This window comes from Candidatus Berkiella aquae (genome assembly GCF_001431295.2).
GTDB lineage: Bacteria > Pseudomonadota > Gammaproteobacteria > Berkiellales > Berkiellaceae > Berkiella > Berkiella aquae.
In genome coordinates this window covers 807402-865072 of record NZ_LKAJ02000001.1, presented here as the reverse complement: position 1 = coordinate 865072, position 57671 = coordinate 807402, and the positions used below count along the sequence as shown (strand labels likewise).

The 57671-nt window shown below is 41.3% G+C and carries 57 protein-coding genes and 1 tRNA gene (2 of these 58 cut by a window edge); 32 read left to right on the top strand and 26 right to left on the bottom strand.

All coding sequences use genetic code 11. From position 1 onward, the window contains the following. The 4 genes in view from HT99x_RS04085 to lnt are tightly spaced (at most 4 nt apart) and all read left to right on the top strand, a layout consistent with a single transcriptional unit that may run on beyond the window. On the top strand, window positions 1-294 hold the 3' end of the coding sequence (locus HT99x_RS04085) for a PhoH family protein (RefSeq protein WP_235528416.1). Its footprint begins 756 nt before the window's first position; 294 of the gene's 1050 nt are visible here — the last part of the coding sequence; its start codon lies beyond the left edge, outside the window; the stop codon is at window positions 292-294. Further along, window positions 291-758: an rRNA maturation RNase YbeY gene (gene ybeY, locus HT99x_RS04080; protein ID WP_075065545.1), complete on the top strand. Its 468-nt coding sequence runs from the start codon at window positions 291-293 to the stop codon at window positions 756-758. The genes HT99x_RS04085 and ybeY overlap by 4 nt, the downstream gene beginning before the upstream one ends. Further along, entirely contained in the window at window positions 751-1596 is an 846-nt protein-coding gene (locus HT99x_RS04075; protein WP_075065546.1) for a transporter associated domain-containing protein, read from the top strand. Before ybeY ends, HT99x_RS04075 begins: the two co-directional genes overlap by 8 nt. 4 nt (window positions 1597-1600) lie before the next feature. Beyond that, window positions 1601-3130, top strand: coding sequence for an apolipoprotein N-acyltransferase (lnt, locus tag HT99x_RS04070; protein WP_075065547.1), 1530 nt, complete (start codon window positions 1601-1603; stop codon window positions 3128-3130). 41 nt (window positions 3131-3171) lie between these two features. Here lnt and HT99x_RS04065 read toward each other — a convergent pair whose 3' ends face one another. Beyond that, window positions 3172-3354, bottom strand: coding sequence for a hypothetical protein (locus HT99x_RS04065; protein ID WP_075065548.1), 183 nt, complete (start codon window positions 3352-3354; stop codon window positions 3172-3174). A 118-nt stretch (window positions 3355-3472) separates the two neighbouring features. Here HT99x_RS04065 and leuS point away from each other — a divergent pair, with 118 nt between their 5' ends. The 7 genes from leuS (at window position 3473) to HT99x_RS04025 (ending at window position 9991) form a co-directional block, all read left to right on the top strand. Further along, window positions 3473-5935, top strand: a complete 2463-nt coding sequence (gene leuS / locus HT99x_RS04060; protein WP_075065821.1) for a leucine--tRNA ligase — start codon at window positions 3473-3475, stop codon at window positions 5933-5935. A gap of 2 nt (window positions 5936-5937) precedes the next feature. Then, a complete protein-coding gene (locus HT99x_RS04055) occupies window positions 5938-6435 on the top strand; it encodes an LPS assembly lipoprotein LptE (protein ID WP_075065549.1) in 498 nt (165 codons plus the stop codon). A 328-nt stretch (window positions 6436-6763) separates the two neighbouring features. Then, the gene (gene holA / locus HT99x_RS04050; RefSeq protein ID WP_259565440.1) at window positions 6764-7783 is read left to right on the top strand and encodes a DNA polymerase III subunit delta; all 1020 of its coding nucleotides are present in this window, start codon (window positions 6764-6766) and stop codon (window positions 7781-7783) included. Between the two features lie 96 nt (window positions 7784-7879). Further along, complete coding sequence (rsfS, locus tag HT99x_RS04045) at window positions 7880-8224, top strand: ribosome silencing factor (protein WP_075065551.1); 345 nt, start codon at window positions 7880-7882, stop codon at window positions 8222-8224. A 23-nt stretch (window positions 8225-8247) separates the two neighbouring features. Further along, window positions 8248-8718 carry a 23S rRNA (pseudouridine(1915)-N(3))-methyltransferase RlmH gene (gene rlmH, locus HT99x_RS04040; RefSeq protein ID WP_075065552.1) on the top strand — a complete coding sequence of 157 codons (471 nt, stop codon included), beginning with the start codon at window positions 8248-8250 and terminating at the stop codon, window positions 8716-8718. 2 nt (window positions 8719-8720) lie between these two features. Next, window positions 8721-9542, top strand: coding sequence for a DNA-3-methyladenine glycosylase I (locus tag HT99x_RS04035; RefSeq protein WP_083482815.1), 822 nt, complete (start codon window positions 8721-8723; stop codon window positions 9540-9542). Beyond that, complete coding sequence (locus HT99x_RS04025; RefSeq protein WP_075065553.1) at window positions 9539-9991, top strand: YaiI/YqxD family protein; 453 nt, start codon at window positions 9539-9541, stop codon at window positions 9989-9991. The genes HT99x_RS04035 and HT99x_RS04025 overlap by 4 nt, the downstream gene beginning before the upstream one ends. Before the next feature lie 9 nt (window positions 9992-10000). On the opposite strand, the gene HT99x_RS04020 is transcribed toward HT99x_RS04025, so the two are convergent. The 5 genes from HT99x_RS04020 to HT99x_RS04000 form a co-directional block, all read right to left on the bottom strand. Continuing rightward, window positions 10001-10228 carry a hypothetical protein gene (locus HT99x_RS04020; protein WP_075065554.1) on the bottom strand — a complete coding sequence of 76 codons (228 nt, stop codon included), beginning with the start codon at window positions 10226-10228 and terminating at the stop codon, window positions 10001-10003. Window positions 10229-10410: 182 nt separating this feature from the next. Then, a complete protein-coding gene (locus tag HT99x_RS04015) occupies window positions 10411-11334 on the bottom strand; it encodes an F-box protein (protein WP_075065555.1) in 924 nt (307 codons plus the stop codon). A 176-nt stretch (window positions 11335-11510) separates the two neighbouring features. Beyond that, complete coding sequence (locus HT99x_RS04010) at window positions 11511-12377, bottom strand: hypothetical protein (protein ID WP_075065556.1); 867 nt, start codon at window positions 12375-12377, stop codon at window positions 11511-11513. A 396-nt stretch (window positions 12378-12773) separates the two neighbouring features. Continuing rightward, window positions 12774-13226, bottom strand: a complete 453-nt coding sequence (locus HT99x_RS04005; RefSeq protein ID WP_075065557.1) for a helicase-related protein — start codon at window positions 13224-13226, stop codon at window positions 12774-12776. Window positions 13227-13538: 312 nt separating this feature from the next. Beyond that, window positions 13539-14138 (bottom strand): DUF2059 domain-containing protein, encoded by a 600-nt coding sequence (locus HT99x_RS04000; protein ID WP_075065558.1) that lies wholly within the window; start codon window positions 14136-14138, stop codon window positions 13539-13541. A gap of 318 nt (window positions 14139-14456) precedes the next feature. Here HT99x_RS04000 and mrdA point away from each other — a divergent pair, with 318 nt between their 5' ends. The 10 genes from mrdA to HT99x_RS03945 all read left to right on the top strand — a co-directional run bounded on the left by mrdA (window position 14457) and on the right by HT99x_RS03945 (window position 25696). After that, window positions 14457-16295, top strand: coding sequence for a penicillin-binding protein 2 (gene mrdA / locus HT99x_RS03995; RefSeq protein ID WP_075065559.1), 1839 nt, complete (start codon window positions 14457-14459; stop codon window positions 16293-16295). Then, the gene (rodA, locus tag HT99x_RS03990; protein ID WP_075065560.1) at window positions 16261-17406 is read left to right on the top strand and encodes a rod shape-determining protein RodA; all 1146 of its coding nucleotides are present in this window, start codon (window positions 16261-16263) and stop codon (window positions 17404-17406) included. The genes mrdA and rodA overlap by 35 nt, the downstream gene beginning before the upstream one ends. A 6-nt stretch (window positions 17407-17412) precedes the next feature. Beyond that, window positions 17413-18426, top strand: a complete 1014-nt coding sequence (gene mltB, locus HT99x_RS03985) for a lytic murein transglycosylase B (RefSeq protein WP_075065561.1) — start codon at window positions 17413-17415, stop codon at window positions 18424-18426. 142 nt (window positions 18427-18568) lie between these two features. After that, window positions 18569-19774, top strand: coding sequence for a septal ring lytic transglycosylase RlpA family protein (locus HT99x_RS15950; RefSeq protein WP_139016566.1), 1206 nt, complete (start codon window positions 18569-18571; stop codon window positions 19772-19774). A gap of 57 nt (window positions 19775-19831) precedes the next feature. Continuing rightward, window positions 19832-21031 carry a serine hydrolase gene (locus HT99x_RS03970; RefSeq protein WP_075065563.1) on the top strand — a complete coding sequence of 400 codons (1200 nt, stop codon included), beginning with the start codon at window positions 19832-19834 and terminating at the stop codon, window positions 21029-21031. Beyond that, window positions 21028-21294 carry an HP0495 family protein gene (locus tag HT99x_RS03965; protein WP_075065564.1) on the top strand — a complete coding sequence of 89 codons (267 nt, stop codon included), beginning with the start codon at window positions 21028-21030 and terminating at the stop codon, window positions 21292-21294. Before HT99x_RS03970 ends, HT99x_RS03965 begins: the two co-directional genes overlap by 4 nt. Continuing rightward, window positions 21294-21923 (top strand): lipoyl(octanoyl) transferase LipB, encoded by a 630-nt coding sequence (gene lipB, locus HT99x_RS03960; protein ID WP_235528418.1) that lies wholly within the window; start codon window positions 21294-21296, stop codon window positions 21921-21923. Before HT99x_RS03965 ends, lipB begins: the two co-directional genes overlap by 1 nt. Further along, entirely contained in the window at window positions 21913-22872 is a 960-nt protein-coding gene (gene lipA / locus HT99x_RS03955; protein ID WP_075065565.1) for a lipoyl synthase, read from the top strand. Before lipB ends, lipA begins: the two co-directional genes overlap by 11 nt. Next, a complete protein-coding gene (locus HT99x_RS03950; RefSeq protein WP_075065566.1) occupies window positions 22873-23904 on the top strand; it encodes a prolyl oligopeptidase family serine peptidase in 1032 nt (343 codons plus the stop codon). A gap of 148 nt (window positions 23905-24052) precedes the next feature. Beyond that, entirely contained in the window at window positions 24053-25696 is a 1644-nt protein-coding gene (locus HT99x_RS03945; protein ID WP_075065567.1) for a hypothetical protein, read from the top strand. Between the two features lie 214 nt (window positions 25697-25910). Here HT99x_RS03945 and HT99x_RS03940 read toward each other — a convergent pair whose 3' ends face one another. Next, window positions 25911-26528, bottom strand: a complete 618-nt coding sequence (locus HT99x_RS03940) for a hypothetical protein (RefSeq protein WP_139016567.1) — start codon at window positions 26526-26528, stop codon at window positions 25911-25913. Between the two features lie 194 nt (window positions 26529-26722). Between HT99x_RS03940 and HT99x_RS03935 the strand changes: the two genes are divergently transcribed. Together HT99x_RS03935 and HT99x_RS03930 are read left to right on the top strand one after the other, a co-directional pair. Next, entirely contained in the window at window positions 26723-27325 is a 603-nt protein-coding gene (locus HT99x_RS03935) for a hypothetical protein (protein WP_075065569.1), read from the top strand. Window positions 27326-27444: 119 nt separating this feature from the next. Further along, window positions 27445-27741, top strand: coding sequence for a hypothetical protein (locus tag HT99x_RS03930; protein WP_075065570.1), 297 nt, complete (start codon window positions 27445-27447; stop codon window positions 27739-27741). A 33-nt stretch (window positions 27742-27774) separates the two neighbouring features. Here HT99x_RS03930 and HT99x_RS03925 read toward each other — a convergent pair whose 3' ends face one another. Then, window positions 27775-28221, bottom strand: coding sequence for an Hsp20 family protein (locus HT99x_RS03925; RefSeq protein WP_075065571.1), 447 nt, complete (start codon window positions 28219-28221; stop codon window positions 27775-27777). 263 nt (window positions 28222-28484) lie between these two features. Here HT99x_RS03925 and HT99x_RS03920 point away from each other — a divergent pair, with 263 nt between their 5' ends. Continuing rightward, window positions 28485-28934 carry an HU family DNA-binding protein gene (locus HT99x_RS03920; protein WP_075065572.1) on the top strand — a complete coding sequence of 150 codons (450 nt, stop codon included), beginning with the start codon at window positions 28485-28487 and terminating at the stop codon, window positions 28932-28934. A 334-nt stretch (window positions 28935-29268) separates the two neighbouring features. Here the strand turns inward: HT99x_RS03920 and HT99x_RS03915 are convergent, their stop codons facing one another. The 3 genes from HT99x_RS03915 to HT99x_RS03905 are packed head-to-tail and all read right to left on the bottom strand — an operon-like array spanning window position 29269 to window position 31802. Beyond that, entirely contained in the window at window positions 29269-29880 is a 612-nt protein-coding gene (locus HT99x_RS03915) for a UbiX family flavin prenyltransferase (RefSeq protein ID WP_075065573.1), read from the bottom strand. Continuing rightward, entirely contained in the window at window positions 29877-31244 is a 1368-nt protein-coding gene (gene mpl, locus HT99x_RS03910) for a UDP-N-acetylmuramate:L-alanyl-gamma-D-glutamyl-meso-diaminopimelate ligase (RefSeq protein WP_075065574.1), read from the bottom strand. Before mpl ends, HT99x_RS03915 begins: the two co-directional genes overlap by 4 nt. Window positions 31245-31259: 15 nt before the next feature. Next, window positions 31260-31802, bottom strand: coding sequence for a hypothetical protein (locus tag HT99x_RS03905; protein WP_075065575.1), 543 nt, complete (start codon window positions 31800-31802; stop codon window positions 31260-31262). A 214-nt stretch (window positions 31803-32016) separates the two neighbouring features. On the opposite strand from HT99x_RS03905, the gene HT99x_RS03900 reads away from it, so the two are divergent. Next, window positions 32017-33279: a diphosphate--fructose-6-phosphate 1-phosphotransferase gene (locus HT99x_RS03900; protein WP_075065576.1), complete on the top strand. Its 1263-nt coding sequence runs from the start codon at window positions 32017-32019 to the stop codon at window positions 33277-33279. On the opposite strand, the gene HT99x_RS03895 is transcribed toward HT99x_RS03900, so the two are convergent. Both HT99x_RS03895 and HT99x_RS03890 read right to left on the bottom strand, forming a co-directional pair. Further along, entirely contained in the window at window positions 33260-33664 is a 405-nt protein-coding gene (locus HT99x_RS03895) for an MAPEG family protein (RefSeq protein WP_075065577.1), read from the bottom strand. The genes HT99x_RS03900 and HT99x_RS03895 overlap by 20 nt on opposite strands. Window positions 33665-33674: 10 nt before the next feature. After that, window positions 33675-34523, bottom strand: a complete 849-nt coding sequence (locus HT99x_RS03890) for a hypothetical protein (protein WP_075065578.1) — start codon at window positions 34521-34523, stop codon at window positions 33675-33677. 140 nt (window positions 34524-34663) lie between these two features. Between HT99x_RS03890 and HT99x_RS03885 the strand changes: the two genes are divergently transcribed. The 3 genes from HT99x_RS03885 (at window position 34664) to HT99x_RS03875 (ending at window position 39016) form a co-directional block, all read left to right on the top strand. Beyond that, window positions 34664-37465 (top strand): hypothetical protein, encoded by a 2802-nt coding sequence (locus HT99x_RS03885; protein ID WP_075065579.1) that lies wholly within the window; start codon window positions 34664-34666, stop codon window positions 37463-37465. An 88-nt stretch (window positions 37466-37553) separates the two neighbouring features. Beyond that, on the top strand, window positions 37554-38321 hold the full coding sequence (locus HT99x_RS03880) for a hypothetical protein (RefSeq protein WP_075065580.1): 768 nt from the start codon (window positions 37554-37556) through the stop codon (window positions 38319-38321). Window positions 38322-38488: 167 nt separating this feature from the next. After that, the gene (locus HT99x_RS03875) at window positions 38489-39016 is read left to right on the top strand and encodes a hypothetical protein (RefSeq protein WP_075065581.1); all 528 of its coding nucleotides are present in this window, start codon (window positions 38489-38491) and stop codon (window positions 39014-39016) included. A gap of 751 nt (window positions 39017-39767) precedes the next feature. On the opposite strand, the gene pnp is transcribed toward HT99x_RS03875, so the two are convergent. From pnp to HT99x_RS03835, 8 genes are all read right to left on the bottom strand, one after another. Next, on the bottom strand, window positions 39768-41885 hold the full coding sequence (pnp, locus tag HT99x_RS03870; protein ID WP_075065583.1) for a polyribonucleotide nucleotidyltransferase: 2118 nt from the start codon (window positions 41883-41885) through the stop codon (window positions 39768-39770). Window positions 41886-41916: 31 nt separating this feature from the next. Further along, on the bottom strand, window positions 41917-42186 hold the full coding sequence (rpsO, locus tag HT99x_RS03865; protein ID WP_075065584.1) for a 30S ribosomal protein S15: 270 nt from the start codon (window positions 42184-42186) through the stop codon (window positions 41917-41919). Window positions 42187-42277: 91 nt separating this feature from the next. Then, window positions 42278-43186, bottom strand: a complete 909-nt coding sequence (gene truB / locus HT99x_RS03860) for a tRNA pseudouridine(55) synthase TruB (RefSeq protein ID WP_235528419.1) — start codon at window positions 43184-43186, stop codon at window positions 42278-42280. Then, window positions 43176-43544, bottom strand: a complete 369-nt coding sequence (rbfA, locus tag HT99x_RS03855) for a 30S ribosome-binding factor RbfA (RefSeq protein WP_075065586.1) — start codon at window positions 43542-43544, stop codon at window positions 43176-43178. The genes truB and rbfA overlap by 11 nt, the downstream gene beginning before the upstream one ends. Window positions 43545-43645: 101 nt before the next feature. Further along, entirely contained in the window at window positions 43646-46249 is a 2604-nt protein-coding gene (infB, locus tag HT99x_RS03850; protein ID WP_075065823.1) for a translation initiation factor IF-2, read from the bottom strand. A 22-nt stretch (window positions 46250-46271) separates the two neighbouring features. Beyond that, entirely contained in the window at window positions 46272-47786 is a 1515-nt protein-coding gene (gene nusA, locus HT99x_RS03845; protein ID WP_075065587.1) for a transcription termination factor NusA, read from the bottom strand. Further along, on the bottom strand, window positions 47783-48271 hold the full coding sequence (locus HT99x_RS03840) for a ribosome maturation factor RimP (RefSeq protein ID WP_075065588.1): 489 nt from the start codon (window positions 48269-48271) through the stop codon (window positions 47783-47785). Before HT99x_RS03840 ends, nusA begins: the two co-directional genes overlap by 4 nt. A gap of 133 nt (window positions 48272-48404) precedes the next feature. Next, a tRNA-Met gene (locus HT99x_RS03835) sits at window positions 48405-48481 on the bottom strand. Window positions 48482-48710: 229 nt separating this feature from the next. Between HT99x_RS03835 and HT99x_RS03830 the strand changes: the two genes are divergently transcribed. Next, a complete protein-coding gene (locus tag HT99x_RS03830) occupies window positions 48711-48941 on the top strand; it encodes a hypothetical protein (protein ID WP_075065589.1) in 231 nt (76 codons plus the stop codon). A gap of 49 nt (window positions 48942-48990) precedes the next feature. Here the strand turns inward: HT99x_RS03830 and HT99x_RS03825 are convergent, their stop codons facing one another. From HT99x_RS03825 to HT99x_RS03815, 3 genes are all read right to left on the bottom strand, one after another. Continuing rightward, window positions 48991-49320, bottom strand: a complete 330-nt coding sequence (locus tag HT99x_RS03825; protein ID WP_075065590.1) for a hypothetical protein — start codon at window positions 49318-49320, stop codon at window positions 48991-48993. A gap of 113 nt (window positions 49321-49433) precedes the next feature. Continuing rightward, a complete protein-coding gene (locus HT99x_RS03820) occupies window positions 49434-49877 on the bottom strand; it encodes a hypothetical protein (protein ID WP_075065591.1) in 444 nt (147 codons plus the stop codon). A 125-nt stretch (window positions 49878-50002) separates the two neighbouring features. Further along, window positions 50003-51091 carry a hypothetical protein gene (locus HT99x_RS03815; RefSeq protein ID WP_139016568.1) on the bottom strand — a complete coding sequence of 363 codons (1089 nt, stop codon included), beginning with the start codon at window positions 51089-51091 and terminating at the stop codon, window positions 50003-50005. 705 nt (window positions 51092-51796) lie between these two features. Here HT99x_RS03815 and HT99x_RS03810 point away from each other — a divergent pair. From HT99x_RS03810 to HT99x_RS03800, 3 genes are all read left to right on the top strand, one after another. Continuing rightward, entirely contained in the window at window positions 51797-52972 is a 1176-nt protein-coding gene (locus HT99x_RS03810) for a metallophosphoesterase (protein ID WP_075065593.1), read from the top strand. Window positions 52973-53069: 97 nt separating this feature from the next. Beyond that, the gene (locus HT99x_RS03805; RefSeq protein WP_075065594.1) at window positions 53070-53354 is read left to right on the top strand and encodes a hypothetical protein; all 285 of its coding nucleotides are present in this window, start codon (window positions 53070-53072) and stop codon (window positions 53352-53354) included. A 64-nt stretch (window positions 53355-53418) separates the two neighbouring features. Continuing rightward, window positions 53419-53694: a hypothetical protein gene (locus HT99x_RS03800; protein WP_075065595.1), complete on the top strand. Its 276-nt coding sequence runs from the start codon at window positions 53419-53421 to the stop codon at window positions 53692-53694. Between the two features lie 1657 nt (window positions 53695-55351). Here HT99x_RS03800 and HT99x_RS03795 read toward each other — a convergent pair. Together HT99x_RS03795 and HT99x_RS03790 are read right to left on the bottom strand one after the other, a co-directional pair. Continuing rightward, entirely contained in the window at window positions 55352-55816 is a 465-nt protein-coding gene (locus HT99x_RS03795) for a hypothetical protein (protein WP_075065597.1), read from the bottom strand. Window positions 55817-55824: 8 nt separating this feature from the next. Beyond that, on the bottom strand, window positions 55825-57671 hold the final stretch of the coding sequence (locus HT99x_RS03790; RefSeq protein ID WP_139016569.1) for an ankyrin repeat domain-containing protein. It continues 6514 nt past the right edge of the window; the window shows 1847 of its 8361 coding nt (coding positions 6515-8361); its start codon lies beyond the right edge, outside the window; the stop codon is at window positions 55825-55827.

Below are 57671 nucleotides of genomic sequence, written 5' to 3'. Positions count from 1 at the left end.
GACGCATTTATTATTTTAGATGAAGCACAAAATACCACGACGGAACAAATGAAAATGTTTCTGACGCGTCTTGGCTTTGGTTCGACCGCAGTCATCACCGGTGATATTACTCAAATCGATTTACCCGGTGGCGTGAAATCAGGCCTCAAGCAGGCTATTGCGGTATTACCCAATATTCCTGGCATGAGTTTCACTTTCTTTGAATCGATTGATGTCGTCAGACACCCCATTGTGCAAAAAATAGTAGAAGCCTATGAAAAATTTCACAATGAACAATCCAAGGGGGAAAAATGACCATCGACGTTGATGTTCAATATGCCTCTGATTTTATGCCCTGCCCGGATGCAGCCACCATTGAACAATGGGTTAACGCAGCATTAGCAAGTCAACAACAAAAGGGTGAGCTATCAATCAAGATCGTTGATGAAGCTGAAATGACCATGTTAAATTTTGATTTTAGAAAAAAGCAAAAACCCACGAACGTGCTATCGTTCCCTTGTCAATTACCTGAACCCATGCGTGGCGATATGTTAGGCGATATCGCGATTTGCGCACCGGTTGTCAATCAGGAAGCCATCAGTCAAGGTAAACCGTTATTCGCTCATTTTGCGCATATGGTTATTCACGGTGTATTGCATTTATTAGGCTTCGATCATGAAAATGATGAAGATGCTAACGAAATGGAAGCACTTGAAGTCACCATCCTCAAAACCTTAGGTTTTGCCGATCCTTATGGAGTTCACATAGTTCATGACTGATGAAGAGAATAAAGGTGAGACACCTTCTTTACTTGAACGCGTTAGCTCAGCATTTTCTGCTAAGCCTAAAAATCGCGAGCAATTATTAGGATTACTACGACAATCCCATCAAAATGAATTGCTTGATTTAGATTCATTACGCATGATTGAAGGCGTCATGCAAGTGGCAGAAATGAATGTCAGTGAAATCATGATCCCACGAGCAGAAATGATTGTTGTGCCTAAAGACGCAACGCTGGCAGAAATTTTGCCAATTGCCATTAAATCAGGGCATTCTCGCTTCCCTGTGATTGGCGAAAACAAAGATGAGGTCGTTGGTATCTTACTCGCTAAAGATTTATTAAATTTTTATCTTGAAAGTAACACTGAACGCTTCTCCATCAAAGAAATTTTACGCCCTGTGGTTTTCATTCCTGAAAATAAACGCTTAAACATTTTGTTGAATGAATTCCGGCGTAATCGTAACCATATTGCCATTATTGTAGATGAATATGGTGGTGTCAGCGGTTTGGTTTCCATTGAAGATGTACTAGAGCAAATCGTGGGCGATATTGAAGATGAACACGATATTGAGCGTGATCTTTACATTCGCAAACATAAAGATGGCTATTACTCTATTAAAGCCATTACGCCGATAGAAGAATTCAATCAATTTTTTAACACGCAATTAAAAGATAATGAGTTTGATACTATCGGTGGTCTGGTACTGCAAGGTTTTGGTCATTTGCCTAAGCGTGGGGAATCTATCATGATTGAAAACATTCCCTTTAAGGTTTTACGCGCGAATAGCCGCCGTATACAGTTACTTCAAACCACATTAACGCCGCCAGAGAAATAATGGTATGAACGATCTTATCAAAAAATTAAAACCCTATTTTCCCTATATACTCGCCTTATTAGGCGGCATGATCATGACTTATGGCTTTGCACCCTATGGCATAGCCACCGCAAGCATCACTTCTTGCGTTGTGTTTCTCTGGTGTCTTGGTAAATCAAATAAAAAAACTGCCTTTCTTATTGGCCTGTGCTACGGGATTGGCATGTTTGGCTATGGTGTCAATTGGGTTTATGTCAGTATTCATGATTTTGGCAACGCAAGTCCCATTTTAGCAACGCTGATTACCAGTGCCTTTATTTTATTCTTAAGCCTTTATCCTGCATTTTTAGCAAGTCTATTAGTGACGCTGTTTCCGCAAAATAACAATGCGCGTAACCTGCTTGCTTTTCCTGTGCTTTGGGTTTTATTTGAAATATTACGCGGTTGGTTTCTTACCGGTTTTCCCTGGATGTACATGGGATATTCGCAAATAGAGAATCAGTTGGTCTCCTTTGCCCCCATTGGCGGTGTATGGTTAGTTTCCTGGGCGGCTGTTTTTATCGCGGCCATCCTCTATTCTTTTATCAATTATTTCTATCAACTGCGAGAAGATAAAAAATACTTGGCTATCCTTGGTGCCTTGCTATTAGCCGTGTGGGGCGCTGCATTTGGCTTACGCTCAATGGAATGGACAACCACAGGCCATAAAAAACTGAATGTGACGCTAATTCAAGGCAATATCGCGCAACTATTGCGTTGGGATCCACAATATATCAATCACATTATTGAGATCTATCAAACGTTAACGGCGACCGCGTTAAACAATGAACGAAGTGATGTCATTATCTGGCCGGAGGGAGCTATCCCCGTGCCATTACCTACCTCACAGCCCCTATTAAATGAAATGGGCAATCTGTTACAAGCCCGTGATATGGCGCTTATTACCGGCCTGCCAACCCAATTACCTAATCAACAGTATTACAATACGTTATATGTGACAGGCGTTGGCAGTGGTGTTTATTACAAAGAACATTTAGTGCCCTTTGGCGAATATGTACCCTTTGACAAACAACTTCGGGGTTTAATTAGCTTCTTTAATTTACCGATGTCTAGTTTTATTGAAGGTCCCCAAAAACAAGGGCCACTCAATACCAAAGACTTTCTGTTTGCGCCTGCAATTTGTTATGAAATTGCTTACCCGCTTTTTGTTCAAAGCATGAGCAAAGGCGCAGATGCTATTTTAACCGTCAGCAATGACACATGGTTTGGTCGTTCAATAGGTCCTTTCCAGCATTTACAAATCGCTCAGTTTCGTGCCATTGAAACCGGCAAATATGTGGTGAGAGCAACCAATACAGGTCTCACCGCCATCATTGATGATCAAGGGAAAATTGTTGAAGCGGCAGAGCAATTCGCACCCCAATCCATCACTGCAGAAGTTGTCAACAAACAAGGCCAAACACCTTGGGTACGTTATGGGATCTGGCCGCTAATTATCGCGATGACGGTGGTATTTAGTGCTGCATTGATTATGCAATCGACCAAAAAGCAATAATCACCGTTAATACCTCGTTACCTCTCCACTTGGGGAGGTAACTAACCCCCTGGCATCATCCCCATGCCAACAGCCGATCCCACCGCTGCTCCGACAATCGCTCCAACAATCCGCAAAGGCAATGTCACCAGAGCTAGCGGTGTTGCCCCACCTTCTCCTAGTGTTGCGCAGCCTTGAAGCCCTATCACTAAGAAAACAATACAGATACTTTTCAGCCGATTCATTGTATTCCTTTGATATCATTTCCCATTCAGATGGGGAATGATATCATTCTTCCAACACACATGTTTGCCTAATCCAAACTATTTCATTTAACTTAATTAGCAGCGCGAAGACATTATGATTGAAGAACAGTATCATCCCCAGCAAATTGAATCACAAACCCAAACCTATTGGGAAAAATCCCACAGCTTCGCTGTTAAAGAAGATCCTAAAAAACCTAAATTTTATTGCTTAAGCATGTTCCCTTACCCAAGCGGTTACTTGCATGTAGGCCATGTCCGCAACTATACCATTGGCGATGTGATCGCGCGTTTTCAACGGATGCAAGGCATGAATGTCCTGCATCCTATCGGTTGGGACGCTTTTGGATTACCTGCAGAAAATGCCGCACTCAAACATCAAGTGCCCCCTTCTGAATGGACCTATAGCAACATTGCGCATATGCGAAACCAATTAAAAAGTTTAGGTTTTTGCTTTGATTGGGATCGCGAAATTGCAACTTGTGATGCAAGCTACTATCGTTGGGAACAATGGCTGTTTATTAAAATGTATGAAAAAGGCTTGGTTTACAAAAAAGATTCCGTTGTAAACTGGGATCCCGTTGATCAAACCGTTCTTGCCAATGAACAAGTGATTGATGGCAAAGGCTGGCGTTCAGGCGCTAAAGTCGAACGACGTTCTATTCCACAATGGTTTTTAAAAATCACCGATTATGCGGAAGAACTATTACAATCATTAGATCATATGCCGGGTTGGCCAGAACAAGTTCGCACCATGCAACGTAACTGGATTGGTCGTTCTGAAGGTGTCTCTTTTTCTTTTAAACTCGATCATCTTAATGGCGATCCCTTAACGGTTTATACCACACGTATTGATACTTTAATGGGTGTGACTTATCTTGCCATTGCGCCACAACATCCTTTGGTCAATGTCGCCGTAGAACAAAATCCAGAATTGAAAACCTTTGTTGAAGCCTGTCGTAATATTAAAGTGGCCGAAGCTGAATTAGCGACATTAGAGAAAGAAGGCCGCGCAACCGGACTTTATGCAATCCATCCTATAACTCAGGAAAAATTACCTATCTGGGTTGCCAATTATGTATTAATGGAATATGGCAGCGGTGCTGTCATGGCAGTTCCTGCGCACGATCAACGCGATTATGAATTTGCCAAAAAGTATCAGCTCCCCAGCAAAGCGGTTATTCGTCCCGATAAAGAAACACAACCCGATCTCAGTGAAAATGCTTATCTGGGAGACGGTTATCTTTTCAATTCAGGCGAATTTGATAATCTCAGTACGCGTGACGCACTCACCAAAATTGCTGAATATTTAGAAAACAAAAGTATTGGCCAACGCCAAGTGAATTATCGCTTACGCGATTGGGGTGTCTCTCGTCAACGTTATTGGGGTGCTCCCATTCCAATGATTCAGTGTCCAAGTTGTGGCACCGTGCCTGTACCCGAAAAAGATTTGCCTGTGGTATTGCCAACCGGCGTTACCCCCAGTGGCGCAAGCTCCATCTTGATGCAAATGCCTGAGTTTTATGAAGTGAATTGCCCAAGCTGTGGTCAAAAAGCACGACGTGAAACTGATACATTTGATACCTTTATGGAATCTTCCTGGTATTACTTACGTTACGCCTGCCCCGATCAAAATCAGAAAATGTTTGATGAGCGAACGCAATACTGGGCACCCGTTGATCAATACATCGGCGGTATTGAACATGCTATTTTGCACCTACTTTATGCCAGATTCTTCCATAAAGTGATTCGTGATTTTGGTCTTGTGAAATCAGACGAACCTTTTACCAACCTTTTAACCCAAGGCATGGTTCTCAAAGACGGCAGTAAAATGTCAAAATCTAAAGGTAACACTGTTGATCCACAGACATTAATTGAGTCTTATGGTGCCGATACCGTTAGATTATTTATTATGTTTGCAGCGCCTCCTGAGCAATCTTTGGAATGGTCTGATACCGGTGTTGAAGGCGCCTTTCGTTTCTTAAAACGCTTCTGGCGCTTATGTTCTGCCCATATCAATGAAAATGGTTTACTGTCATTATCATTTGCTGATGTGACGCTCAATGAAAAGCAAAAGGATCTGCGTCGTTTAACGCATGAAACGATTAGCAAAGTAACGGACGATCTGAAAAGACGCTATACCTTTAATACCGCGATTGCTGCCATGATGGAACTCACCAATGCCGTTGCAGCTTATAACATTGAAAATGAAACTGACAAAGTTATTAAGCAAGAAGCTTTTGAAGCATTGGTATTAATGCTAGCTCCCATGGTACCCCATATCAGTCATGTTTTATGGAAAGCTTTTGGCCATGACGAAGCGGTGCTCGATGCAGTATGGCCAACCATTGATGAAAATGCTTTAAAGCGCGATCAAATTACGCTGGTGGTTCAAGTGAATGGCAAAATGCGAGCCAACCTTTCTTTGCCGATTGATGTCACCAAAGAAGCGGCAGAGCAAGCAGCCCTTAACCATGAAGCGGTTATTCGGCATGTGGAAGGTAAGACGATCCGTAAGATTATTACGGTCGGCCAGAAATTAATTAATATTGTCGTAGGTTAGTGGTGAGCATTAAAGCATTCAGTACGTTTTTGCTTGCTATTGGTCTGCTATTTGCAAGCGGCTGTGGTTTCCATTTGCGACGCAACCAAGTGGAGCTAGGTAATAAGTACCCTATTATCGTTTTACAGCGTTCGGGTTCTCATACTTTTTATCAAGCGCTGCGCCGAGCACTGCTCATGGCCTCTACCGATGTGCTCACACAATCTCCAGAGGGTGATGAGATGTTGCCACAGCTCATCATCACCTCACAGCTGCTGACGCAGCAGCCATTAGTTTATGGACCGGATAGTGAATTGCGCCGCGAACGATTAAAGATGTCGGTGACTTTTTCATTTTCGAATCCTACACCCACGCAAATTGTGTTGTATTCTGTGCGCGATAGACAGCTTAATAGCAATCAGTATTTGGGTGATAATGCTGAAAAAAGCATGATAGAACAAGAAATGCAGGCGGACATTATTGGGCAGTTGTTGCAGTATCTTGAGAGTTCGAGATTTTAATTTAGATAGAAATCCCCCGCTCGTTCCGTCTTCGTCCGTCTACGCTAATGCTTCGCCGGACTACGCCGAACAAGCACGAGCTGCCCCCTTTTAAACAAAGGGGGCAAAGCAGCGGTAGCTGCGATAGTTAATAGCCCCGGGTATAACGAACGAGCCGTTAGGCGAGTGAGTGGAACCCGGGGTAAAAGCAAACTGAGAAGAATTTACTCGAATCAGTTTGCTTTCAGGCGAGGCGCCGAGCTCTCGAACAAAAGGAGTGTATACGTAATACACGACTTTTGTGAGATGGGCGATGGCAACAAAGCATCAAAGCAAACTGAGAAGAGTAATGCGTGTAGCACCAGAACAATTGGAAGAACATCTCAAACGTCAGCAGCGCCCTATTTATCTGCTATCGGGCTCCGAATCTTTTTTACTCGAAGAAAGTGCGGATAAAATTCGTCGCACGCTATTAAAAGATCAAGATGTCGAACATAAGCGTTTTAATGACACTACCGCAGGTATTTGGGTAGAGCTGCAAAGCGAAGCGCAGCACTTTTCCCTCTTTTCTTCAAAACAACTCATTGAGCTGAAACTTTCTAAATTTGCAGCGAGTGATATGAAACAATTGGTTGCTTTATTAGAAAGTGACCGCTCGGATATCACCTTCATCCTGATTGCCGCACAGCTATCTAAACAAAATCAACAAGCAGCCTGGTTTAAGCTGGTTGAACAAAAGGGTGTTATTGTCACGCATTGGCCCTTAACCGGCTATGCTTTTACCAAGTGGGTATCTACTCGAGCAAAACAACGTGGATTAACGCTGAATGAACAAGAACTGCGGTTATTAACCTACAAAACGGAAGGGAATTGCTTGGCCGCAAGCCAAGAAATTGAACAACTTTATTGGTTTTACCAAGATGCGCCACAAAATATACCAATTGCGTCTTTGACCAATCAAAGCCAGTTTACCGTTTTTGATCTCTGTGAAGCAGCATTGCAACAGCAATCTGCTCGTATTGTCAAAATAGTAAGCTGCCTGAAAGAAAGCGAAAGTGCCGCTGAGCAGCTTATTGTTTGGTCGCTATCGCAAACCTTACATGCGTTACTGCGCGCCTGCCACGCCCAAGAAAGCAGCCAACGTCAGATCCTGACCCAAGCTGGGATCCGAAATAGCAACTCACAAGTGCTATACTTAAAGTTATTGAAGCAGCCAACCCCCACGCGCTGGGCAAAACTTCTATCGGTGTTATCAACCGCTGATAGGCAGTTTAAATCCGGTGAAAATGCCGGTTTCTGGCAAAACATTTTAAAAATTAGTTTAAATTTAACAAAATCCTATACACACAACCCCACTTTTTGTATATAGTAAAAGTAGGAGATAGGAAATAAATGGAGTATATGCAATCGATTTCAATGCTGCTAGTAGAAATGATTACTGTATTGAAATAGGTAAAGGTACGATATGCAGAAAAACGATTTATTGAATGAAGTTCTCAATGATCTCAGTGACTTAAAAGCAGCCAATGTTATCCCCCTCGATGTACATCAAACAACCCCACTGACCGATTATATGGTCATCGCAACCGGCAACTCGAGTAGGCATGTCAAAGCAATAGCCGATAATCTCGTGCGAAAAATGAAAGCGCGCCACCAAAGCCTTTTTAGCGTCGAAGGTGATCGCGAAAACGAGTGGGTGTTAGTCGATCTTGGAGATGTTGTTGTTCATATAATGCAACAGCGTACTCGCGATTTTTATCATCTTGAAAAATTGTGGGCGCCTCGTCATTCCATGACAGCACTCGCCTAAATGCAGGAACGTAAGTTGTTACTATGCAATGTCAAATATTAGCTGTAGGGCAAAAAGTACCTCGATGGGCCGCTGATGCGTGCGAAGATTACTTTGTACGCTTACAGCGCTTTATGAAATGCCATTTATTCGACATTGCCAGTAGCACACGGCAAAAAAACTATGATGCCAATGCCTACAAAGAAGAAGAAGGCGCCAAGCTATTACAAAAAATTTCACCCACCGATAAAGTCATCGCACTCGATGTGAAAGGGCAAGCTTTTTCAACACAAACTCTAGCTACCAACATTGCAAACTGGCAACAAGAAGGTAATCGATTGGTATTTTTGATCGGTGGGCCTGATGGCTTATCTGATGCATGCCTTAAACGCGCTAATGTTAAGTGGTCATTATCCATGCTCACTTTTCCTCATGTCTTAGCTCGTGTTATCTTACTCGAACAGTTATATCGAGCCACTTCCTTATTAGCGAATCATCCTTACCATCGAGAATAACAATGCCTAAAAATAAGATTATAAAACGATGCCAATGGGTTAATTTAAGTCATGATGCCTATGTCATGTATCATGATGTTGAATGGGGTGAACCCGTTCACGATGATAGACTGTTATTTGAAATGCTGATATTAGAAGGTGCCCAAGCGGGTCTTAGTTGGGAAACGGTCCTGAAAAAAAGAGCAAACTATCAACGATTATTTGCACAGTTTGATCCGGTCAAAGTGGCGCGTTTTACTCCGAAAAAAATTGAAGCGCTGATGCTAGATCCCGGGATTATTCGTAACCGCCTTAAAATTGAATCAACGGTGAGTAATGCTAAAGCCTTTCTTAAGGTGCAAAAAGAGTATGGTAGTTTTGCCCAGTATCTCTGGCAATTTGTCGATAACAAACCTGTGAACAACTGCTTTTACAATGCAAAAGATTATCCAAGCAAAACCCCTTTAAGCGATAAAATTTCTAAAGACCTTAAAAAGCGAGGCTTTCGTTTTGTTGGCAGCACCATTATTTATGCTTATATGCAAGCAGTTGGTTTGGTGAATGATCACACTGCCGATTGTTTCAAACGAACGAATAAAAAACTCTGGTCTGTTTATATGGTGAAAACAGCCAATGGTTCGCTTTATACGGGAGTCGCAACTGACGTTAAAAGACGCTTTAGCGAGCATCAAACCCAAGGGAACAAATGCGCTAAATACTTGCGTGGCAAAGGGCCACTTGAACTTGTTTATCAAGAAACTATTGGCGATAAATCGGATGCTCATAAAAGAGAACATGAAATCAAACAATTTTCGAAAGCACAAAAATTGGCGTTAATAAAATGATGATTTTAGTCGATGCAGATGCATGCCCCAAACCGATTAAAGAGATTTTATATCGAGCAAGTAAGCGACTATCAATTCCGCTCATTTTATTTGCCAATAAACCTCTTTATGTCCCCCCTTCTCCTTCCATTCAATTTGTTCTGGTAGGGGGTGGTTTTGACGTGGCTGATAATGTGATTGTTGAACGCTCTGAGCCGGGCGATTTGATTATTACTGCTGATATCCCGCTAGCTGCTGCTGTGATTGCCAAAGGGGCGTCAGCTTTAAACCCTCGCGGCGAGTTTTATACACCTGAAAATATCCAGCAGACTTTGACCATGCGTAATTTTATGGCAACGTTGAGAGAAACGGGGCAAGTGACAGGTGGCCCCGCCCCATTAAATGCTAAAGATCATCAAGCATTTGCCAATGCGTTAGATCGGTTTCTCAGTTCATCACTAAAACGATGAAACTACACCTTAAGGCAGTGCTGCAGGCCTAAAATACGTGGAGGTAACGACGGGTTGCGGTGGATAAAAGTAATCATGAACTGCATGAATAGCATTTGCAGTGCTAACAATGAGGAGTTCAAAGACGACTTGCACAAAGATTTCTGCCATTACTTCAACAAAAATCTCCGCAAGTACATCGTCAAAGTCGTCACCGCCAGCAATAAATTTCAGTTCTTCAGCTGTTAATACACGCATTTAAATCCCCATGCTCCTTAGAAATTTTCCGGCATTTTATGACAAACAGTTAGTTATATCAACTTAGATGTTATGGATTTCTTCTCACTTTTCTCGGTTATTTTGAGTCTCAGGCAGAAATGACCTTGAATCTTCATGGTTTATTTTCTGCGTTTGCTAAATGGCTCAGCATGGTCAAAAAACTAAGGTCTCATTTTCTTTGCTTTCGGCTCTTCTTCGCCATCGTCATTTTTAGCAAGAATGACAGGCGATGTCTTATCTGCTTGCGAAGGAGAAACATGGGAAAACTGCAGTAATGAATCCTCTTTTAAATCTAAAAAATTCAATTCACTGCCTTCAAAATCAAGATATTCAATTAGTTGACAGATAAGACTTAAAGAAGTTAAACGATTATTTCTGCATAAAACTCCTTTAAGCAAAGGTGATTGGCTCACATCTAAAGAAGTTAATTGATTGTCATCGCAAAAAAGATGAGCAAGGTTAGGACACTGTTTTAATGTTAACGTATGTAATTGGTTACTTGGGCAAGATAGCGTATGGAGTAGAGGTAGATGCCCAAGATCTAATGATATTATTAAATTATAACCACAAAGCAATTCAACCACTCTCTTCCAATAATTTTGCAAATCCTTATCTGCAAATAAGTGTTTAGGAAATCGTGTCAATCCCATCTTCGAAACATCTAATGAAACATGGGGTAACGGTTGAATATATAAATTATGTAATACTGTTTCAAAATATCCCGGCAAAAATATACGAGATTTAATCAATGCGATGTTAATATCGTTAAGCAGCTTTTCTCTTTTTTGGAACTCCTCTAACGATGAAGCAGCTTGTTTAATCTCGTTCAGATTTCTAATAATATGGGGGTAATGATCACGGATCTGAATTAAACCATGATGCTGAAAATGTTCTATCTCTGCATGTTGCTTGTTAGCTAATATTGGAAGGTAGCTTCTCCAAAAAGCATCGGTTATCCCTTTCTTGTTTGTTGCTGTTGATGCCAATTGAAAATGAACCATCTCTTTAGCAGAAAGCTTTGACAAAATGGCTCCCCATAATTCATCAGGTAATGACGCTATATCCCCCCAAGATCCTTCCTTCATAAATTTACCCACTACTTGCAAAAATAAGAAATATATATGATATGTAGTTACCTATCAATATCTCTTACAAGCATCTAATCTTGCTTTCAAGTGTGTTTATCTACTTTTGCAAATAGAAAGAAAATGAATATGGGTTCAAATAGAAAAATTGAATTAAGATAGTCAATGAAGGAAAATTATATACGCTTTCTCTTGCGTTTTTTGTCTTCTTTCTCTTTATCATTTTCTGAATGAAGATCTTCGGATTCTTCTGTGCCGTCAGGCTCTACAACAGTCTCATTGTTGAGTTTTTTGCTTTTTTGCTTATACCGAGTTGTTAATGTGGGAGTGATAGCAACAACAAGCTCTGTCAGCTGTGAATTATCACTCGCATCCGGTGAAGTGATTGAGTTAGAACTACACTCTAGGTGAGTTAATGTTTGCTCATGATCATCATTGACTATTAATTGATCATTCATGCCTTTTAGTATTTTTGATGCTTTAAGCATATTGACATTGAAAGGAGCATAATCACTATTACACCACTGTATCCTACGTAGCTTCTTCCAACAGTCTTGTAGTGTTTCATCTTGAAGTAATTGCAGAGGAAAACGAGTAAAATGCTTACCATACAGATTCAATACATCTGGATCGTTAATAAAACATAATTTAATCAATCCTATATTAATAGAATCAAGTAAATTTTCATTTTGTTTTAGTTCATCTAAGGATGATGCGCGATTAATATTGTCTAATTTACTTAAAAGTATCATCTTCTGTTCAAATATTTTCTTTATTGTTTCATCATGCAATAATTCTGGTATATCTCTCATTAAATTACTTAAAAATATTTTTGAATCCTTCAAATATTGAATTTCTTCATACTGTTTTACTGCAGTGCTTGGAAAATAATAGCTCCAAAACGTATCAATCATACGACTTTTATCAGCCACCTTACCTGTCATTTGAAAGTGCACCCTGTCTCGCACTGATAAAAGGGCTAAAATCATTCCCCATAATTCATCATCAATCGTAGATATATCTAATGAAGGACCTTCAAACATTTGTATTATCTCGTAAAAAACGAGGAATAATAGCTTATGACAAATGAATTCACAATCATATTAGTTAATTTTTAATCAGTTCGAATGCGAGGAAATGATAGGAAAAATATAGGAATATTTGAATGACATGCGTTGTCTCTACTCTTTTATTCACCTTACACTGCTGTTAATCAGATATTTACAGGTGCGTATCGATTTTTATGAATCCTCATATTTTTTAACAAAATTCTGATAGGCTGCACTGATATGCTTTATCGGTTGTTCAGCACAATGGTTTTATTTATTGTAGCGCGTGTTTTTTTAGTAATCTGATTCGTCATGGATTTTACCTGAATGTTATCGTTTGATACTTTCTGCTGCGGTAATTTAGACAATAATTCCGGCAAAAGATTATCGTTACAGCACATATCCTATTTTATCTAAATCAACACCAGCGACACGACCTACCATCTGTAACACAAGGCTTGGATCGGAAGGATTTTGCGCAATAATCACATAAGCAAGCTGTGGATCATCAAAACCATAGCGACACATTTGACACGCCAACAAAATTCCACAATCACTCTTTTTAAAACGAGCAATATCAGATTTATTATCTTTTTTACTATGAATGGTATAACTATTGATATTCCGCTTTCTTAAAATTTCACTCGCCCTTTCACACCACTGCACATTCGGTAAATAGATAATCCCTTTACAGCTTAATAGATTGGTTTTACCATAATATTGTGGATGTTCTCTTTGCAATAGGAAATCAGGAAGATTTTCAACAAATGCTTCAATATTTTCTGCGACATATTTTTCTCCCAATGAGTCAGTTTTGATGGGTGCTAGATAACCATCTCGCATTCCATCACACAATGAATATTCATAGATGCTTTCAAGCGGATCATTCTTTGGTGGTGTCGCAGTACATCCTAATATTAAAATATCTCTATTATTAATTTATTAATGTAGACAATTCTTCTGGCAAGGTATCTGCCATTATTGCATCACTTAACTGCTCATGCGGCAGCGCTGCAACCCCTTTTATTTGTGTCACCGCTACCGCGGTTCTTTGGGAGGAGATTTCTTGTTCCCCCCCATTGCGGCGCTTTGCGCCTTCATAGGGGGCTAGCGAATTTCCTCGCTGCCGCGAGGAGAAAACAAGGAAAAAAGAGGTTACGGCTTAGGAGCTTCTGTTTTAGCAGGAGCAGCAGGTGCAGGTTCTGATTTTGTTGGTGCTTTCTTTAATGCTTCTGGTGCTAAATATTTTGCTAACACTTTTAAATATTCATTTTCATGTCTTTTAAATAAATTGGCACCAATTTGCTGGCTTTTTGTTGTCAATTCCATATTATGTTTGACTAATTTTACACCAATGGGCGATTTATAAAATTTTACCAATTCATTCATTTCATCCAAGGTAAAATATTGTGAATATAACTTCGCTAATTCCGTTGTTGTCTCTCTAGATGCAAATAATTCATAGAAAAATTGCTCCAGATCAGCGGTAAAGGCAGGTGTCACTAATTTGCTCAATTTAGGATCTTTTTCCATATCGGCTTTGAGCTTTAACACAGCGGCATCACTGGCATTCTTGGCAAAATTCGTTGCATCCGCCCATTGTGTTACCAACTGGGTGTAAAGAGGGCCAGGATCTTCACCGATAAAATAAGGCTTAGTATCATCTGCAGGTTTGGAAGCAGCTTTCTTTTCTTCAGCCGCATTCGCAACAACTAACCACCCCAATAGGGAGACCGCGATGATTATTTTCTTCATGAGAACCCTCAATCTTAGTTAACTAAACCATAAAAATCATAGTGCACTACCACTGTTCATACCATAAATGAACCGCCCCCAACAACAAGAATAATTTGCTATGTAATTGACAAAAATTAGACTGCCTTACGATCAATTACCACATGTACCAGTTAACTAAAATAAATATTATCAAAATACTCCTAGCGAAACTTTAGCGATTCGCTGTTTGCTATCCGGATTCTGCCTTATTACCTAATGGCTTCAGCTACAAAACCACCAGCACGTGTTAAAATATAAATAATATTCTTAATATTTTTTATGTTAAAAAACTAAATAATGTACAAACATCAACGTTTGCAACCACGCTTTCAGGAAAAGCGTCTTTACACCCAGCGGGCAATCGTTGGTATCGGCATTATTGCCTTAATGATATTAGTGTTACTTTCGCGCATCGCTTACCTACAAATTACCGATCATCAAAAATATGCAATGCTCTCAGAGCGTAATCAATTACGTTTGGTCCCTATTGCTCCAACACGAGGCTTAATTTTTGATCGCAACGGTAAACTACTCGCTCGCAATGTCCCTGCATTTCATTTAGCGATTATTCCAGAACAAGTCACCGATTTAGATAAAACATTAGATGAATTAAGCAGCTTGATCCCCATTGATGCTACGCAAAAAGAAGCTTTACTTGAAAAAATTGATGAAAGCCCTTCGCATCAACGCCAATACATCAAACTTAAACTCACCGAAGAAGAAGTGAGTGCCTTCGCCGTGAATCAATATCGATTCCCAGGTGTTTCTTTACAGGTTGATCTCATTCGCGATTATCCATACGGTTCTTTATTAGCTCATGTGCTAGGTTATGTCAGCGAAGCCAACAAAGAAGAACTTAGTAAAATTGACAAGAAACGTTATAACGGCACTTACCAACTAGGCAAAATCGGCTTAGAAAAATTCTACGAAAACCAATTACAAGGCACTCCCGGTATTCAGCAAATGGAAACCGATGTGTTAGGACGAGAAGTACGCGCACTTTCCACCTTCCCTGCGATTGCTGGCACTGATTTACATTTATCTATTGATATTGATCTCCAAATTGCCATTACCCATGCATTAGCCGATAAACGTGGCGCGGTGATTGCGCTTGATCCTCGTAATGGCGAAATATTAGCGATGGTGAGCACACCGAGTTTCGATCCGAATCACTTTGTCCGCGGTATTGATCCCACCTCTTATAGTGCATTACGAGATGCACCAAGCCGCCCCTTATTTAACCGGGCGATTCAAGGACAATATCCCCCTGCCTCAACGATTAAACCCATTGTTGGCCTTGCAGGCGTTGCAACCGGCAAAGTCGACGTGAATCATAAATTGTTTGATCCTGGTTTTTTCCAACTGGGGGGACAAGGTCGACACTATCGTGATTGGTTGAAGCATGGACATGGTTGGACAGATCTCGAAAAGTCCATTCGTGAATCCTGTGATATTTATTATTATACCTTGGCCGATAAATTAGGAATTGCCCAATTATCCACTTGGCTTTCTCGCGTAGGCCTTGGCAAAGCAACCGGTATTGATTTACCAGGTGAACAAAAGGGCATTGTCCCTAATAGTGCTTGGAAGAAAAAAGCATTAGGCACCGTTTGGTATCCTGGTGAAACCATTATTACCGGAATCGGACAAGGTTACATTTTAGCCACCCCTTTGCAATTATCCGTCATGGCATCTTATATTGCTAACCGAGGAGATGCTTTTCGCCCCCATTTTAATAAAGAAGCTCCCTTGAGCAAGCTGCCTCCTCTTAAACTAGATAATCCCAATCACTGGTCAACCATTATTGAACCTATGCGCCAAGTGATTGCTCATCCTAAAGGAACCGCTTACCGTCATTTTGCGGGATTCACTATCCCTGCGGCAGGAAAAACAGGTACCGCTCAAGTTTTTGGTATCAAACAAAATGAAAAATATGAACACGATAAAGTAGAACATCATTTACGTGATCACTCGCTCTTTATTGGTTTTGCCCCGGTTGATGAACCTAAAATTGCCGTGGCTGTTATTCTTGAAAATCAAAAAGCCAGTGCCGTTGTTGCTCGCCAAGTTATTGAAGCTTACTTAATGGAACCACAACCTTATGTTGAGTCGACCGAAATCCTCCCTGCGTCTTAACCGACCCGCTTGGCAAAGTGTGCCAGGTTTGAGAGCGCTGTTCTGCGTACATTGGGATCATACGTTATTTCTATTGATTGGTTTGCTACTGGCAATGAGCTTTGGCTTGCTTTATAGCGCTAGCGGACAAAAAACGACTATCTTGCTCCGTCATGGTATCCATTTGGCATTCAGTTTCGGTATTTTCGTTGCGGTTGCGCAATTCTCTCCCAAAACATTTAAACAATGGGCACCCATCTTATACGCTGGAGGGATTTTAATGCTCTTGGTGGTGCTCATTCTAGGCACGAGCAGTAAAGGCGCACAGCGATGGGTCAATTTAGGCGGTTTTCGTTTCCAACCCTCCGAGTTTATGAAGCTCATCACACCACTCATGCTAGCTTATTACTTAGATAACAAAACAATCCCTTTAAACACCAGAACATTAATTACCAGCCTTGCGATTGTTTTAGTCCCTGGATTACTCATCATTAAACAGCCCGATCTCGGTACAGGATTATTAGTGATTGCAACCGGATTTGGTGTGTTATTTTTCGCGGGTATTCGTTGGAGCTTTATTCTTAAGCTCGGCGCCGCTGCTTTAGCGACACTACCCATCCTCTGGTGGAAACTGCATGATTATCAACGTGAACGTGTGCTCACCTTTTTAAATCCAGAACGCGATCCTTTGGGAAGTGGCTATCATATTATTCAATCCAAAATTGCGATTGGCTCTGGCGGTTTATATGGCAAAGGCTGGTGTCAGGGAACGCAATCTCAACTGAATTTTCTTCCTGAACGTACCACCGACTTCATTTTTAGCGTATTGGGTGAAGAATTTGGTTTTGTGGGTGCCTCTATTCTCTGCGCATTATATTTTGCTGTTATCTTACGTGGCATTGTGATCATGACGCAAAATCCCGATACCTTTAACCGTTTGATGGTGGGCGGGATTATTTTTGGCTTTTTCATTTGCTTTTTTATCAACATTGGGATGGTCAGTGGTTTGCTGCCCGTCGTAGGTTGCCCCTTACCACTCATCAGTTATGGTGGTACTTCCCTGGTGACGTGGATGACCGCTTTCGGTATGCTAGTAGCTATACAATCACAACAAAAAAACCTGCCAAGGTAGGCAACTATGCAAAAAAATATTTTTAAATCCTGTCTTTTGATAGCGGCATCTTGTTTTGCCACCGTTTCACATGCTGAACAATCAGCAGCATTTATGCAGCGTGATGATGTCAAAGCCTTTGTGCAAAAAATGGTGACCAAGCATCAATACAATGAGCGTCAACTAAATCAATTATTAAAGCAAAGCACCACTCAAGAAAAAATCCTAACTTCGATTGCAAAACCTGCTGAAAAATTACCATGGCATCGTTATGAACCAATTTTCATGAGTGATAAACGCATTCAAGAAGGCGTCGCGTTCTGGAAAAAACATGCCAAAACATTACAACGTGCAGAAAAAGAATACGGTGTTCCTGCTGAATTTATTGTTGCGATTTTAGGAGTTGAAACCTTCTATGGTAAACATGCAGGTCAATATCAAGTTTTAGATAGCCTAGTTACTTTAGCATTTGAATATCCACCGCGTTCCGCTTTCTTTAAAGATGAACTGGAACAATTCTTATTACTGTCTAAAGAGGAAAAATGGGATCCAACCCAAATCAAAGGCTCTTATGCGGGTGCGATGGGCAATCCCCAATTTATTTCAAGCAGCTACCGTAACTTCGCCGTGGATTTCACCGGCTCTGGTAAGCGTGACTTAATTAACAGCATTGATGACTCTATTGGTAGTGTTGCAAACTACTTTAAAGTCAACGGTTGGCAAAAAGGGGCGCCTGTTGTCTTAAAAGCCAACACAACGGGTGACAAATTTAAATCTGCCATTGCCAGTACCTCTAATCCAAAACCTGAGTATTCATTGCCACAATTGGCAGCATTAGGTATTTCACCTCCTCGAAATGCCAATGCATTCAAGGGACACAACTTTGCATTGGTTTCACTTGAGAGCAAAGACGGTCCTGAATATTGGTTAGGTGGCCAAAACTTTTACGTGATCACGCGCTACAATCGTAGTAATCTGTACGCCATGGCAGTTTATAACTTAAGCCAGAAAATAAAGGCGGGTTATCAGCAAGCAGTTTAAATAACAAATATGTGCTGGCGAAATTCAAAGAAGCCCCAGCAAGCACACCTAGTGCATGACTGGGGCTTCTGCTGCCAACATAGCATCAATTCAAATTGGAAAGAGTATACTCGAACCAATTTGAATTCAGGCAAGGCGGCAAGTGAGTGAAACCCAGGAGTGCACATTAGTGCATGACTGGGGTGAACAAGCGCAGCCAACACAGCATCAGTTCAAATTGGAAAGAGTATTGAAGGGAATCATGCGAAATCGACACTTATTGAAAAGTTTACTGATCCCTGCGGTACTGATGTTGCATGCTTGTAGCACTGTCGAAGGCCCGACTCACACTTCTTCAACCTATAAACATAAAAAAGTGGATGAGAGCGAAGCCATTGCTTCGGTTGCCGACGATGGTCCGCCTGAAGATGATCTCGATGTCGCCCATATTCCTAATGCCACGCCTCAAATAGAACCCATTAGCCGTTACGGTAATCCTGCACATTATGAAGTCTTTGGGCAGCGCTATAAAACCATGGGTGATAGCCTTGGCTATGAAGCGGAAGGCACCGCTTCTTGGTATGGGAAAAAGTTCCATGGACAACGTACTTCCAGTGGGGAACCTTACGATATGTATGCCATGACGGCAGCGCATCGTTCTTTACCTTTACCCACTTATGCCAAAATCACCAATGTTAAAAATGGCAAAGAAGTGATTGTGAAAATTAATGATCGCGGTCCTTTTGTGAAAGATAGACTGATTGATCTCTCTTATGCCGCAGCTAAAAAATTAGGCATTCATGCCACCGGCACAGGCAAAGTCAAAATCTGTGCCATTGATCCGGTTGCTTGGAACAAGCAACAAAAAACCCTCGTTGCATCAGCGGATAAAACAACCAAAGTGGCAACTGCTAAAAAGAAAGCAGCAACCACCGTCGCCCAAAAATCAGAGGCTAAGCCTACTCAAGTGGCACAAAAATCAACGACTAAGCCTATTCAAGTAGCGCAAAAAACCACAACGCCCATGAAACCGAAAACAGATTCAAGTGCCAAAGCCAAAGCTGCACCAACAAAGGCAAAACCTGTTCAAGTCGCAGCGAAATCATCAGCTGCTACGAATAAACAACTCTATATTCAGTTGGGCGCCTTTAATAAAGAAGCGAATGCGCAACAACTCGCTAGCCGCGCAGGGATCTTGACCCAAGCATTAAATAACGTCGATGTTCACGTACTACCCAATAAGGTATCTGACAAACAAGTATATAAAGTGCGTGTCGGGCCACTCAAAGACAAGCAACAAGCGCAAAAATTGCAAAAAGAGCTACTCGCTTTGGAGAATTCCGCCTCAGCTAAACTCATTTACGAGTAAATTTCGTGGTAAAATAACCCTGTAGTCAATTCATGAATTTATTGTGGGGTAACTAACATGCGCCGACTTGCTTTCTTATGGATGAGTTTTCTTTGTCTCATTTTGCTATCCCGATTGGGCTTAGCAGAACAACCTGCTGCTATTAATCATGTGCCAACGCCACCAGAAGTGGATGCCGAAGCATATATATTAGTTGACTACCATAGTGGTAAAACACTTGCTGAGAAAGAAAGCAAAAAACGCATTGATCCTGCAAGCCTTACCAAAATGATGTCTGTTTTCGTTATCGATCATGAAATCGCTAGCGATCGTCTCAAATTAACCGATGAAGTTCCTATTAGTGAATCTGCGTGGAAAACTGAAGGTTCACGAATGTTTGTTCAAGCAGGTAAAAAAATCCCGGTTAAAGATCTAATCAACGGTATCATTATTCAATCGGGTAATGACGCAACTGTTGCACTGGCTGAATTTGTTGCTGGTAGTGAATCTGCCTTTGCTGATTTGATGAACCAATATGCGCAAAAAATTGGCATGAAAGATACCCACTTTGCGAATGCAACCGGTATTCCTAACCCTGATCACTACACAACCGCTTACGATCTGAGCTTATTAGCACATGCCTTAATTAAAACCTTCCCAGAAACCTATAAGGTTTATTCTGAAAAATGGTTTACCTTTAACGGCATCAAACAACCTAACCGTAATCGTTTGTTATGGCGTGAACCTTACATCGATGGGATCAAAACTGGCCACTCAAGCACTGCGGGCTACTGCTTAGCGGCATCGGGTCAAAAAGATCATATGCGTTTGATTTCGGTGTTAGTTGGTGCGAAAACAGAAGCTGAGCGTACTGAACAAACCTTGGCTTTACTGCGTTATGGTTTTCGTTTCTTCGAAACCCACCAACTCTTTCAAGCTAATACCCCATTAAATGAACCCCGTATTTGGATGGGCGATCGTAAAAAATTATCTTTAGGGATCACTGAAGATCTGTTTATTACCATTCCACAGGGTCAATATAAAAACCTTGATGCCAAAATGAACGTGGATAAACGAATCACCGCTCCCATTACCAAAGGTCAAAACTACGGTAAATTGGTTGTTAAAATTAATGACGAACTGGTTACCGAAGTGCCCTTAATTGCTTTAGAAGATGTAAAAGCAGGTACTTTGTGGAGCCGAGTCTCTGATTATTTCAGCTTAGGCATACATAAAGCGCTTAATTCTGAAGAAACACAAGTTGCAGCCGCTTCATGAGCGAAAAGCAAAGTAAGTTAACCTTTCCTTGTGATTTTACGTTCAAGGTCATTGGCTACGCCAATGGCCCCTTCGAGCAAGAAGTGTTGCAGATTTTTCAGCAACACTTCCCGCAACTGGGTGAAGGCGCTATTTCAACGAATCCCAGTAAAAACGATAAATATCTTTCACTCTCGATTAAGGTTGTTGCAACAAGCCAGGCTGAGCTTGATAACCTGTATCAAGTGCTCACGCATCACCCTCTTGTCTTATTTGTATTGTAATGTCTATCGAAGTTTTTCAGTTCCCTCATTTGCAACATTATGAACCCATTTTTGAACAAATGCGGGAATTTACCTTGCAACGTAATGAAACCACGCCTGATGCGATATGGTTATTGCAGCATGAGCCGGTTTTTACCCAAGGGCAAGCAGGGAAAGCCGAGCATCTTTTAGCACCGGGTGATATTCCCGTCGTACAAAGCGATCGCGGTGGACAAGTCACTTATCATGGCCCAGGGCAATTAATGATTTATACCCTATGTGATTTAAAGCGACTTAACATGGGGATTAAAACTTTCGTCAATCATTTACAACAATCCATTATTGATTTGTTGGCCCTTTATGGCATTCAAGGCCATACCCAATGTAGCGCACCAGGCGTCTATGTCGATAATGACAAAATTTGTTCGATAGGGTTAAGAGTCCGCCGGGGATATACCTATCATGGCTTAAGTTTAAACGTTAGCATGGATCTCGAACCATTTACTCGGATTAACCCCTGCGGCTTTCATCAATTACGAATGATCCAGATCCAAGATTTTTATCCAACAATTACATTACCCACTGTCATTCAAGATCTCATTCCGATTTTACAACATAGGTTGTGGAGAAATAGTCATCATGAAAAATGATCGTCCCGATCCCAAACAAAAACAGCGCGGCGAAGAAAAATTTGCCAGGATCCCGATTAAAATTATTCCCACAACACCGGAAACTCGCAAACGCTTACCGGATTGGATCCGCATTAAAGCACCCGCAACACCGGCGGTTGCCAATTTAAAACAATTATTGCGCGAACATAAATTAGTCACTGTCTGTGAAGAAGCGGCCTGCCCTAATCTGAGTGAATGTTTTAGCCATGGCACAGCGACTTTCATGATCATGGGGGATAAATGTACTCGTCGTTGCACTTTCTGTGACGTGGCTCATGGACGCCCTGATGCACTGGATGCTGATGAGCCCATGAACCTCGCCAAAGCACTGGGTAAAATGGCGTTAAAATATGTGGTGATTACTTCCGTCGATAGAGACGACTTGCGCGATGGTGGTGCCAGCCATTTTGCTGCTTGCATTCAAGCCGCACGTGAGCACTGCCCTCAAACCAAAATTGAAATATTAGTCCCTGATTTTCGGGGGCGCATGCAAGTGGCACTAGATAACCTGGCCATTGCGCCACCGGATGTTTTTAATCACAACTTAGAAACCGTACCCCATTTATATAAACAGGTCAGACCGGGCTCGGATTATATTGAATCATTAAAATTAATTCAGGCATTCAAAGCTCGCTTCCCCCATATCCCTACCAAATCAGGGGTGATGTTAGGGTTGGGTGAAACCAATGAACAAGTCCTTGAAACACTCGCTGATTTACGCAAATACGATTGTGATATGCTGACATTAGGGCAATATTTACAGCCTAGCCGTTTCCATATGCCCGTCTCTCGCTATGTCACTCCTCAAGAATTTGCTATGTTTGCCGATGAAGCTCGTAAGCTAGGCTTTATTAATGTTGCCAGCGGGCCCTTAGTACGTTCATCTTATCATGCAGATATGCAGGCGGCAGGCAAAGAGGTTACCTAATTGAAATACTCACAGCGAGTAGGTCTCTTAATTCTCATATTTTGGGCCCCCCTATTACTCGCTGATTTAAATTTACGTAAGCTACCCATGAAATGCCCGACCGAACAACGCCAACATAGTCAAAGTGAGCTGCGTAAAGAATCAGAGATGATTCAAAAACGCAGCCAAGCCTCTGCTAAGCTCTATAAACTCAAAAAAGGTGAAGATCTTAAAGATGTTACCCAACAAGTGTTGGAACATAAATATACGGATAATGCCGTCAAAGAAGCGATTAAAAACAAAGAACGTCGTTATTATGTCTTTACCTATCCCAGCGATGGTTTAACCATCAAAGCTTTTGTCAGTATCCCGGTGGGCGTTAAAAACCCACCATTAATTATGTTAGTTCGAGGCGGTAATCGCGAATTTGGGTTACCTCATCCTGGTCAATTGAGTGCTTATCCCGGTTATGCTTTAGTCGCGACCACCAACCGCGGTGGTGTGAGTGAAGGGCAAGATGAATTTGGTGGTAACGATGTCAATGATTTAAAAAATCTATTTGATTATCTACCCACACTCGAAAAGAAAATCAATGTCACTTTTAATGCTGATAAAACTTATATGGTGGGTGCCAGCCGCGGCGGCATGCAGTTATTTCTCGCTTTAGGCCGTTATCCTGAACTACAACAAAAAGTGAAAAAAGTCGCCTCAATTAGCGGTCTGTTGAATATGAAATATGCGATTGAACGAGACAACGATTTTCGAGAGATGCTCGGCAATTTTGGTTATCAAAAAGGTAAAAAAGGAGAAGCGTGGATAGCCAAACGCCAACCACTCAATTACGTCAATAAAATATCAAAAGATTTACCTATCATGATTGCTCAAGGCTCAGCCGATACGCGCGTTTGTGTCAGGGAAGGCTATGACATGCTGGAAGCTTTACATAAAAACGGCAATACCATCACTTATGTTGAAGTGGAAGGTGGCGATCATGTGCTCAATAATACGGTGGATTTCTTAAAGTTAATGATTCATTGGTTTGAGCAAAAATAGATTTTGTTCCAAACCTTTTTAAAGTCCCTTATTTTTAGAGTGTATTTGCAATAATTTAGGCTTTTTCCATCCTCTAACATTCAAACATTGACAACTAACTTTCGCACATATAGAATCCTCCTCTTTAAATCCTGACGGGATTATATCTATGAGCTTAAGAGATTTTTTAGTAACTTTTCATAGGGAAGATGCAGTTTTAACGTTACGCGGTAAAAGAATTGATAAAAACCAAGTTAAGCAATTAGGCTTTGGCGCAGAAAAAAAAGTTTACGGTATTAAAGGCAGTAAAGAATGCTTTTTTATTCCAAGCCGCTTAAATGAAAATTGGGACAATTTAATTGATACTGAAAAAGAAGCTTGTGATCACATTCTTTCAGTCGGGTTAAAAGCGCAACGCTATGAAAAGGTTCCACTGACTGTTGAGTCTTCATCTGCTCGTTATACTATTAATGTCTTAGTGAGCAAAAATTTTAAAAATATTGCACAAGATGATTCTATAACTATACACGATAGTAAAAGTGCTCTTAATAAATTCACCGGTAAATCCTTCAATTTTTATAATGGTAAAATAGAAAATTTGCGAGATAAAAAATGGAATTTCGCTATTATTGAAAAGATTCTCAAAGAATATGCAATCGCTTTAACCTTTCAACTCCCGATTAGGGCTGTTCAACATAATGATGATAGTGAGCATTTATGTTTTGAACTATCCAACAATAGACCTCCAAAAGCCCGCTATTTTTTTTGGGACGTTGCTGGTGACTTTAATTTTAGCGGTCCTCCAATAGTCCCTGATTTAAAGATTTTAAAATCAGGAACAAGGAATTTAGAATATAAAAATCATTCTAATCCTTTATTAAAACGGCTTTATAGTAAAAATAATGGTCTTGAATTATTGTGTAATCAACTCGCCTGTGTCTTTGGAGAAAACAGAAAAGAATTTGAAAAAATGGGCTTTACAAATCCGACTGACGCTGCTTTAGCATGCGAGAAAGCCCTATTTGAGAGTATTCCAAAATTAACCTTTGAAAATACTGTAACTGATGCGCGCAGACATGCTTTAAGTAAATTGAGAGAATTTATTCAAGTATTCAAAGATGAAACAAACAAAAGCCAAAATAATGATCGTGTACTCAGAGATTTATTGCGTTCAGCTATTTCTACCGGTAATTTAAATGTTGTCGAAGAAGTAGTTCAATTAATAGATAATAAAAGTCGTTTTACTACAGACTATGGTAAAGCATTATTTGATTTCGCCAAACTTTATCCTGAAAAAACGATTCAAATTTATTTAAATGAGCATTTAGGAAACGTTGCACCACAAAAAGCAACCATTTCTGCTCAAACACCCCCCAAAGCTGCATCAGCTTCTAGCAAAAAGGCACCATCAACACGCAAGGAAAGGATTGCGAAAAAAGATAAAACATCAGAGCCTGATGTGCCTTTGGAATCTAATGAAACAGGCTTAGCACCCATCGTCAAGGCAACTTTATTTGGTGTAGCAACTTGTGCACTATTCTGGTGTTTAGGGATGAGTTCGATCGTTTCTGCGGTGATGTTTGCTGGTAGCTTTGTTGCATCGTTATATTATGATTACCGCAAGCATCAACCAATGTTAACTCCATTAAAACACTCCAATCAGCAGAATAGCTCTTCTTCGCAAAACGAGAATGCTATTGATTCAGTACGTTCAAACCTTTGGAAACCCTCTTTTGAACTGAGCTTGAATAACCAAGATAATTTAAGACCCCCTTATACACAAGTGAATCAGAAAACACTTCGTTTACGATAAGTCGCACCAGCGTAGGCTGGTGCCTAGTATCGAGATAAAAATCCCCCGCTCGCTTGTGTCTTCGCTACGCTACGCCCCACAAGCGCGAGCTGCCCCCTTTTATTCAAAGGGGGCGATCGAATCGAATAACACAATTGAAATAGCCCCCTTTGAATAAAAGGGGGCAGTTCGCCGTAGACGAAAGTCTACGGTGAGCGGGGGACTTTTATCCTGATCAAGGAATATCCGGACACGCTAAATACTGACTATATTCCGGCGTATTCATTTTTTTCTGCATTTGATTATACCAATAATCCATTTTTTTCTGGTCGCGACTTTGTTCATAAAAATTCACTAAGGTTGCTTGTGCAAATAAATTCCCTGCGTTCGCAATCGTTTCCATTTTATTTTTGATACACACATCGCGTTCATCTTCTAATTGGTCAATCATTTTACGATCGACTTTGAGATGACCTTCCTTGATATTCATTTCTTGCAAGCATTCTGCTACCGCCTTTCGCACCACTTTTTTGTCAGGAATATCACAACGTTTAATTTGATTAGTTAATTCACTTTTCATTGACTGTAAATAAGTCGCATAAACCTGATACATGGGATTATGGGTTTTATTTTCTAAGACTTTTAAATCATCAATCATTTTTAATAAGCAAGATTCATCAAATTCACACTGAGTTAACATTTGAGTTAATTGATAGCGCCCTTCTGCGAGCTGGATTGGTGTTAATTTATTTAATTCCGTTGTTTGATCAAGCTTTTCCAAAAAGCCCACCGCTTGGGCCATTTCCCCAATTAAAAGTAGGCAACATAAAAGTAGGTTTTTTACTAATCTCATGGTATTTGCCCGCTGGATCTTATGATTCTAACTAATATCAAAATCATCACTTCATCTGAAATATCTTAAGAATAGCTGAATTTTTGAAAGGGTGAGTTGTATCTTGCAATGGCTCTATGATAAAAATGCGTCGTCTTCTCTACCGAATAGAGAATGTCATTGTTGTCCTCGGTTGGAAAAAAAAGGATGTTATTATGCTGCAAAAAGGTCCCTCAAAAAAAACACTTGCTACCTCTACCTTAATTTTAGGCACGACTGCCACCCTAACGGCAGCTGAAGAAGCAGTCACAGAAGTACTCACCGAAACGGCAGAAGTTGCTGGTGAAGTAGCTAAAGAAGCCATTACCAGTGAAAATGCGGCAGGGCTTTTATCTAGCCTTTTAGAAGGTGGTTCTTCGCTAGTAAATGGTGCGTGGGACGGGCTTTCCAGTGGTGCAAGCTATCTCTACAACAACCCAGGCGAAGCAGCCAGTGGCGCACTTGAAACTGCAAGCGACTTCATTGCTGATAATGCGTTCGCACTCGGTGTTACTGTTGGTATCGGTATAGTGTCTCTGGGCGGCTATAAAGCTTATCAAAACAGAGACAAAATCGCAGAAGGATTCTCTGGATTGGCTGCAAAATTCGGTAGACGCAACGCTCAAACAAATAATGCAAAACAAGAGACAACTTCTTCAGCTTCTTCATCAAATGATGGTAACGGTGACTCTGCAAATGACGGTGTTACGCTAGATGGAGAGAAGCGTTCAGGTTCACCTCGTCCAAAACCCGGTTCTAGCAGCAGTAGCAGCGACTAATTAAACTCCCCTAAAAAGCCGGCAATGCCGGCTTTTTATTGTCTCAGTATTAAGCAGCCTATTTCTTTTTGTAAATTAGTGTGATAACTTTACATCTTTTAGCCAAAAGAGATAAATGCATGCCTACAATAAAAAGGGCCTCACCTGAAGAAGAAAAATCTGAACGCATCGAAGCTGAAATTGCTTCAGCGACTCAGATGAGCCTACATGACATGCAAAACACTTTATCAGCATTCAAAAGTATTATTAAAAAACACGTACAACAACAAGGTTCTGGCGATATCACCGTTGGTGAAAATCGTCCTATCACTTTTGCCGCTTATCAAATGCATCAATACCGCGCAGCATTGGCTGCAAACATCACGCAAGGTACTGTTGAACCCGATGCTAACCAAGCAAGGTTAAAATTAAAGTAAAATAAAAAGCCGGCAATGCCGGCTTTTTACTGACTATGCATTTTCTTGTTCAATGGTAATTTTTCGAGCATGTTTGCTTTCTTGCGCTTTTGGCAGATGAATAGCCAACACACCGTTTTTGGTTTTGGCCGATATTTTTGAACTATCAACCGACTCTGGCAAGGTAAATTGTCGATAGAACTTGCCCGTTTTACGTTCTAAACGATAGTACTGCTTGCCTTTTTCTTCTTGCTCTGACTTTCTTTCTCCCTTAACGGTCAAGATATTGCCATCCATTTCGATTTCAATTTCATTGGGATCAACCCCCGGAATATCGGCATAAACCACAAATTCCTTTTCCTCTTCTTTGATGTCTACTTTAGGCACCCATGCTGCTTGTGAATGCGCTGTTTTTTCTGGTTCACACCAAATAAAGGGCATTAACTCATTTTGTAATTGATTGAATAATGCATGCGGATGTCGATAGTGTCTTAAGCTCATTGTAACCTCCAACAGGATGAATAAAATCTCGCTCTTAGTTGTAAAATGGGGATGGTTTATCGTATTTCAAGTAAAAAACCGCCTTTTTTGCAATTGTTGTATCTACAAGCAGTCTACCCCATTCCCTTATTGATCAAGATTGGGGCGGTATTTTAGATTTCAAGGGTGGTAATTTTTGCAATCATTCTTGAGAGAATGACTATTTCTTTTTGGAAATTCGTGTGATAACTTGCACGGTTTCACAACAACAGAGGAAAAACTCAATGGCCGGAAGGAAAAAAGCGTCCCCTAAAGCAAAAGCAACTGCTGCTAAACCAGTCGCTGCAAAGAAAGCTAGGGCAACAGCTAAAGCAACTCCAGCACGCGCTGCTGCAACTGCTTCATTCTCTAGCAAAGCGATTGCACAAAAACAAAGCAAATCGCAAATTTATACTGAAATTGCTGAAATGGTTAATGTCAGCAAGAACGACGTGAAAAACGTTATTTCAGCAATCAGAAACATTGTTGAACGCCATGTTAAACCAAAAGGTTCTGGCGAAGTTGTTATTCCTGATCTTGGTATCAAAGTTCGTCGTATTAGCAAAAAAGCGACCAAAGCTAGAATGGGCCGCAACCCCTTCACCGGCGAAGAAATTCAAATTCCAGCGAAACCTGCTCGTAAATCCGTTAAAGTTAGCGCTTTGAAAACGCTTAAAGCTTTAATCGAAGAATAATCTTTTTCAGATTTAATCTGGTTAAAGATGAAAAAAAGGCCAACATTGTTGGCCTTTTTTTATGCAATCCGGAAAGATCCTCACCCATATTTAAGAATTTTTTCCTGCGCCCCTACGGGGCTTGGGTGAGGGGATCGCTTATTACCCCACGTTGCGGCCCATTTGCTTACGCGGGTCTATTTTCCTACGCGGCTCAACAGCCCCGTAGGGGCGCAGGATAATAGCCCCGTGTAAGATTGACGAGCAATGCGAGTCAAGCGCTACATGGGGAACAGCGCAAGATTGACGAGCAAAGCGAGTCAAACGCTGCGTGGGGAATATTAATTCACCCCGTTCATTCGCCCCACCTCTGACTCAGTTGATGCGCAACACCCACCTGATCCAAAATTCTCGCTACTGTAAAGTCAACTAAATCTTGAACTGATTGGGGTTTAAAATAAAAACCAGGACTTGCCGGCATAATACAAACGCCAAGACGGGCGAGCTTTAACATATGCTCTAAATGAATGGCTGATAATGGCATTTCACGAACCACCAAAACCAACTTCCCCTGCTCTTTGATCACAACATCCGCCGCACGCTCTAATAGATTATCACTCGCCCCCAACGCAATGGCTGATAAACAACCGGTGCTACAAGGACAAACAATCATGGTTTTGGGCGCAGAAGAGCCACTAGCAAGCGGGCTTGACCATTGATCTTTACCATACACTTTGATTTGGCCTGGGCTTGCTTGAAAATGAGCTTGGAAAAATTCAGCTAATTTTTGCGGATTACCCGGAATATTTAAATCGGTCTCATCATGAATAACCAAATGCCCCGCAGGAGAAATCACCAAGGATATTTGGATTTTGGCTAAAACCAACTGCTCTAATAAACGCAAGCCAATGGGAGCCCCACTGGCCCCCGCAAACGCTAAGGTGATTTCATTAAGGGAATGGCTCATGCCACCGTCTCTAAAGACAAAGCATTCAACAAACGTTGATGCAAATTATCAAAACCACCATTACTCATCACTAAGACATGATCTCCGGGCTTTTGAGCGGCAACAATCTGTTCAATGATGGGTTGTGTGTCTTTAAAAAGATGCACTTTTTTACCTAGGCTAGCAAACGTTTCTTGTGCATTCCAGCTAACTTTTGGCGATTGATAAACGTAAATCTCATCTGCCGCTTGCAAACTCGGTGCAAGTTCCATGCGATGGGTTCCCATGCACATGGTATTAGAACGAATATCTAAAACCGCAATTAAACGCTGTTCGCCGATTTTAGCGCGCAATCCGCCGACCGTTGTTGCAATCGCCGTTGGATGATGTGCAAAATCATCATATATCGTGACTTCATTTATCTTGCCTCGAACTTCCATCCGTCTTTTTACCGACTGGAATTCGCCTAGCGCTTCGATGGCAAGTTTCGCAGGCACTCCCGCATGAACCGCAGCCATAATCGCTGCTAGCGCATTAGACACATTATGATGGCCAATCAGTGACCAGTTAACGGTGCCCATCAATTTTTCACGATGATACACTTCAAATTCGCTGCCATCTGCCGCTTGCAAACGCGCTTGCCAGTCTCCTTGATGCAAACCAAAGGAGTGGATCTCGCTCCATGCTCCCATCTTAAGAACATCTTGTATTGCTTCATCTGCTTGGGGCACGATCAATGCACCCTGCCCTGGCACGGTGCGCACTAAATGGTGAAATTGTCTTTTGATCTCTGATAAATCTTTGAAGATGTCGGCATGATCAAACTCTAAATTATTCATCACACAAGTACGCGGATGGTAGTGTACAAATTTTGAACGCTTATCAAAAAAAGCACAGTCATATTCATCGGCCTCAACCACAAAAAAGGGCGATTTACCCCACTTGGCTGAGATACCAAAATTCGCTGGGATCCCACCAATGAGAAAACCCGGCTCTAATCCTGCATGGGTTAAAATCCAAGCAATCATGCTACTGGTGGTTGTTTTGCCATGCGTTCCTGCAACGGCAATGACCCAACGTTCTTTTAATAAATTTTCAGCAAGCCATTGCGGACCGGATTGATAAGGAAGCCCTTGGTTCAACACTGCTTCCACGGCAGGATTACCGCGACTTAAGGCATTGCCAATCACAACCATATCCGGCGTATCAGCAAGGTGTTCAGGTTTGTAGCCTTCTTGTAAAACAATCCCTAATTCTTGCAACTGAGTGCTCATGGGTGGATACACGTTTTCATCGGAACCACTCACACGATAGCCTTTGGCTGCTGCTAAACAGGCGATTCCGCCCATAAAGGTGCCACAAATACCGAGAATATGAATATGCATAATAACGACTCCTTTTTAAGGCTGTGGTGGTAAATTCATTCCGATGATGAACCACAATGGTAACGATGCTGCCAAAATAATCCCAAGCAACAGTAGGATAGCTTGGGGTAATTTTGCCTCAAATGTGGATTGAATGATCTGTATTTGCACAGCTAAACGCCAAATCGTTAATATAAGCTGTAAGGTGGGGACCGCTTCTGAACCCGTTATACTAAACAGTAGCTGTGCTAATCCCGTTAACATTAACTCTGTGCCAAAAATGGCTAATAAAAATTTATGCAGTCTTGAAGCCAAATTTCGCTTCAATAACATAGAATACGTTATCGCCACTAATGCAAAAATCGATAACATTGCCCCTATAGAACGTTCCACTAAAGGGATATCCGCAGAAATTTGTGCTTTTAATTGTCCAAGATGATAAACATTGAGCACAAAATCCAAAGCAATAAACAACGCCAACATAAACCAGGAATACGGCAATGCCGTTGGTTTTGCACGAAAAAGACATATCTGGCCTAGCGCATGGAGTGTTTGGTAAAAAACAGCGATTACATTCATATATTTATAAAACCAACTTATTTTTTTATAGTCATCGTCATCAGGACTATTACCTCGCCAAGAGCAGATGTTTCATATAAACTCCGGCGTAAAATTTGACCGATTTGAGTATACCACTCGTCAACGAAGATGTGATATTTCAAATTCCCCATCGCATGATGAAATAGCCATGCAATGGGGTAAATCTGTGGCTTGGTTAATAAGGTAAAACAACATGAACGCTCCCAAAAATGCTTTCTACGCACAATCCGGTGGTGTCACTTCCGTCATCAACGCTTCTGCTGCTGGCGTTATCGAAACTGCCAGACTCCATCCAGAAAAAATCGGCAAGGTATTTGCTGGTAAAAATGGTATTTTGGGCGCGCTCAATGAAGAATTAATCGATACCAGCCTGATTTCTGCTGCTGATATTGCTGCTTTGCGCCACACTCCTGCCGGTGCTTTTGGCTCTTGCCGCTATAAGTTGAAAGGCTTAAAAGAAAACCAAGCCGAATATGAGCGTTTAATTGCGGTTTTTGAAGCACACAACATTGGCTATTTCTTCTATAACGGTGGTGGCGATTCACAAGATACAGCCAACAAAGTTTCCCAATTAAGTCTTGAGATGGGTCACCCTATCACCTGCATCGGTATTCCTAAAACCGTTGATAACGATTTACCTTTTACCGATAGCTGCCCTGGATTTGGTTCTGTAGCTAAATATGTCGCAGTCTCTACTTTTGAAGCAAGCCTGGATGTTGCATCCATGGCAGCAAGCTCAACCAAGGTCTTTATTTTAGAAGTGATGGGTCGTCATACCGGTTGGATCGCAGCAGCGGGTGCGCTTGCGCAGCCCCACGCACAAGGTGCACCTCATATCATCTTGTTTCCTGAAGTCGCTTTCAACCAAGCTGAATTTTTACAAAAAGTTCAAAACACAGTTAAACAAAAAGGTTACTGTGTGATTGTGGTTTCTGAAGGGGTTGCTCATCCTGACGGTCGTTTCTTGGCTGAATCGGGTTTGCGCGATGCATTCGGCCATGCCCAACTTGGCGGTGTTGCACCTTACCTTGCAGGGCTCATTAAATCAGAACTTAATCTTAAAAATCACTGGGCAGTTGCTGATTATTTACAACGCGCGGCACGTCATATTGCATCTCAAAATGACGTTGATCAAGCTTATGCATTAGGCAAAAGCGCCGTTGAATTAGCCATTAGTGGTAAAAATGCGGTTATGCCAATTGTGGTACGTGACAGCCATAGCCCTTACCGTTGGCACATTGAAGACGTTGCGTTATCGAAAGTGGCTAACGTTGAGAAAAAAGTGCCTAAAGAATTTATCAGCGAAGATGGTTATGGCATTACCCAAGCTTGTCGTGAATATTTAGAGCCTTTAATCGCCGGTGAAGCTTACCCACCTTATAAAAATGGCTTGCCTGAATACATTCAGCTTTCCTTGCAAACCATTCCAAAGAAACTCAAGGAAACAGTGATTTAGTAAAAACAACGAGATTAAATGCACCTAGGCCAATAATCACTAACATGGTGAGGATTGTGCCATAGGTGCGTCCTTTAGAACGCCCTAAAGAGCGTGTTAATCCCGTGGCGTGATGCACTCGGGCTAATACCAGCGCAATCCCAGCGATATGTAACGCCAACGAAGAAATGCCTGCGACTTCTGCACAAGCCATTAAGATAAGCACCATGGGGATGGTTTCAATTGCATTGCCATGCACACGGATGGCTTTGGTTAATTCCTCATGGCCTCCATCTAAAAAGCCAACTCGGTATTTAATTCGTAAATGCACCACGCGCACAGTCAGCACCATAATAAAGAATGCTAATAAGGTGGCATAAAAACCGGTAATATAAAGTGTTGGCATCCATCATTCCTTAATGAACTACATCAAATGCTAAAATTGCTTCGTCATTGAACTGCGCACGATAATGCCCAGGCGCTCCAGCTACCATCCCGCCTAAAGCACCGGTAATTAATAAACTCCCTTTTTCAATCGACCAACCATTTGCTATCACTTGATTGACTAACCAGCGCAAGGCCTCCCATTGATCGCCAAAGGCATCATCTCCATGACCTTGATTGAGAATTTTGCCATCACGGGACAAGCTAACCGTAATGGAATTGACATCTTGACCATACCAATTCAAATCTTTGCGATAGATATAAGCTGCAGCGGTAGCATTAGCCGCCACTAAATCGGTTGCTAGTACAGGCGTTTTGTCAAAACCGACATCAGACAATTCAACCACCGGTACAATTTTTTCAATATAAGATTGTAATTCAGCAATCGTCGCAATAGGACGTTTAATAGAGCGATTGGTAATAAAGCCAAGCTCGGTTTCAACGATTAATTGTTTAAACTTTTTCAAGGGAATAGAAGATTGATTGGACATATCGCCACTTTTTAATAACACCCCAATCATCGCGCGATTGATCCCTAAGTGGGCTTGGGCATCTTGTGAAGTCAGACCGGCCTTAAAGCCTGCAATTTTATCTTTCGCTAGACACGTTCGAATATAGGCGGTTTGTACCGCATAAGCCGCCGCCATATCTAAGGTGACATCTTGAGAAAGCGTGGGTATGGCTTGCCCTTTTTCATGCGCATCAAAAAGCCGCCTTGCCAGTCCATCTGTTTCACCCCATACAGATACACAGTATCCTAAGCATATGACTAAAAAGGATTTAATGATTGCTTTGTTAACCACATCCTCACCCCCAATCATCGTATTTTATCCAGCGATTTATGAAATATAAAATCTTTTTATCTGCGTTCCTGTCATGGAACATTTTTGATCACTATTAAGTCTAACCATCAATTAAGTCAATAAACACAGATAATGCCTTGCAACATGGGGAATATCACATGCCCAAAGATCGACATTTAACGCAATTGCCAGTTAAGTCTTTCAAAGTCGCTCCAGGGGATGTGATAGGTGGATTCGTGTATGTCATGGATAAACCCTTAGGCATTGAAGAAGGGATGGTTGGCATTAGTGTCGATAGCCCCGGCTATCGCAACTTTATTAAAAACCAAATGGTGGCGCTGCAAGCAGAACATGATGCTCCCTCCTCCCTTAACTTAACGCCCTTACAGGCCTGCTATAATAAAATTCGTCAAGAAAATCCCGATTTTGCAAATCTTGCTGAAGATAAACAAATCGATTTTTTAATGGCACATCAAAATCATGTCAAAAAACGTCATGGTGCTTCGCTAAAAGAAATGCAAAAAGTCTTTTTTTCCTTTGGTAAATATCATGAACTCAAAGGCTTGCAATCATACTATGTCAACGAAGGGATGGGCGGCTTATTATTTGAGCAATATAAAAAAGAATGCAAAGTTGAACCAGGTGACCATTTTGCAGCCCACATCAAAAAATTATGTGATAACAACAATCAAGCTTATATGATCAAACAAGACGGTGAATTAGTGATGGGTGGTACAGGCCCTGGCACCCAAAAAATATTAAAAACCAACACCGGCAAAAAATTACAACGACTTGCCAATCCCTTCGTCGTCCTTGCAACCGGCGGACTTTCAGGTATCGCCTTTGGCGTTGCCCTAGCCTTATGGCGCAGACACTATATTAAAAATAATTCCACAACCTCGGTTAACTCGGATGCCATTGTCGAAAGCTTGTCCACCAAGCTAGCAGCAATAAGAGGAATGGATGTACAAGGGATTGATACCATTCAAGGCACTTACCAAAATGGCGCGCCCAAAGTGGTCACTGCTGTTTCTTGGCGCCCTGGCTGTCTTGATTTAAGCAATAAATTAGCGGGCGGTAGCAATTTCGATAGCGTAATTGTCTCATGGGATGGCAAAAGTAAATTACCACATAAAGTAGCCCTCATTGATGGTGTTGAATATACCATTCGCGCAACTGGTAAAGATAAAAATGATAAACCAACGGGTTTTGAAAAAATTTCACCCGAAGGTAAAGTCAGCCCCGCTACCAGGAAAGAATATGAGAAAGGACACTATGTTTCTAACGACAATATTCGCGGTTTAGGCGAATCTTTACTCTCCTTTCTTGCGATGGCGGATAATGATGGTATGGGTAAAGTGGGGCAAAATAAAGCGATTATCCCTATTGATCCCCCCGATGGAAATTATACACAACAATTTTTCGGAATCGATTTCGGTAAAGCATATAAAGGGCCAAATCCTATCGTTGGTACGTTAAAAGACGATTTTAGCTTTGACAACCCTCAAGATTTTCGCAAACGTTTTGTCAACTATTCTGCTTTATATGACAATCCGCTGCGTGAAAAAATGAAAGGGGTTTATTTATTAGCCGCTTTGCGTGGCAAATTAGACGATGATGAAAAAGCAAAAATTATTGACGAATATAGAAAAAGCAACGATCATGCTTTTGCTGACAAATTACAAGCTCATCCTAAAGATGGTGTAAAGAATGGCGATCTCGAATTAATTGAAACGCAAATCGCAGAGTATTATAAACTTGCAGCAGAAAATCCCAAACAAAAAAAGGAATATGAAGAATATGCGAAGCGTCTTACAGGGATCTTGAAAATCGCTAACGATACAGACGAATCCATTTTAAAAACATTTGAAAAACGTATGCACTTAACGCCAACGCAAATCGATTTATTGGATAACCTTGAAAAACTCACCGCCAACAATGCGCACACGCTTTCGCCCGATGGCACCGTCAAGCTGAATCATATCCGAGTTGAAAACGGCGATCGCATTCCGTGGCAATTGAATAAAAATGACGATGGAACTTTTGATTTAGTTTGTGAAGATGACAACAGACAACTCAATGTAATTCGAGATCGCCTCAAAAAAGCGCCTGAGATTTTAGCGCAATTAACCGAAGAGAACGGTAAGTTTTGTGCTAAAAATCTTACCACAGACCAAGTTAATCAATTAAGCCAACAAATCAATGAAGAAAAAGTCGCCAATGCCCGCGGTTTAGCATATCGTACCCAGGAAACTAGAAATAATTTTCATGAAAGACTGCGACAAGCAGATAAACCTAAAGAAGACAAACCAAAAAAAGGTAAAGCTAAACAGCCTGATGTCGTTCCCAAAGCATTCGATGAAGAACCTTCCGTTGGCCCCTCTGTTGAACCTTCTCTCCCTCAACCTGAAAGAAGCCGATCGATGACGAGTCAATTCGGCCTCAATAGCTCAGTGCCTTCATCACAGATTGAACAAGCTCTAACAGCAGAAGGCAATCTAAAAAAAGTGCAGCATTTTCTCGCTAAAGAGGAAAATAAAGCCGCTTTAAATATTAGTGGCCCTATACAACCGACTAAAATAGGTTCTTTTAATCCTCAAGATGCGGTGGTTGTTCCTTTAAAAAATGCAAAAACAGATACACAAGTAAAAGCGTATGTCAGCACAACATCCACCAACGATTTACAATACAGTGTGCAAAAAGATTGCACTGAAAAAGATTTCTATTTTGCGGCAAAAGCGCTTTGTCGCATTGCGATTCAAAATGCCAAACCCAATGCGATATTTGATTTTTCAATGGCGCCTCCTGAAAAAAAGGAAGCCATCAGTAAAGCCTTTGAATCAGTCAAAAAAGAAGAATTAAGCAAACCGCATTCTCGATTTGATGAACAAACCTTTCCTAAACTGATTGATACACCCAAGGTTAAAGCTGAAAATCAAGTCAGTGTTCAACGCAGATAACAGGAAGCCCTAAAGCTTTTTCTAACCCTACCGAGAAAGAGGTTACAAAGTCTTTGGATACTTTATCTATGGAAAGAGAGGGGATGATATGAAACGTTTAACATGGATTTTACTTGCCACCACAATACCCACGGTAGTCATAGCCACTACCGCTGCTGTTACGACTGAAAATGCAAACAGCAATTTAGCCCAGGAGCAAGCCGCACAAGCAACGACAGCGACTTCTGAAAATGCTAAACCCAGTGATGCAACAACACCTGCTACCTCCGTGAATGCGGCTGGTTTACCACTGAGTGGTTCTGATACCACCACGATTTCTGCTGATCCGGCTGCAACAGTAGCCCCTACCCCAACGGTTTCTAATGCGGCGGGTCAACCCGTCAGCGGTTCAGAAACCACTGCGATTAGCGCCGATCCTGCGGCAACAACTTCCGTCGCTGCGCCAGAAAAAGTAGGCCCAAGACCTGGTGGTCCTAATAAAGGGATGCTACCTGAAGAATTTAAAGTTTATTATAGTGAAAAAACAGGATTCTCAAAAACGGCCTTAAAAGGAAGCACAGAGAAAATCATCCCAACTAAAAATGATTTTACCGAAGTGCCTGGATGTTATATTTCATGCTATTCCAAAGATAAAGACAAAGGTGTGTACCACGTTGGCGATAATACCTACTTAATCGGTCAAATTCGTGTGTCTGGCCACTATTATGGTGGAAATTGCTTACCCAAAGGTTTTGAAAGCAAAGACATTCGTAATGCTAAAGAATTTAAAGAAATGTGCGAAAAAGATTTCCCAGATAAGTGCGAAAAAGAAAGCTGCACCGTGGGTAGTAACAGTAGCGCGCAGTGGTTTAATTAAGAATCTCCACGCAGATAAAAGAGGGTGCCTAGCACCCTTTTTTGGTTAAATGTTCGAATATTTGAACAAAAAATGACCAGCGCACCATTTAGCCCACCAGCTGTTGTTTACCTAACCAACATATAAACGCTAATATAAATCCATTCAGAAATTTAAGGGCCGATGCCATGCTGTCATTTTTCCAGAATACCCTTTTAAATTGCTACCATTACTGTGTAGGCACAACGACAATTAACGACATAGTCAGGTCACAGGTCGATCAAAAAATTGCAACATTACCACACGAAATCCAATATGAAATCGCTACCCAGCTTGAAAAGCAATTACAGTTAGGCGTCAATAAAGGCATCAACTTAAGTGCAGAAAAACAGTATATTCAAGAATTACTAACGCTATTGAATAAAAAAAATCAACCGTATTCTGAAACCGATTTTTTAACCAATGAAAATATAGAACAATTTTATCAAGCACAAGAAACCAAATTTAATGATAAAAAAAGAATCATTGGCGATGTCAAAGCGCATCCTACCGATTTTATTCTATCTTATATGTTTGGTTGCGATCACTTTGCTACGCTGCCCAAGGGGAAAGCGGCGGCTCAACTACTTAAGCGTCAAATTGCTATCGATGAACTTGATGAATCCATTAATGCAGCCAGAGATAATCCTACGAGAATCTTGAACGATATTCTTTAGAGATTAAATAAAGGGTGCTTATCGCACTCTCTTTTTAATTGCACCGCTTCCGCGGTTTTTTTATTTGATATGATTATTTTCCCTCCATTACAGCACTCTCGCCTTACGCACGTTCATGCTTTCATAGGGGCTAGCAAATGGCACAGCTGCCGCCGCGCGCTATTTTGATTCTGGTTTCTTCCTCGCGGCAGCGAGGAGTTTATAAATACATTGTTATTGACGGATTTCATTGATTAAGTGAAAAATCCCCCCGCTTGTTTTTTCAAACAAGCGGCCCCCTTTTATACAAAGTGGGCGCATGATTCGCTACGCTCATTTTGTCGCGAAGCGACAGTCGCTTCCTTTGTAAAAGGAAGTCGCACAGCACTCTCGCCTTACGCACGTTCATGCTTTTATGGGGGGCTAGCAAATGGCGCAGCTACCGCCACGCGCTATTTTGATTCTGGTTTCATCCTCGCGGCGAGGAGTTTATAAATACATTGTTATTGACGGATTTCATTGATTAAATTAAAAATCCCCCCGCTTGTTTTTTCAAACAAGCGGCCCCCTTTTATACAAAGTGGGCGCATGATTCGCTACGCTCATTTTGTCGCGAAGCGACAGTCGCTTCCTTTGTAAAAGGAAGTCACTCGGACGGCTTTAGCCGGCTGGGCGGATGGATTTTATCTTATTCCCACGCAAAAAGAGCCGCGGCAGCGGCGAAACAAATAATGTGTCGCAAAAAAAAGGGTGCTTATAGCACCCTTTTCTTTTAAACATTTGCTGACATATTGTCTTCTGGTGCAGGGGTTGCTTCAAGTTCTTTCATGCTAAGGCGAATTCTGCCTTGACGATCGATCTCTAACACTTTCACTTTAACAATTTGTCCGACAGAAAGTACTTTGCTGACATCATCGATACGTTGATGAGAAATTTGTGAAATATGTACAAGGCCGTCTTTGCCTGGTAATACGGTCACAAATGCACCAAAATCAACGATGCGAGCTACTTTACCTTCGTATACTTGATTCACTTCTACATCAGCGGTGATCGATTCAATACGTTGTTTAGTTGCTTCACCGGATTCTCTATCGTTAGCAACGATATTAATGGTGCCATCATCATTCACTTCAATGCTGGTACCCATTTCTTCGGTTAATGCACGGATAGTCGCGCCACCCTTACCAATGACATCGCGGATCTTTTCCGGATTCACTTTTAAGCTATAAACGCGTGGAGCATAATCAGACATTTCGGTGCGAGGACCGCTCATTTCTTTATTCATGATCCCTAAGATATGTAAACGACCGGTACGCGCTTGCGCCAATGCCGCATCCATAATCTCACGGGTAATGCCGTTGATTTTAATATCCATTTGCAAAGCAGTAACGCCGTTTTCACTACCCGCTACTTTAAAGTCCATATCACCTAAGTGATCTTCATCACCTAGAATATCAGACAAAATGGCAAACTTATCTTCTTCTTTGATCAAGCCCATCGCAATACCAGCAACAGGGGCTTTCAATGGAACGCCTGCATCCATCAATGCAAGACTGGTACCACAGACGCTAGCCATGGAGCTTGAACCGTTAGATTCGGTAATTTCAGAAACAACGCGTAATACATAAGGGAATTTCGTTGTTTCAGGTAATACAGGCTGAATCGCACGACGTGCTAAACGACCATGACCAATTTCACGACGCTTTGGACTACCAATCATGCCCACTTCGCCTACACAGTAAGGAGGGAAGTTATAATGCAACATGAAGGGTTCTTTCTTCTCGCCTACAGCGCTATCAATCACTTGCGCATCACGACCTGTACCCAATGTCGCCACCACCACCGCTTGTGTTTCACCACGGGTGAAGAAAGCAGAACCATGAGTACGCGGTAATACGCTGGTTTGAACCGAAATAGGACGAATCGTTTCAGTATCACGACCATCGATACGCGCTTCACCACGTAGAATGCGACCACGAACAACCGTTTCTTCTATTTGACCAAAGACACCCAGTACTTGAGCTGAGGTATAGCCAGATTCGTCGGTTGCCAATGCAGCCACTGCGTTCTTTTTCAACGCTTTCAAATTATCTTGGCGAGCTGCTTTATCAGCAATCAAATAGCCTTGTTCAATAGCTTCACCAAATTGTGCTTGAACTTTTTCAATCAAGTCTGTTTTAGGAGCGGGAGGCTGCCAATCCCAAGCAGGTTTTCCGGCTTCGGCTGCTAATGCTTCAATCGCTTTAATCACGATTTGCATTTTCGCATGACCAAACATCACTGCTTCTAACATGATGGATTCTGATAATTGATTCGCTTCGGATTCAACCATTAAAACAGAGGTTGAAGTACCAGCAACGACTAAATCTAAATCAGAGTAACGCGCTTCGCTGTTGCTCGGATTTAAAATAAATTCGCCGTTTACATAACCAACGCGCGCACCACCAATCGGCCCATTGAAGGGGATCCCAGAAACAGCCAATGCAGCGGATGCACCGATCATCGCAGGGATATCTGGATTGATTTCAGGATTAATAGACATCACTGTCGCAACGATTTGTACTTCGTTATTGAACCCCGCTGGGAACAATGGACGCAATGGTCTATCAATTAGGCGCGCAGTCAATGTTTCACTTTCAGAAGGACGACCTTCACGCTTAAAAAACCCGCCGGGAATTCGACCGGCTGCATACATTCTTTCTTGATAGTTGACCGTTAAGGGAAAAAAGTCACGCTCAACTTCTTGATCTTTAATACCAACGACAGTGACTAGCACTACCGTTCCGTCCATATTGACCATGACAGAACCAGTGGCTTGGCGGGCGACAACACCCGTCTCAAGACTGACTGTATGGTTTCCATATTGAAAAGTTTTTAAACATGCAACCACGGTTAATTCCTTGGGTTATTTAAAGGGGGGATTAGCGACGTAGTTCTAATCGCTCAATCAGGCTCTTGTAAGTCGTCGGTTGATTCTTCTTCAAGTAATCTAACAGTTTGCGACGACGCGCTACTAAATTCATCAACCCTTGTCTTGAATGAACATCTTTACGATGGGTTTTTAAGTGCTCTGTTAAATAAGAGATTCTGGAACTCAACAAAGCCACCTGTACTTCTGGGGAACCGGTGTCGCCAGCAGAACGTTGATATTTTTCAACAATCTGGGCCTTAGCTTCTACTGTTAACGTCATTATCTACTCCGATAGATCTTATATAAGTTATTTAATTAAATTCCTGCATGCTCGATAGCCGGACACAGGAAGTCAAGCATTTTATCACAGGCTAAACGCTTACACACTCTTTATTCTCTGAGGTTTTAGCAAGGAGCCGTTTGGGAACTAATTGATTCGTCGCTATTTCCCCGATCCCAATAAATTCACCAAGTGGATCGAGTAACATCACGTCGCCAATCGCTTTTTCATGCTCATAAGGAATCACCTGACCGCGACAAAGTTTGAAAGCCGCTTCAGGTTCCAAGGTGATAGAAGGTAATAATTGGCTCAGAATAGTTTGCAAAGAGAGCAAAGGAATGTCAGCTGAATCATTATAATCCAGCAACTGTTCTAGTGAGATCATCTCATGCCTTTGAAAAGGCGCAACCCACAGCCTGTGCAGCATTTTCACATAAGCCCCACAGCCCAACACTTTACCAATATCTTCTACTAAGGTTCGGATATAGGTCCCTTTACTACAGGTTACTGTCATCATGAAGGTTTCGTGTTCGCAGTGCGTTAAAACCAATTCATGAATGGTAATGGTTCTGGATTTTCGCGGGATCTCAATGCCACGTCTGGCTAATTTATAAAGAGGTTGTCCGTTATGCTTAACCGCAGAATACATGGGAGGGATCTGAGTTTGTGTTCCAGTAAAACGCTCAAGTATGGCTTCGATTTCTGCTCTATCAAAAACAGGAACAGGCTGTGATGTGACAATTTCCCCTTCACCATCACCGGTGGTGGTGGTAATCCCTAATCTCACTTCAACCGTATATTGCTTATCTTCTTCAATAAAAAACCGGGAAAACTTCGTGGCTTCGCCTAAACAAATAGGCAACATTCCACTGGCCAAGGGATCTAAACATCCGGTATGACCTGCTTTGTCCGCTTTGAGTAATCTTTTGGTTTTTTGGAGAGCGCTATTAGAAGAAATGCCAGTGGGCTTATTCAGCAGAAGGATGCCATCAACTCTCATTATCTTTTTTATCCGAAGCAATCGCATCATCAATCAACCGTGAAATACGATTTGCTTTAATGGTCGTATCATCATAAACAAAAGAAAGCTGTGGCATGACTCGAATGGTCATTTTTCTGGCAAGCTGGCCTCTTAAAAAGCCTGCGGCTTTATTTAAGCCTTCTAAGGTTTCTTTGGCTTTTTCTTCCATCATGACGCTGACAAAGACTTTGGCGTAAGCCAAATCTTTAGATACTTTTATTTCTGAAATGGTGATCATGCCCACGCGCGGATCTTTCAATTCTTCACGAATAAGAACTGATAATTCTCTTTGCATGACGTCTGCAATTCGGTCAGTCCGACTAAAATCTCTTGCCATTACTCTTCTCATTTTATACTACGTCATGCCAGCGAAGGCTGGCATCCAGGATTTCTCTTGACTGGGCCCCAGCCTACGCTGGGGCGACAATATATGCCGGTTTAGTCTCGCGCATCCATGACGGGAACTAGCACTTCTACTTTTTCGTAGACTTCAATCATATCGCCGACTTTGACGTCATTGTAGTTTTTAACGCCAATACCACACTCGGTGCCTGAACGCACTTGTGCAGCATCTTCTTTAAAGCGACGTAATGATTCCAAAGCACCTTCGTAAATCACCACATCATTGCGTAAAACGCGGATAGGTAAATTACGTTTAATCGTTCCTTCAACCACCATACAACCGGCAATCGCGCCCAGTTTGCTGGAGCGGAAGACATCGCGTACTTCTGCTAAACCAACAATCACTTCTTTGAACTTCGGACCGACCATACCAGAGATAGCAGCTCGAATAGTATCAATCACATCGTAAATAATACTAAAGTAGTGAATCTCGATACCTTCATGTTCCGCTAATTTACGTGCTGTGCTGTCTGCTCGAACGTTAAAGCCAACGATAACCGCTTTAGAAGCGATGGCTAAGTTAACATCGGATTCGTTCAAACCGCCCACGCCTTTAGCAACAATCTTGACGGATACTTCTTCATTCGACAATTTTTCGAGTACTTCGGTTAACGCTTCAATCGAACCTTGAACGTCCGCTTTCACCAAAATGTTTAACTGGCGGGTACCCGTTTCTTGCATGCGATCCATAAAGCCTTCTAGTTTAGAAGCTTGTTGTCTCGCCATTTTCACTTCACGGTATTTACCTTGACGGAACAACGCAATTTCTCGAGCTTTACGTTCATCCGAGACTGCGGTCATTTCATCACCCGCAGCAGGTGTTCCTGATAAACCAAATACTTCTACTGGAATAGAAGGGCCCGCACTTTGTACAGGATGACCATTTTCATCTAACATCGAGCGTACACGACCATATTGCGATCCAGCGATCACAATATCGCCTTTATTCAAGGTACCGTTTTGTACCAAGATGGTTGCAACAGGACCACGACCTTTATCAAGGCGTGATTCAATCACCAAACCACTTGCAGGGCAGTCTTCGTGCGCTTTGAGCTCTAAAACTTCTGCTTGTAATAAAATGCCTTCTAACAATTCATCAATACCGGTTCCCACTTTGGCAGAAACAGGCACAAACATGGTGTCGCCGCCCCACTCTTCAGGGATAACGGTATGTTGCACCAGTTCGTTCTTAATGCGATCGAGATCGATACCGTCTTTGTCTACTTTGTTGATAGCAACAATCATGGGCACTTCAGCCGCTTTAGCGTGCTGAATCGCTTCGATGGTTTGTGGTTTCACTCCATCGTCTGCTGCAACCACTAACACGATAACGTCGGTACATTTAGCACCGCGAGCACGCATCGCACTGAATGCCGCGTGACCTGGGGTATCTAAGAAGGTGATCATGCCGCGTTTGGTTTGCACATGATAAGCACCGATATGCTGGGTAATACCGCCCGCTTCTCCGGCTGCCACTTTGGTTCGACGAATATAGTCAAGCAAGGAGGTTTTACCATGATCGACGTGGCCCATAATGGTTACAATCGGTGCTCTGGGTTTCTCATCCCCTTCGTAGTTAATTTGAATGCTATCTTCGAGCGAATCTTGTTTGCGTAAAACGGCTTTATGACCTAATTCTTCGCACACTAAAACGGCTGTATCTTGATCAACCACTTGGTTAATGGTCGCCATCATACCCATTTTCATTAAGGTTTTGATGACTTCAGCCCCTTTCACTGACATACGTTGGGCTAAATCATTAAGGCTAATGGTTTCAGGAATAATAACTTCACGAATAACTGGCGCGGTAGGTTTTTCAAATCCATGTTTTTTAGGCGAGGATTCATCAAATTTCTTAAATTTAGAACGTCGTTTACGGTTATGACGACCGCCTTCATCGCTATCGACATCTTGAATATCGCGGATCTTCTTGCTGCCTTTTGGCTGCTTGAGCGCCTTTTTAGCACCAGCACCGGCGTCACGTTCTTTTTCTTTGCCATGGCCGCGCTTATCATCACTTGCAACTGCGGCAGGACGATGATGGTGTTCTTTTTCTTTGGTGCTTTCTTTGGCTTTTGCAGACTTTTCTTCTGCAACCGCAGCAGGTGCGACGGCTTTTTCTTCCGCAAATTCTTCTATAGGGGCTGCCGCTGCTACTGGCATAGGTTCAGGTACAATTTCAGGTACTGAAACTTCTACCGCTGTTTGAATCGTTTCTTCTGCCACTACCGCTTGAGGAGCGACTTCTGCTACCACATCGGCAACGACTTCTTGTGATTCAGCTTCTGGAGCAACAACGAGATCCTGCCCTTCAGGCGTAGCAGGCCGTTTAATGAATTTACGTGTTTTCTTCGTAACGACTTTAACCGTTTTTTTACTCGAAGTTCCTGGAACTTTAACGTTTAATTCGCTAATTCTTTCACGTGTCACCGTAAACTGGGTTACCCCACCTCCGGTTACACTATCTTTTTCACCGTGATCGCTTTTCAACTTTTCTAAAAGTTTTTGCTTTTGCTCATCGGTCACACGATGTTTTAAACCTTCTGCGCAATGGATACCAGCACTTTCCAACTGTTGCAGCAACAACTTGGGTGAAATTTTCAGTATCTCAGCATATTCTGCAACGGTTACCTCAGACATGGGTCCTCCCGCAAGTGCCGCGTTATTCTTCAATAAACCAATGAGCACGCGCAGCCATAATTAATTTTGCTGCACGATTTTCATCCATCCCTTCTACTTCCAGCAGATCATCAACTGATAGTTCAGCTAAATCATCTCTGGTCACAATTCCTTTATTTGCTAATGTATAGGCTAAATGCTTATCCATGCCTTCAACTTCAAGCAAATCAGAAGCTGGCGCGTTTTCGCTTAAGCGCTCTTCTTCCGCAATAGCTTTTGTTAACAATGAATCTTTAGCGCGCTCACGTAATTGAGCAAGTAAAGCTTCATCCATTCCTTCTACTTCCATTAATTCTTGCGCAGGAACGTAAGCAATTTCTTCAATACTGGTAAAACCTGCTTCAATTAAGTTTGCTGCAATTTCAGGTGAAACTAATAAGAGTTGCGTAAACATTTCTGATAATTTTTCAAATTCTTCTTGATCACGTGTTTGTGCTTGGTTTTGTGAAATCACATTCAGCTCCCAACCGGTTAATTGACTTGCTAAGCGAATGTTTTGACCACTACGTCCAATTGCCGCAGATAATTGTTCATCTGCGACGATAACATCCATTGAGCGCGCATCGTCATCGATGATGATCGAAGCCACTTCTGCAGGTGCAATCGCATTGATAACAAATTGCGCAGGATTATCATCCCACAAAACGATATCAACTCGTTCACCACCTAATTCACTCGATACAGCTTGTACTCGAGCGCCTCGCATCCCGACGCAAGCGCCAATGGGATCGATTCGATTATCTTTAGCCAAGACAGCAATTTTTGCTCTTGCGCCTGGATCGCGTGCTGCCCCTTTTAATTCGATTAAACCATCACCAATTTCTGGTACTTCGATCTTAAAGAGTTCAATCAGCATTTCTGGGCAAGTACGACTAATAATTAATTGTGGGCCTCTTTGATCGGCACGCACATCTTGCAGGTAAGCTCGTACTCTATCGCCGACACGAACAATTTCGCGAGGCAACATGTCCGAACGACGCAATAAGGCTTCTGCATTATTGCCAAGTTCAATAATAATATTTTCACGGGTAACTTTTTTAACCGTACCCGCAACCAGTTCACCAATGCGTGCACGATATTCGTCAGCGATTTGATCACGTTTTGCTGCACGTAATCTTTGCATGATGACTTGTTTCGCGGTTTGCGCAGCAATACGACCAAATTCAACCGAAGGAACAGGTTCTAAGATTTGCTCACCTAATTGGGCGTCCGCTTTCTTTTCTCGTGCTTCTTCTAAGGTTAATTCTGCATCTTCATTCATAATGCCAACGACTTCACCGTCTTCGTTGGGGGCAGTGACATCGATAACATTCCAAACACGAAAAGTTTCATAGTCGCCAGTGATGCGGTTAATAACGACTTTAAATTCCCAATCCGCACCATAACGTTTTTTACTCGCTGATTCTAATGCGGCCTCAAGCGCTTCAAAAACGATTTCTTTGGGGACATTCTTCTCATTTGAGACGGCATCTACTACTAAACGAATTTCTGGGTTCATCGTTTTGCCTCTTTTTCATTACGGCTGCCAATACTAATGTCCGGTAAGACTTTTGCTTTGTCGATATCGTTATATTGAAATGAGATGTTTTGTTCATCTACAACCATTTCGATACCTTCATCGTCAGCTTTTACTAAAGTGCCCTTAAAATTTTGTCGGTTTCCTAATGCATGACTGGTCCGAACCGTGATTTTTTGGCCCACTTGATTCTGAAAGTGAGCAGGCAGAAATAAAGGTCTTTGTATTCCTGGAGACGATACTTCTAACGTATATTGGCCTTTGATAGGCTCTTCTACATCGAATATGACACTGATTTGACGGGTAAGTTCAACAATGTCATCAATGGTGATGCCACCTTGCTTATCCATATAGATGCGAACAACGGTATGCTTACCACCGCCGACACATTCTACACCCACCAGTTCAAATGGCGTGCCCTGAATGACGGGGCCAATGAGATCATGCCACTTAGTTTGCTGATGCATGCGCTATATTTAAAATCCTATGCCGATTATCCAAACAAAAAAGTGGGCATTGCCCACTTCCTTCACTGCATTATACATCTACGTTTTCATGCATAATAAAAAACCCCATGGAGGGGTTTACTACGTAGGATACTGGTAGCGGGGGCAGGATTTGAACCTACGACCTTCGGGTTATGAGCCCGACGAGCTGCCAGACTGCTCCACCCCGCGTCAAGTTGGCACATCATATGTTAAATGGCCTTACTAAGCAAGTATCATCACCTTCCGATGTTTGCTAACAAATTGATTTAACATATTTTAGAGGAGTTATTCTTATGAATAGTTTTATAACTACCTATTCAACTGTTTAACTATTGAATGCATTGGGTAGGCTCAGTATACTCCTAAGTGTTGCATATACACGTTTATACGCAACTAACCTCAAACAAAGGAGAATGTTATGAAACAATTAAATATCATGGAAACCAATTTAGTGTCTGGCGGTGATTACGATTTAAATCTGACACTCCATGTGCCTTCTAGCGTTGCGGCACCAATCTCAGGCTTGATTCAAGCGATTGTGACCGGTCAAGTTACCAACACCACAGAATTCGCTAACCAACTAACTTCAGCTGGCCCCATATTAGATGAGGTTCGCATTACGGATATCTCCTTTTCCGACTTTAACTGATGAGTAATCGGATTGGCCTTGGTATTAGACCGCTGAGGCCGATCCTTCTTTAAAATAACGTACAACCTCTGCTTTTCTTCTTCACCGGCTTTGCCTCAGTCGCGCTTTCTTTGTTGTTAAATGCTTCGGCAGCATAAAATGCTAAGCGATGTTCTAATACAGTAATTTGCGCATCCATATCGGCATCGAGTAATTGCAACTCAGCAATTTCCTGACATTGCTGGTCAACTTTATGCGATAAATACTGAATCAATTTTATTTTTTGTGCTTGTGAAAGTGTTAATAATAATTGCGCGCCCTGACACTTATCTGTTCGAACAACCCGTAAAATTTGCTCAAATTGGCTACTATCTTCTAGCGATATACCCGATAAAGCCATGCTTTATTCCTTAATTATTAATATTGGAATTGATACTATTTAATGGCCTAACAAAATGCAACAGACCAAAAAAAAGCAGGACTAACCTGCTTTTTTTAGTTAATGTAAGAAGATTACATTACGACGCAATTTTGAGAAGAACCTGATTTGCCAGGCTTAACTTTCTTTTTACTAGCAACGGCAATAGCTGTGCCTTTTGGAATGTCCATTTGTTTTGACGCTGTTTGTTTAGCACCTTGGGAAAAAACTAACTTTTCTTTTCTTTCTAGATCAGCAATTTTAACATCAAGTTCTGCAACCCGAGTCATGTGTTGCTCATATTGTGTTTTGTAAGACACCATTTTTGAATGGAGCTCTTGATCATGTGCTTGAACAATTTTTAAGTCAGCAAAGTATTCTTTAAAACGCTCGCGTTGTCCTGAATCAAGCTTTTCTACTAATGTTCCCATTAGGGTATGATTACCATCACTGTTTGCTTTTACAATTTCAAAAAAAGTTTGTCTTTCTTCCATAGTATATTTAGAATCTAAATTAGGAACTACACCTTTTGTGGTCATTTTGATCTCCAAATTTATCCAACAAATCCAATCGCAATAATTTACATTAAAATTCAGGATTTTTCAATTATTATATAATAATAACTTAGTACAGATATTTAATTAAAAAGATGATGATACAATCGTTATACTTTGTTTCGTACACTTGTATTAGGCTGGGTGGGTTGATTTAGCATGGCAAATAATTCATCAGTTTTACTCATTTTAATACTACTAGTATCCTTCTCAAATTTACTGTTTAATTTAACACCAGCATCTTTATAAACATCATATTTACTCTTAGCCTGGCTAAGTTCAGCTGCTTTTTCAGCTTTATTATCATTAATTTGGCGTCTGTATTCTCTTGCTTTTTCAGCATTTGACTTATAATCTTCTATAGCTGGTTTTGCAAATTCTTTTACATTTGCATCTGACATAGATATCCCATTCTTCTGAACAATTCTTTTCATTAATTGGGTATCTTGCTCAGGGGTGGCTTTGCCATTTTGTTCTTTCTTTTGTTTTAATCCTTCTAATTTTTTCAAAAGTACTTGATGTTCACTATCTAATTGCGAAGTTCTAATTGCTTCTTGTGAATTGAAAGCACCCTGTGCTCCCCTATAACCTCTAAGGAATGTATCATTTGATGTTGGTGAATTCGATGAAGAACTTACTTTAGGTGCATTTCGTTGTGCACGGTTTTGCTCTATTTCTTTATAAGTACTTTCAATTTCATTATCAAGTTCAATCTCTGATTGATATTTTTCCAAGAAATAATCTTCATTGATTTTAGCGGCTTGTTCCTTCGTCATAATATCTGCCACACGTGTTCCATCAGAAAATTCTAATTCCATTTGTTTTTCAGCGGTCTCTAAAGCACCTTCTTTAAAAACAGATTTTTCTAGCGCTTCAAGTCTCGCAATGTTTTTATCTAAGCGATCAATATTCGCTTTATGTTTTAACATATCTGAGTAAGTTTGTTTTTCTAATCTATCTAAATTATCCAATAATTGCTGCTGCATTTGTTGGGCAGCAGCTTGATAAGCTTGTTGCATCATTTGAAATTTGGCTTCAGATTCTTGTTTGTTTAAATCTCTAATAATGCTGTGCATTTCTTTCATTTTTTCCGCAATCACAAACATCGAAACCGCTTCGTTAATATCGCGCTGGATTTGTTTGCGTTTTGCGGCAAGATTGCACATTGCTTCCATATATTGTTTTTCTTGATTTTGCACTTCAATGTAGCGTTTATCGAGAGGATCGGGTGTGAGGATAATTTTTTTAAGTTCAAAAACTTCAGCGGCGGTTTGGAGTGTATTTAACACTTGCGATAAAATTTCTTGCTTATTTTGTTTGGTTTCATCCACCTTAATATCGTATTTCGAAAGTAGTTGTCTTAAGCGGTCTTTTGACCTATCACCAACCCAGTCATAAATATTATATCTGTCGGTCATAAACCACCACACAATTTTCTCGTTCTTATCGTGTGGACAATGAACCATTTAGAAAAGTTCAGAGGTCGTTATTATTTAGAATGGGAAGTACACAATAAAGATAAGCAGCGGTAGCTGCGACAATAGCTAGCCCCGGGTAAAACGAACGAGCCGTTAGGCAAGTGAGTGGAACCCGGGGTAAAAGAATCCTCTAAAATCAAAACTGCGGTAGCAGTGAAACAATGTGTTGTTTCACCGGTGCCCCGGTTGGAATGAGTAAAATTCTATACCCCGGATTCCAAGCAATTTTGCTATCGCAAAATGCTTTCCATCCGGGGCTAGCAACTTAGGTTGCTGCCGCAACCCATGATGATGCTCACATACAACAAAACTGGCTTGGCTGCGGGAAGTAGTGCTAAGGAAGGCTTGGTGCATATAACACAACATGTTAAAGTAGAATAATCACTCAGCGTATACACCTATTTTAAATAAGCTATTGTGAATCTAATGTTGTTGAATATCCCTCAATTTTGCTTAATTTTACTGATTGGCCCTGAAGGTGCGGGGAAATCTGCCTTTGCCAAAGCACATTTCCAACCTTCTGAAATCGTTTCATTAGCAGAGTGCCACTATCAAGTAACCGATCAAAAAATCGATTCTAGCGCTTCCCCTTTGGCTTTTGAGCTACTTTATCATCTCACCCATTTACGATTGTTCAATGGTAAATTAACCGTTATTGATGCGCAAAATCTGAATGCTAAGGAGCGGGAAAAATTACGCATTATTGCCAAAAAAAATCACTGCCAAGTGGTGGCAATGGTCTTTGATCCTGCAATCTTATTACCCAAGCAGGAAAAATATCTGCATTGTTACTCATTACCCAATCATTTTACCCAAACCGAAGTGATTCGCCATAAACTCGATATTGATAAAAGCGATGAATCTGGCCCTTTTGATATTATCGGCGATGTGCATGGCTGTTATGCAGAATTGCTCGAATTACTGACTCAACTGGGTTATCAGATAAATGAAGCGCTGATTCATTCTGAACAAAGCGCTGTTATCGCGCCTTTACAGCGCCGGGCTGTGTTTGTGGGCGATTTAACCGATCGCGGGCCTCAATCACTTGCCGTATTAGCGCTGGTGATGAATATGGTAAAACATGGCAGCGCACTTTGTATTGCCGGAAATCATGAAATTAAATTACTAGCTTATCTTAAAGGCAAGTCTATTCAATTAAAACATGGTTTAGAAACCACGGTGCAAGAATTTGAACACGCTAGCGAAGCCTTTAAAAGCGCTGCCATTGATTTTATCGAATCATTACCCATTTACTATGTATTCGACAACCATCGTTTAGTGGTCGCCCATGCTGGTATGAAAGCATTTTATCAAGGACGCATTTCTCCTCGGATTAAAAGCTTTTCGCTTTACGGTGCTACCACGGGTGAAATCGATGAGTTTGGTTACCCAATCAGGTCAGATTGGGCGCAAGAATATCATGGAGAGGCTTTAGTGGTTTACGGGCATGCTTTCACTGCAGAATTGCACTGGGTCAATAATACCCTTTGTATTGATACTGGCTGCGCTTTTGGTGGAAAACTTACTGCGCTACGCTATCCAGAAAAAGAAACCATTTCTATTTCAGCTAAAGAAATTTATTATCCTTCCACATATATTTGAATATCAGTCTGCTGAATTCGATTTATAGATTGACTTCTTAGGCCTGTTAACTATAATCGCCGACTCATTCATCAATTCAAGTTGTTAAGGAAGATAAATGATGAAAGTATTAACTTCAGTTGAAGTAACCAAGGTTTCCGGCGGTTTTATTGATCCAGTGACGATGCTTTTTTGCTTAACGGCAGCCAACATTGGATTAGGATTTTATAACTTCGCTCAAATCGATAAAATGCAAGCCGCTAATCGCCTCAATGACTCACTTCTCGATTTCGTTTCAATAGCAACCATTTATCAAGAAGTACAATTATCCCAACTACCACTTTACGAAGAAACTCGTGCTTTAAGCTTAGAAGAAGCCGGTAGCAGGATGATTCATCACTAGCCTATTTTCATTTTGCCGTTTAAAATTTAAACGGCATTATCCCTTAGAAATTAAAGGAAAATGCATGAAATTATTAAGTTTAACAGAGATCCAAAAAGTCTCTGGTGGTTTTGATCCCGCTGATATGCTTATAGGTCTATTGATAGTGAATATAGGATTAGGGATTTATAATTACACACAGATAAATAAAACCAACTCTCTAATAAGTTATATGATAGACGATATCGATTTTCTTTATAATTGGACCATCTATCAAGAAGCACAACTTTCGCTTTCACCGCATTATGATGAAGTGCGCTACTTAAATCTGGACCAAGCCTATAATATGATCCCGTATTGATTTATTGGCATCACAGCCGCAGCATCCATGAAAAGAAGTATTTTTCATTTTTAGGTAATATTAGGATTGCTAATAGATGAGCGTAGCGAATCAATCGCCCACTTTGAATAAAAGGGGGCAGAAAGCGAAGCTTGCTGGGGGATTTTTATCTTAAAAGCATTATTACGAAAGATTAAAGGTGATCTCATCCTTTAAAACCAATATGACTGAAACTAAAATTTGGCTTGGACGAAATTGATAATATTCAAAAGTGTAATAAAAGATAAATATTAGTAAAGTTATAGGTCTTCAGATAAAAATCCCCCGCTCGCTTTCGTCTTCATCCGTCTACGCTCCCGGCTTTGCTAATGCTACGCCGGGCAAGAATGCTTCGCCGGACTGCGCCGAAAAATGCGAGCCGCCCCCTTTTATTCAAAGTGGGCGATTGATTCGCTACGCTCATCTTCTAATGACACACGATTTGCATCCACGAATTACGGAACCATTACAATAGCCTCGCGGCAGCGAGGAAATTTGCTAACCCCGGTTGAAAAGCATTTTTGCGATAGCAAAACTGCTTGGAATCCGGGGTATAGAATTCTCTTTCCATTCCAACCGGGGCACCGGTGAAACAATCTTGTTTCACTGCTTCCGCAGTTCAAATGATAGAGATTGTTTTTACCCCGGGTTCCACTCACTTGTCTTACGGCTCGTTCGTTTTACCCGGGGCTATTAAATATCGCAGCTTCCGCTGCTTATGGACCAAAACTGCAGCAACTAAGAGTCTTCTTCAACTCTTTCAATATAGCGGCATCGACTAAGGATTTTTTTTCTGCCTCTGATAAACTAAACCAATGATTATGAGTTACCTCTTCAACTTCAATATATTTTAGCGGGATAATTTTATTACAACAGGATGAGCGTAGCGAATCAATCGCCCACTTTGAATAAAAGGGGGCAGAAAGCGAAGCTTGCTGGGGGATTTTTATCTTAAAAGCATTATTACGAAAGATTAAAGCTGATCTCATCCTTTAAAACCAATATGACTGAAACTAAAATTTGGCTTGGACGAATTGATAATATTCAAAAGTGTAATAAAAGATAAATATTAGTAAAGTTATAGGTCTTCAGATAAAAATCCCCCGCTCGCTTTCGTCTTCGTCCATCTACGCTCCCGGCTTTGCTAATGCTACGCCGGGCAAGAATGCTTCGCCGGACTGCGCCGAAAGATGCGAGCCGCCCCCTTTTATTCAAAGTGGGCGATTGATTCGCTACGCTCCTCATCTCATTACACACGATTTGCATCAACGAATTACGGAACCATTACAATAGCCTCGCGGCAGCGAGGAAATTCGCTAGCCCCGGCTGGAAAGCATTTTGCGATAGCAAAACTGCTTGGAATCCGGGGTAAAGAATTCTCTTTCCATTTCAACCGGGGCACCGGTGACACAATCATTGTTTCACTGCTTCCGCAGTTCAAATGATAGTGACTACTTTACCCCGGGTTCCACTCACTTGCCTTACGGCTCGTTCGTTTTACCCGGGGCTATTAAATGTCGCAGCTTCCGCTGCTTATATTTTCAACTTCTAGCATTTATGCTTGTTTTATAATTCTCATCTAACTCTGGAACCTCACATTATAAAAATTCATGTGTTGTTTGGACCAGAGCCATAGCAACTAATGGGTCTTCTTCAACTCTTTCAATATTGCTGTGTCTACTAAGGATTTTTTTTCTGCTTCTGACAAACTAAACCAATGATTGTGGGTAACTTCTTTGACATCAACTTCTACTGGTTTGAACGGAATAATTTGGTCCCAATCGTCCATCATTCTTGTGCTGCATTGAGGGCAACTTTGTCTCCTTGCTATTTTAAATGGCCCACCGTGAATATTTATATCACAGGCAACACTAAATACACTTTGCACAACATCCGTTAAATCACCCTCTTCAAAATGAGAAACCAAAGGATGCCCAGAAACCAATCTATCTATTTCATCAAAAGCTTTATTACCCAGACATACATATTGAATTTCATTTAATTCATTTCTTAACAGAAGTGTACCATATTCGAATTCATCAAGCTGAGGCACCTCAAATTCATGGCCGTTGATACAAGTATATTTCCATAAAAATAATATCATTATTGCACCTATTTAAGTTTTAGCAAATTATCAAATTGTTTAGTTTGTTCTGCTGGTACTAAATCTGACAAGCTTGGGCTTGGGACCACCATTTTGTGTTGTAAAATTTCATGAAAATCTTTTAAAACAACGATGTTATGCCCTGGCCCTCTCACAGAAGGAAATTTAATGGCATTATATCCTAGCTTTTGTGCTAGCTCGCCCATTTTAATATACTCTTCTTTCCTCTCTCCACCTTTGTATTCCCAGTCTGCTGCAATTTTCTTATCGGATAAATCAAGGACTTTTATTTTATCTGAATTAACAGTATATCTGATGGTATGACTAGCTTGTAGCTTATTGTGCTTCAACTCATATAATGTTGTATCAGGAATTTCTGAAACATAAAAGCCTTTACCAAACCTAGATTCAGTACCTAAAAATCTAGGATTAATACCATTTAAAACACTTTGCCCACGATTAGGAGAACTGACACTATGATATACATTGTACTCTGGTAAAAGTAAATTTTTCCAATCAAAAGATTCTAACGCGGGTATTTCTTCAATTAAAATCCCTTTCCTGGAATAACGAGAGCCCCCACGCCCAAAATTAGAAGTAAATAACATTGGCAATGCAATATCAAATAGCATCTCTGTTCTAGTGACGCTATCTCCGGTTTTAAAATCATCAAATGCTTGATTAAGCAAATCCAAACGTTCAAGATTCCGTTGGTGAGCTTCTTGATTAACTATCCCAAACCGTACTAAAGAAACTGCATTAATGCCATCCCACACTAAAGTTCCAGTATCTACAATGGTTTCTATAGGATGCAACAATGCATCAACCGCCATATCTCTAGATTTTTCTACAGAACGACAAAAGGCAAAGACATGATTCCAAACTGGGTTTTCATCATACGCTGGGACGGCTGAAGGTAAACGAAATGGTTCTCGTGGCTTAGGAACATAAGGTCGACCATCTATGTAAACATGAAAACGCCTTGTTTCAGGATTATAATCATAAAATGAGCGCTCGTTTGATTGTGATGTTTGATAAATGGGAATTGTTTCATCATTATCAAAATGGAATTGAATTAAAGAATTATCTACTTTAATAATGTTATATGGCACTGGGATAGATGAAAGTTCGCCATAAGGAAATTGATAAATCGGTAAAGGCCCATCCCCTAATGACAAACAAAATGCATCCGGGGTAGGCATGCTTTCAACCACTAATGAAGGTGGCATTCCTTGAGTAATGAGTAGGGAATGAAAATCAATAGAGAGAGATTCTTCAGCAGGCAAGTTCTTTCTTGCTTGTACTAAAGATTCATCCGTAGCTAACTCAGTTACCGTTTGTGCTAAAGGTTCATCCGTAGATAACGCTGACACGGTTTGTGCTAAAGGTTGAACTGGGTTAGGTTTAAACATCCAATGTAACCCTTTGCTGACTGCTTTTTTCATTACCGCCAGATCACTTTGAATTTTCTCTTTATCTGGAACAAAACCCGCTACCGCGACACCATGACGATGCTGGTGAGTTATTTCGGTCTCCTTCTCGGCCTCTGTATTAATACCCGGCAAATCCTGCGGACCTACATTATCAGCTAAAACTGTCGGTCGATGCACTGTTTCTACCGCGTCGCTTGAATATTCAAGATCGCCACTGGGTTTACCATTTAACGAAAGATTAAGTGATGCACTTTTGTGTTGCTGTGAATGATGATCGGTTGCGGTAGTTCCTGTTACGCTAGGCAAACCTTCTTGAGCATTAACTCGAGATAAGTGACTTGTTTCAATTTTTGAGCCATTTTCAAGATGAATCGTATTTGCTGATACTTCACCGCCAGGCAATATAATACCCGCTTTTTCAA

Excerpts from the sequence above, each read along its gene's own strand:
- ybeY (WP_075065545.1), top strand. The coding sequence starts at position 291 with ATGACCATCGACGTTGATGTTCAATATGCCTCTGATTTTATGCCCTGC.
- HT99x_RS04075 (WP_075065546.1), top strand. The coding sequence starts at position 751 with ATGACTGATGAAGAGAATAAAGGTGAGACACCTTCTTTACTTGAACGC.
- lnt (WP_075065547.1), top strand. The coding sequence starts at position 1,601 with ATGAACGATCTTATCAAAAAATTAAAACCCTATTTTCCCTATATACTC.
- HT99x_RS04065 (WP_075065548.1), bottom strand. The coding sequence starts at position 3,354 with ATGAATCGGCTGAAAAGTATCTGTATTGTTTTCTTAGTGATAGGGCTT.
- holA (WP_259565440.1), top strand. The coding sequence starts at position 6,764 with ATGCGTGTAGCACCAGAACAATTGGAAGAACATCTCAAACGTCAGCAG.
- rsfS (WP_075065551.1), top strand. The coding sequence starts at position 7,880 with ATGCAGAAAAACGATTTATTGAATGAAGTTCTCAATGATCTCAGTGAC.
- rlmH (WP_075065552.1), top strand. The coding sequence starts at position 8,248 with ATGCAATGTCAAATATTAGCTGTAGGGCAAAAAGTACCTCGATGGGCC.
- HT99x_RS04035 (WP_083482815.1), top strand. The coding sequence starts at position 8,721 with ATGCCTAAAAATAAGATTATAAAACGATGCCAATGGGTTAATTTAAGT.
- HT99x_RS04025 (WP_075065553.1), top strand. The coding sequence starts at position 9,539 with ATGATGATTTTAGTCGATGCAGATGCATGCCCCAAACCGATTAAAGAG.
- HT99x_RS04020 (WP_075065554.1), bottom strand. The coding sequence starts at position 10,228 with ATGCGTGTATTAACAGCTGAAGAACTGAAATTTATTGCTGGCGGTGAC.
- HT99x_RS04015 (WP_075065555.1), bottom strand. The coding sequence starts at position 11,334 with ATGAAGGAAGGATCTTGGGGGGATATAGCGTCATTACCTGATGAATTA.
- HT99x_RS04010 (WP_075065556.1), bottom strand. The coding sequence starts at position 12,377 with ATGTTTGAAGGTCCTTCATTAGATATATCTACGATTGATGATGAATTA.
- HT99x_RS04005 (WP_075065557.1), bottom strand. The coding sequence starts at position 13,226 with ATGCGAGATGGTTATCTAGCACCCATCAAAACTGACTCATTGGGAGAA.
- HT99x_RS04000 (WP_075065558.1), bottom strand. The coding sequence starts at position 14,138 with ATGAAGAAAATAATCATCGCGGTCTCCCTATTGGGGTGGTTAGTTGTT.
- mrdA (WP_075065559.1), top strand. The coding sequence starts at position 14,457 with ATGTACAAACATCAACGTTTGCAACCACGCTTTCAGGAAAAGCGTCTT.
- rodA (WP_075065560.1), top strand. The coding sequence starts at position 16,261 with ATGTTGAGTCGACCGAAATCCTCCCTGCGTCTTAACCGACCCGCTTGG.
- mltB (WP_075065561.1), top strand. The coding sequence starts at position 17,413 with ATGCAAAAAAATATTTTTAAATCCTGTCTTTTGATAGCGGCATCTTGT.
- HT99x_RS03970 (WP_075065563.1), top strand. The coding sequence starts at position 19,832 with ATGCGCCGACTTGCTTTCTTATGGATGAGTTTTCTTTGTCTCATTTTG.
- HT99x_RS03965 (WP_075065564.1), top strand. The coding sequence starts at position 21,028 with ATGAGCGAAAAGCAAAGTAAGTTAACCTTTCCTTGTGATTTTACGTTC.
- lipB (WP_235528418.1), top strand. The coding sequence starts at position 21,294 with ATGTCTATCGAAGTTTTTCAGTTCCCTCATTTGCAACATTATGAACCC.
- lipA (WP_075065565.1), top strand. The coding sequence starts at position 21,913 with ATGAAAAATGATCGTCCCGATCCCAAACAAAAACAGCGCGGCGAAGAA.
- HT99x_RS03945 (WP_075065567.1), top strand. The coding sequence starts at position 24,053 with ATGAGCTTAAGAGATTTTTTAGTAACTTTTCATAGGGAAGATGCAGTT.
- HT99x_RS03940 (WP_139016567.1), bottom strand. The coding sequence starts at position 26,528 with ATGAGATTAGTAAAAAACCTACTTTTATGTTGCCTACTTTTAATTGGG.
- HT99x_RS03935 (WP_075065569.1), top strand. The coding sequence starts at position 26,723 with ATGCTGCAAAAAGGTCCCTCAAAAAAAACACTTGCTACCTCTACCTTA.
- HT99x_RS03930 (WP_075065570.1), top strand. The coding sequence starts at position 27,445 with ATGCCTACAATAAAAAGGGCCTCACCTGAAGAAGAAAAATCTGAACGC.
- HT99x_RS03925 (WP_075065571.1), bottom strand. The coding sequence starts at position 28,221 with ATGAGCTTAAGACACTATCGACATCCGCATGCATTATTCAATCAATTA.
- HT99x_RS03920 (WP_075065572.1), top strand. The coding sequence starts at position 28,485 with ATGGCCGGAAGGAAAAAAGCGTCCCCTAAAGCAAAAGCAACTGCTGCT.
- HT99x_RS03915 (WP_075065573.1), bottom strand. The coding sequence starts at position 29,880 with ATGAGCCATTCCCTTAATGAAATCACCTTAGCGTTTGCGGGGGCCAGT.
- mpl (WP_075065574.1), bottom strand. The coding sequence starts at position 31,244 with ATGCATATTCATATTCTCGGTATTTGTGGCACCTTTATGGGCGGAATC.
- HT99x_RS03905 (WP_075065575.1), bottom strand. The coding sequence starts at position 31,802 with ATGAATGTAATCGCTGTTTTTTACCAAACACTCCATGCGCTAGGCCAG.
- HT99x_RS03900 (WP_075065576.1), top strand. The coding sequence starts at position 32,017 with ATGAACGCTCCCAAAAATGCTTTCTACGCACAATCCGGTGGTGTCACT.
- HT99x_RS03895 (WP_075065577.1), bottom strand. The coding sequence starts at position 33,664 with ATGCCAACACTTTATATTACCGGTTTTTATGCCACCTTATTAGCATTC.
- HT99x_RS03890 (WP_075065578.1), bottom strand. The coding sequence starts at position 34,523 with ATGATTGGGGGTGAGGATGTGGTTAACAAAGCAATCATTAAATCCTTT.
- HT99x_RS03885 (WP_075065579.1), top strand. The coding sequence starts at position 34,664 with ATGCCCAAAGATCGACATTTAACGCAATTGCCAGTTAAGTCTTTCAAA.
- HT99x_RS03880 (WP_075065580.1), top strand. The coding sequence starts at position 37,554 with ATGAAACGTTTAACATGGATTTTACTTGCCACCACAATACCCACGGTA.
- HT99x_RS03875 (WP_075065581.1), top strand. The coding sequence starts at position 38,489 with ATGCTGTCATTTTTCCAGAATACCCTTTTAAATTGCTACCATTACTGT.
- rpsO (WP_075065584.1), bottom strand. The coding sequence starts at position 42,186 with ATGACGTTAACAGTAGAAGCTAAGGCCCAGATTGTTGAAAAATATCAA.
- truB (WP_235528419.1), bottom strand. The coding sequence starts at position 43,186 with ATGAGAGTTGATGGCATCCTTCTGCTGAATAAGCCCACTGGCATTTCT.
- rbfA (WP_075065586.1), bottom strand. The coding sequence starts at position 43,544 with ATGGCAAGAGATTTTAGTCGGACTGACCGAATTGCAGACGTCATGCAA.
- infB (WP_075065823.1), bottom strand. The coding sequence starts at position 46,249 with ATGTCTGAGGTAACCGTTGCAGAATATGCTGAGATACTGAAAATTTCA.
- nusA (WP_075065587.1), bottom strand. The coding sequence starts at position 47,786 with ATGAACCCAGAAATTCGTTTAGTAGTAGATGCCGTCTCAAATGAGAAG.
- HT99x_RS03840 (WP_075065588.1), bottom strand. The coding sequence starts at position 48,271 with ATGCATCAGCAAACTAAGTGGCATGATCTCATTGGCCCCGTCATTCAG.
- HT99x_RS03830 (WP_075065589.1), top strand. The coding sequence starts at position 48,711 with ATGAAACAATTAAATATCATGGAAACCAATTTAGTGTCTGGCGGTGAT.
- HT99x_RS03825 (WP_075065590.1), bottom strand. The coding sequence starts at position 49,320 with ATGGCTTTATCGGGTATATCGCTAGAAGATAGTAGCCAATTTGAGCAA.
- HT99x_RS03820 (WP_075065591.1), bottom strand. The coding sequence starts at position 49,877 with ATGACCACAAAAGGTGTAGTTCCTAATTTAGATTCTAAATATACTATG.
- HT99x_RS03810 (WP_075065593.1), top strand. The coding sequence starts at position 51,797 with ATGTTGTTGAATATCCCTCAATTTTGCTTAATTTTACTGATTGGCCCT.
- HT99x_RS03805 (WP_075065594.1), top strand. The coding sequence starts at position 53,070 with ATGATGAAAGTATTAACTTCAGTTGAAGTAACCAAGGTTTCCGGCGGT.
- HT99x_RS03800 (WP_075065595.1), top strand. The coding sequence starts at position 53,419 with ATGAAATTATTAAGTTTAACAGAGATCCAAAAAGTCTCTGGTGGTTTT.
- HT99x_RS03795 (WP_075065597.1), bottom strand. The coding sequence starts at position 55,816 with ATGATATTATTTTTATGGAAATATACTTGTATCAACGGCCATGAATTT.